Origin of the sequence: Rhodococcus sp. 14C212 (genome assembly GCF_011058195.1) — a bacterium.
In the GTDB taxonomy this organism is placed as follows: Bacteria; Actinomycetota; Actinomycetes; order Mycobacteriales; family Mycobacteriaceae; genus Rhodococcus; species Rhodococcus aetherivorans.
This window is the reverse complement of record NZ_JAALEH010000032.1, coordinates 1-56317: the sequence shown is the minus strand read 5'-3', so window position 1 is coordinate 56317 and position 56317 is coordinate 1. Positions and strand designations below refer to the sequence as shown.

The 56317-nt window shown below is 71.4% G+C and carries 53 protein-coding genes and 3 tRNA genes (1 of these 56 cut by a window edge); 16 read left to right on the top strand and 40 right to left on the bottom strand.

All coding sequences use genetic code 11. The annotated features are described in order from the left end of the window. On the top strand, nt 1-288 hold the end of the coding sequence (locus G6038_RS15870) for an NUDIX hydrolase (protein ID WP_165038793.1). Its footprint begins 651 nt before the window's first position; the window shows 288 of its 939 coding nt (coding positions 652-939); its start codon lies off the left edge, out of view; it ends in the stop codon at nt 286-288. Between the two features lie 99 nt (nt 289-387). Here the strand turns inward: G6038_RS15870 and G6038_RS15865 are convergent, their stop codons facing one another. The 3 genes from G6038_RS15865 to leuC all read right to left on the bottom strand — a co-directional run bounded on the left by G6038_RS15865 (nt 388) and on the right by leuC (nt 3266). After that, complete coding sequence (locus tag G6038_RS15865) at nt 388-1056, bottom strand: HU family DNA-binding protein (RefSeq protein ID WP_165038792.1); 669 nt, start codon at nt 1054-1056, stop codon at nt 388-390. Nucleotides 1057-1225: 169 nt separating this feature from the next. Beyond that, the gene (leuD, locus tag G6038_RS15860; RefSeq protein WP_165038791.1) at nt 1226-1822 is read right to left on the bottom strand and encodes a 3-isopropylmalate dehydratase small subunit; all 597 of its coding nucleotides are present in this window, start codon (nt 1820-1822) and stop codon (nt 1226-1228) included. A gap of 25 nt (nt 1823-1847) precedes the next feature. Further along, the gene (leuC, locus tag G6038_RS15855; protein WP_029544403.1) at nt 1848-3266 is read right to left on the bottom strand and encodes a 3-isopropylmalate dehydratase large subunit; all 1419 of its coding nucleotides are present in this window, start codon (nt 3264-3266) and stop codon (nt 1848-1850) included. A gap of 129 nt (nt 3267-3395) precedes the next feature. Between leuC and G6038_RS15850 the strand changes: the two genes are divergently transcribed. From G6038_RS15850 to G6038_RS15840, 3 genes are read left to right on the top strand one after another with little or no spacing between them, the layout of a single operon-like run. Next, nucleotides 3396-4100, top strand: a complete 705-nt coding sequence (locus tag G6038_RS15850; RefSeq protein ID WP_165038790.1) for an IclR family transcriptional regulator — start codon at nt 3396-3398, stop codon at nt 4098-4100. Between the two features lie 37 nt (nt 4101-4137). Continuing rightward, nucleotides 4138-4680, top strand: a complete 543-nt coding sequence (locus G6038_RS15845) for a PPOX class F420-dependent oxidoreductase (RefSeq protein WP_165038789.1) — start codon at nt 4138-4140, stop codon at nt 4678-4680. A gap of 49 nt (nt 4681-4729) precedes the next feature. Further along, complete coding sequence (locus G6038_RS15840) at nt 4730-4897, top strand: DUF5302 domain-containing protein (RefSeq protein WP_165038788.1); 168 nt, start codon at nt 4730-4732, stop codon at nt 4895-4897. 53 nt (nt 4898-4950) lie between these two features. On the opposite strand, the gene G6038_RS15835 is transcribed toward G6038_RS15840, so the two are convergent. The 5 genes from G6038_RS15835 to G6038_RS15815 form a co-directional block, all read right to left on the bottom strand. Then, nucleotides 4951-5026, bottom strand: a tRNA-Glu gene (locus G6038_RS15835). A gap of 59 nt (nt 5027-5085) precedes the next feature. Next, nucleotides 5086-5161 (bottom strand) — tRNA-Glu (locus tag G6038_RS15830). A gap of 95 nt (nt 5162-5256) precedes the next feature. Beyond that, nucleotides 5257-5328, bottom strand: a tRNA-Gln gene (locus G6038_RS15825). Between the two features lie 175 nt (nt 5329-5503). Next, a complete protein-coding gene (gene gltX / locus G6038_RS15820; RefSeq protein ID WP_165038787.1) occupies nt 5504-6976 on the bottom strand; it encodes a glutamate--tRNA ligase in 1473 nt (490 codons plus the stop codon). 80 nt (nt 6977-7056) lie between these two features. Continuing rightward, on the bottom strand, nt 7057-7833 hold the full coding sequence (locus G6038_RS15815; RefSeq protein ID WP_165038786.1) for a fumarylacetoacetate hydrolase family protein: 777 nt from the start codon (nt 7831-7833) through the stop codon (nt 7057-7059). 114 nt (nt 7834-7947) lie between these two features. Here G6038_RS15815 and G6038_RS15810 point away from each other — a divergent pair, with 114 nt between their 5' ends. Continuing rightward, complete coding sequence (locus tag G6038_RS15810) at nt 7948-9120, top strand: MFS transporter (protein ID WP_165038785.1); 1173 nt, start codon at nt 7948-7950, stop codon at nt 9118-9120. A gap of 45 nt (nt 9121-9165) precedes the next feature. Here the strand turns inward: G6038_RS15810 and G6038_RS15805 are convergent, their stop codons facing one another. From G6038_RS15805 to G6038_RS15780, 6 genes are all read right to left on the bottom strand, one after another. Next, complete coding sequence (locus tag G6038_RS15805) at nt 9166-10176, bottom strand: 3-isopropylmalate dehydrogenase (RefSeq protein WP_165038784.1); 1011 nt, start codon at nt 10174-10176, stop codon at nt 9166-9168. A gap of 79 nt (nt 10177-10255) precedes the next feature. Then, entirely contained in the window at nt 10256-11848 is a 1593-nt protein-coding gene (gene serA / locus G6038_RS15800; RefSeq protein WP_165038783.1) for a phosphoglycerate dehydrogenase, read from the bottom strand. Nucleotides 11849-12301: 453 nt separating this feature from the next. Continuing rightward, on the bottom strand, nt 12302-14008 hold the full coding sequence (locus G6038_RS15795) for a SulP family inorganic anion transporter (protein ID WP_165038782.1): 1707 nt from the start codon (nt 14006-14008) through the stop codon (nt 12302-12304). A 76-nt stretch (nt 14009-14084) separates the two neighbouring features. After that, nucleotides 14085-15086 (bottom strand): ketol-acid reductoisomerase, encoded by a 1002-nt coding sequence (gene ilvC, locus G6038_RS15790; protein WP_029544417.1) that lies wholly within the window; start codon nt 15084-15086, stop codon nt 14085-14087. A gap of 50 nt (nt 15087-15136) precedes the next feature. Then, entirely contained in the window at nt 15137-15640 is a 504-nt protein-coding gene (ilvN, locus tag G6038_RS15785; RefSeq protein ID WP_006934252.1) for an acetolactate synthase small subunit, read from the bottom strand. Further along, nucleotides 15637-17583: an acetolactate synthase large subunit gene (locus G6038_RS15780; protein ID WP_165038781.1), complete on the bottom strand. Its 1947-nt coding sequence runs from the start codon at nt 17581-17583 to the stop codon at nt 15637-15639. Before G6038_RS15780 ends, ilvN begins: the two co-directional genes overlap by 4 nt. Before the next feature lie 266 nt (nt 17584-17849). On the opposite strand from G6038_RS15780, the gene G6038_RS15775 reads away from it, so the two are divergent. Continuing rightward, nucleotides 17850-18323, top strand: a complete 474-nt coding sequence (locus tag G6038_RS15775) for a PH domain-containing protein (RefSeq protein ID WP_346772832.1) — start codon at nt 17850-17852, stop codon at nt 18321-18323. A 140-nt stretch (nt 18324-18463) separates the two neighbouring features. Then, nucleotides 18464-20305: a dihydroxy-acid dehydratase gene (gene ilvD / locus G6038_RS15770; protein ID WP_165038780.1), complete on the top strand. Its 1842-nt coding sequence runs from the start codon at nt 18464-18466 to the stop codon at nt 20303-20305. Nucleotides 20306-20353: 48 nt separating this feature from the next. Here ilvD and G6038_RS32105 read toward each other — a convergent pair whose 3' ends face one another. After that, complete coding sequence (locus G6038_RS32105; protein WP_165038779.1) at nt 20354-21151, bottom strand: DoxX family protein; 798 nt, start codon at nt 21149-21151, stop codon at nt 20354-20356. A gap of 76 nt (nt 21152-21227) precedes the next feature. Here G6038_RS32105 and G6038_RS15760 point away from each other — a divergent pair, with 76 nt between their 5' ends. Continuing rightward, nucleotides 21228-22376: a PQQ-dependent sugar dehydrogenase gene (locus G6038_RS15760; RefSeq protein WP_165038778.1), complete on the top strand. Its 1149-nt coding sequence runs from the start codon at nt 21228-21230 to the stop codon at nt 22374-22376. A gap of 24 nt (nt 22377-22400) precedes the next feature. On the opposite strand, the gene G6038_RS15755 is transcribed toward G6038_RS15760, so the two are convergent. Continuing rightward, complete coding sequence (locus G6038_RS15755; RefSeq protein ID WP_165038777.1) at nt 22401-23351, bottom strand: linear amide C-N hydrolase; 951 nt, start codon at nt 23349-23351, stop codon at nt 22401-22403. 288 nt (nt 23352-23639) lie between these two features. Between G6038_RS15755 and G6038_RS15750 the strand changes: the two genes are divergently transcribed. After that, nucleotides 23640-24056: a VOC family protein gene (locus G6038_RS15750; protein WP_165038776.1), complete on the top strand. Its 417-nt coding sequence runs from the start codon at nt 23640-23642 to the stop codon at nt 24054-24056. A 68-nt stretch (nt 24057-24124) separates the two neighbouring features. Here the strand turns inward: G6038_RS15750 and gatB are convergent, their stop codons facing one another. The 4 genes from gatB to G6038_RS15730 all read right to left on the bottom strand — a co-directional run bounded on the left by gatB (nt 24125) and on the right by G6038_RS15730 (nt 28693). Continuing rightward, a complete protein-coding gene (gene gatB / locus G6038_RS15745) occupies nt 24125-25636 on the bottom strand; it encodes an Asp-tRNA(Asn)/Glu-tRNA(Gln) amidotransferase subunit GatB (RefSeq protein WP_165038775.1) in 1512 nt (503 codons plus the stop codon). 59 nt (nt 25637-25695) lie between these two features. Next, nucleotides 25696-26727, bottom strand: coding sequence for a 6-phosphofructokinase (locus tag G6038_RS15740; RefSeq protein WP_165038774.1), 1032 nt, complete (start codon nt 26725-26727; stop codon nt 25696-25698). A 94-nt stretch (nt 26728-26821) separates the two neighbouring features. Further along, entirely contained in the window at nt 26822-27508 is a 687-nt protein-coding gene (locus tag G6038_RS15735) for a response regulator transcription factor (RefSeq protein ID WP_165038773.1), read from the bottom strand. 9 nt (nt 27509-27517) lie between these two features. Next, on the bottom strand, nt 27518-28693 hold the full coding sequence (locus tag G6038_RS15730) for a sensor histidine kinase (protein WP_165038772.1): 1176 nt from the start codon (nt 28691-28693) through the stop codon (nt 27518-27520). 144 nt (nt 28694-28837) lie between these two features. On the opposite strand from G6038_RS15730, the gene G6038_RS15725 reads away from it, so the two are divergent. Together G6038_RS15725 and G6038_RS15720 are read left to right on the top strand one after the other, a co-directional pair. Next, nucleotides 28838-29422 (top strand): hypothetical protein, encoded by a 585-nt coding sequence (locus tag G6038_RS15725; protein ID WP_240918519.1) that lies wholly within the window; start codon nt 28838-28840, stop codon nt 29420-29422. Next, nucleotides 29419-30750, top strand: coding sequence for an alpha/beta-hydrolase family protein (locus G6038_RS15720; protein WP_165038771.1), 1332 nt, complete (start codon nt 29419-29421; stop codon nt 30748-30750). Before G6038_RS15725 ends, G6038_RS15720 begins: the two co-directional genes overlap by 4 nt. Before the next feature lie 30 nt (nt 30751-30780). Here the strand turns inward: G6038_RS15720 and gatA are convergent, their stop codons facing one another. Together gatA and gatC are read right to left on the bottom strand one after the other, a co-directional pair. Further along, on the bottom strand, nt 30781-32256 hold the full coding sequence (gatA, locus tag G6038_RS15715) for an Asp-tRNA(Asn)/Glu-tRNA(Gln) amidotransferase subunit GatA (RefSeq protein ID WP_165038770.1): 1476 nt from the start codon (nt 32254-32256) through the stop codon (nt 30781-30783). After that, nucleotides 32253-32552: an Asp-tRNA(Asn)/Glu-tRNA(Gln) amidotransferase subunit GatC gene (gene gatC, locus G6038_RS31385; protein WP_165038769.1), complete on the bottom strand. Its 300-nt coding sequence runs from the start codon at nt 32550-32552 to the stop codon at nt 32253-32255. The genes gatA and gatC overlap by 4 nt, the downstream gene beginning before the upstream one ends. A gap of 291 nt (nt 32553-32843) precedes the next feature. Here gatC and G6038_RS15705 point away from each other — a divergent pair, with 291 nt between their 5' ends. Next, entirely contained in the window at nt 32844-33494 is a 651-nt protein-coding gene (locus G6038_RS15705; RefSeq protein WP_006942337.1) for a hypothetical protein, read from the top strand. A gap of 10 nt (nt 33495-33504) precedes the next feature. Here G6038_RS15705 and G6038_RS15700 read toward each other — a convergent pair whose 3' ends face one another. The 9 genes from G6038_RS15700 to G6038_RS15660 all read right to left on the bottom strand — a co-directional run bounded on the left by G6038_RS15700 (nt 33505) and on the right by G6038_RS15660 (nt 43290). After that, complete coding sequence (locus G6038_RS15700) at nt 33505-33993, bottom strand: GNAT family N-acetyltransferase (RefSeq protein WP_165038768.1); 489 nt, start codon at nt 33991-33993, stop codon at nt 33505-33507. A 79-nt stretch (nt 33994-34072) separates the two neighbouring features. Next, nucleotides 34073-36196, bottom strand: a complete 2124-nt coding sequence (gene ligA / locus G6038_RS15695) for an NAD-dependent DNA ligase LigA (protein WP_165038767.1) — start codon at nt 36194-36196, stop codon at nt 34073-34075. A 10-nt stretch (nt 36197-36206) separates the two neighbouring features. Further along, a complete protein-coding gene (locus G6038_RS15690) occupies nt 36207-37268 on the bottom strand; it encodes a methionine synthase (protein ID WP_165038766.1) in 1062 nt (353 codons plus the stop codon). After that, nucleotides 37265-38359: a tRNA 2-thiouridine(34) synthase MnmA gene (mnmA, locus tag G6038_RS15685; RefSeq protein WP_165038765.1), complete on the bottom strand. Its 1095-nt coding sequence runs from the start codon at nt 38357-38359 to the stop codon at nt 37265-37267. The genes G6038_RS15690 and mnmA overlap by 4 nt, the downstream gene beginning before the upstream one ends. 5 nt (nt 38360-38364) lie before the next feature. After that, nucleotides 38365-39591: a cysteine desulfurase family protein gene (locus G6038_RS15680; RefSeq protein WP_165038764.1), complete on the bottom strand. Its 1227-nt coding sequence runs from the start codon at nt 39589-39591 to the stop codon at nt 38365-38367. A gap of 42 nt (nt 39592-39633) precedes the next feature. Continuing rightward, entirely contained in the window at nt 39634-40524 is an 891-nt protein-coding gene (locus G6038_RS15675) for a lysophospholipid acyltransferase family protein (RefSeq protein ID WP_165038763.1), read from the bottom strand. Beyond that, on the bottom strand, nt 40521-41363 hold the full coding sequence (locus G6038_RS15670; RefSeq protein ID WP_165038762.1) for a GNAT family N-acyltransferase: 843 nt from the start codon (nt 41361-41363) through the stop codon (nt 40521-40523). Before G6038_RS15670 ends, G6038_RS15675 begins: the two co-directional genes overlap by 4 nt. A gap of 138 nt (nt 41364-41501) precedes the next feature. Beyond that, nucleotides 41502-42458, bottom strand: a complete 957-nt coding sequence (locus G6038_RS15665) for an electron transfer flavoprotein subunit alpha/FixB family protein (RefSeq protein ID WP_165038761.1) — start codon at nt 42456-42458, stop codon at nt 41502-41504. Between the two features lie 46 nt (nt 42459-42504). After that, the gene (locus tag G6038_RS15660; protein WP_100057899.1) at nt 42505-43290 is read right to left on the bottom strand and encodes an electron transfer flavoprotein subunit beta/FixA family protein; all 786 of its coding nucleotides are present in this window, start codon (nt 43288-43290) and stop codon (nt 42505-42507) included. Between the two features lie 230 nt (nt 43291-43520). On the opposite strand from G6038_RS15660, the gene G6038_RS15655 reads away from it, so the two are divergent. From G6038_RS15655 to G6038_RS15645, 3 genes are read left to right on the top strand one after another with little or no spacing between them, the layout of a single operon-like run. Continuing rightward, the gene (locus G6038_RS15655; protein WP_346772831.1) at nt 43521-44300 is read left to right on the top strand and encodes a class I SAM-dependent methyltransferase; all 780 of its coding nucleotides are present in this window, start codon (nt 43521-43523) and stop codon (nt 44298-44300) included. Then, the gene (locus G6038_RS15650; RefSeq protein ID WP_165038759.1) at nt 44297-45853 is read left to right on the top strand and encodes a glycoside hydrolase family 57 protein; all 1557 of its coding nucleotides are present in this window, start codon (nt 44297-44299) and stop codon (nt 45851-45853) included. Before G6038_RS15655 ends, G6038_RS15650 begins: the two co-directional genes overlap by 4 nt. Further along, nucleotides 45850-47094: a glycosyltransferase family 4 protein gene (locus tag G6038_RS15645; protein ID WP_165038758.1), complete on the top strand. Its 1245-nt coding sequence runs from the start codon at nt 45850-45852 to the stop codon at nt 47092-47094. Before G6038_RS15650 ends, G6038_RS15645 begins: the two co-directional genes overlap by 4 nt. Before the next feature lie 19 nt (nt 47095-47113). Here the strand turns inward: G6038_RS15645 and G6038_RS15640 are convergent, their stop codons facing one another. Then, nucleotides 47114-48604, bottom strand: a complete 1491-nt coding sequence (locus G6038_RS15640) for an amidase (protein WP_165038757.1) — start codon at nt 48602-48604, stop codon at nt 47114-47116. A gap of 15 nt (nt 48605-48619) precedes the next feature. After that, the gene (locus G6038_RS15635) at nt 48620-49381 is read right to left on the bottom strand and encodes an acyltransferase (RefSeq protein WP_165038756.1); all 762 of its coding nucleotides are present in this window, start codon (nt 49379-49381) and stop codon (nt 48620-48622) included. 97 nt (nt 49382-49478) lie between these two features. Between G6038_RS15635 and G6038_RS15630 the strand changes: the two genes are divergently transcribed. Next, entirely contained in the window at nt 49479-50780 is a 1302-nt protein-coding gene (locus G6038_RS15630; RefSeq protein ID WP_165038755.1) for a PQQ-binding-like beta-propeller repeat protein, read from the top strand. A 24-nt stretch (nt 50781-50804) separates the two neighbouring features. On the opposite strand, the gene G6038_RS15625 is transcribed toward G6038_RS15630, so the two are convergent. The 7 genes from G6038_RS15625 to G6038_RS15595 form a co-directional block, all read right to left on the bottom strand. Beyond that, entirely contained in the window at nt 50805-51185 is a 381-nt protein-coding gene (locus G6038_RS15625; protein ID WP_165038754.1) for a VOC family protein, read from the bottom strand. Next, complete coding sequence (locus G6038_RS15620) at nt 51182-51469, bottom strand: metalloregulator ArsR/SmtB family transcription factor (RefSeq protein WP_346772830.1); 288 nt, start codon at nt 51467-51469, stop codon at nt 51182-51184. The genes G6038_RS15625 and G6038_RS15620 overlap by 4 nt, the downstream gene beginning before the upstream one ends. 75 nt (nt 51470-51544) lie before the next feature. After that, nucleotides 51545-52702, bottom strand: a complete 1158-nt coding sequence (locus G6038_RS15615; protein WP_165038753.1) for a class I SAM-dependent methyltransferase — start codon at nt 52700-52702, stop codon at nt 51545-51547. A 1-nt stretch (nt 52703) separates the two neighbouring features. Further along, entirely contained in the window at nt 52704-53681 is a 978-nt protein-coding gene (locus G6038_RS15610; RefSeq protein WP_165038752.1) for a class I SAM-dependent methyltransferase, read from the bottom strand. A gap of 53 nt (nt 53682-53734) precedes the next feature. After that, nucleotides 53735-54514, bottom strand: a complete 780-nt coding sequence (locus G6038_RS15605) for an enoyl-CoA hydratase-related protein (RefSeq protein WP_165038751.1) — start codon at nt 54512-54514, stop codon at nt 53735-53737. 10 nt (nt 54515-54524) lie between these two features. Next, complete coding sequence (locus tag G6038_RS15600; protein ID WP_165038750.1) at nt 54525-55358, bottom strand: NUDIX domain-containing protein; 834 nt, start codon at nt 55356-55358, stop codon at nt 54525-54527. A gap of 61 nt (nt 55359-55419) precedes the next feature. Further along, nucleotides 55420-56253: an ABC transporter ATP-binding protein gene (locus tag G6038_RS15595; RefSeq protein ID WP_165038796.1), complete on the bottom strand. Its 834-nt coding sequence runs from the start codon at nt 56251-56253 to the stop codon at nt 55420-55422. Nucleotides 56254-56317: the final 64 nt, after the last annotated feature.

Sequence of the window (56317 nt, the reverse complement as noted above, 5' to 3'; positions counted from 1 at the left end):
GGGGTCGAAGTCGCCGTCGAGCCCTCCCTGGCGGAGGAGGAGTACAGCGCGGACCCGCAACTGGGGCGCAAACGGGTACTCGACCTCGCCCAGCGCGGCGGTGTGCCGGTGATCTGCAGCCAGGGCAAGGTGATCCCGGACCTCGTGCAATGGTGGGCCGAGCACGACGGGGTCGCCGCGCCGAACACGCGTAACCGCAAGGGCAGCACGTGGGTGCTGTCGTTCGCCGGCGACCGGCTCGTCGCGGTGGACCACATCGACAGCCCGTTGCCCGCCGGGCCCGCCTGAACGCGCTTCGGCGGCCATCGAGGTTCCCCCCGATGGCCGCCGAACGGACGGTACCCGGTTGGCAGCCCTACTTCTCGCCAGCCCTACTTCTCGACAGCCTTACTTCTTGGCGGCAGCCTTCCGGGCCGGCGCCTTCTTGGCCGCGGTGGTCTTCTTGGCCGGAGCCTTGGCCGCCGTGGTCTTCTTCGCCGCGGTGGTCTTCTTGGCCGCGGTGGTCTTGGCCGGAGCCTTGGCCGCCGTGGTCTTCTTCGCCGCGGTGGTCTTCTTGGCCGCGGTGGTCTTGGCCGGAGCCTTGGCCGCCGTGGTCTTCTTGGCCGCGGTGGTCTTGGCCGGAGCCTTGGCCGCCGTGGTCTTCTTCGCCGGAGCGGCCTTGGCGGCAGTCTTCTTCGCCGCCGCGGTCTTCTTGGCCGCGGTCTTCTTCGCGGCCGCGGTCTTCTTCGCCGCGGCAGCCGCGCCCCGCTTTACGGCAGGACCCGTGGCGGGCAGCTTCTGGCTGCCGGCAATGACCGCCTTGAACTGCGCGCCGGGGCGGAATGCCGGCACCGACGTCGGCTTGACCTTCACGGTCTCACCCGTGCGCGGGTTGCGCGCGACCCGGGCCGCGCGGCGGCGCTGCTCGAAGACGCCGAAGCCGGTGATGGTGACGCTCTTACCCGAGTGCACTGCGCGCACGATCGCGTCGACCATGTGCTCCACGGCCGCCGTTGCTGTGCGCCTGTCCGAACCGAGCTTCTCGGTCAGAACATCGATCAGCTCTGCCTTGTTCATTGCATTCCTCCGCACATAACGGTCCACCGTCAGACCGACTCGAGTCCACGGTAGACCCGCAAACGGGCAAGAGTCTATGTGCCACGCCAATTCTCATGCAAATTACAGGCGGGCCGGACCCGAACGTGTCGTCGGATCCGGCCCGCCCAGGCCCGATTCGGGGGCTCGATCAGGGCGCCGGGAGGGTCCGCGGTTTCCAAGACGGCCTTACGTTTTCGAACGCGGAAATCGCCTCTACCTGCCGTAACGTGAGCCCGATGTCGTCGAGACCCTCCAGCAGACGCCACCGTGTGTAGTCGTCAATGCTGAACGGCACCACGGTGGTTCCGGCGGTCACGGTGCGATGCTCGAGGTCGACCTCCAGCTCCAGCCCCGGATGTTGTTCGATGAGCTTCCAGAGCAATTCGACGTCCGGCTGCTCGACCTCAGCGGCCAGCAGTCCGGCCTTTCCGGAGTTGCCCCGGAAGATGTCGGCGAAGCGGGACGAGATCACGACGCGGAATCCGTAATCGGACAGCGCCCACACGGCGTGCTCGCGGGAGGACCCGGTGCCGAAATCCGGCCCGGCCACAAGGACACTGCCCCGGTCGAACGGCGGAGTGTTCAGCACGAAGGCCGGATCCGTGCGCCAGGCGGCGAACAGCCCGTCCTCGAATCCGCTTCGAGTGACCCGCTTCAGATACACCGCGGGGATGATCTGGTCGGTGTCGACGTTCGACCGGCGCAGCGGAACGCCGATTCCCTTGTGAGTGGTGAAGGCTTCCATCGAAATTCTCCTTCGGTCCCGTGACCTAGTCCAGATCCGCCGGAGCGGAGAGAGTGCCGCGCACCGCGGTCGCCGCGGCGACCTCAGGCGAGACGAGGTGGGTACGTCCGCCCTTGCCCTGGCGGCCTTCGAAGTTCCGGTTCGAGGTCGATGCACAGCGTTCACCCGGCGCCAGCTGATCCGGATTCATGCCCAGGCACATCGAGCAGCCGGCCTGTCGCCATTCCGCGCCCGCGGCCGTGAAGACCTCACCGAGACCTTCGGCTTCGGCTTGGGCACGAACGCGCATCGATCCGGGCACGACGAGCATACGAACGCCGTCGGCGACCTTGCGGCCCTGGAGAACTTCCGCAACGGCGCGCAGATCCTCGATCCGGCCGTTGGTGCACGAGCCGACGAAGACGGTGTCGACCGGCACCTCACGCAGCGGGGTTCCGGGCTCGAGTCCCATGTACCGCAGCGCCTTCTCGGCCGCGAGGCGCTCACCCTCGTCCGCCATCGCCTCCGGGTCGGGCACCGACGCGCCGAGGGGCGCGCCCTGGCCCGGGTTGGTGCCCCACGTGACGAAGGGAGTCAGGGACGAGCCGTCGATGTGGACCTCGGCGTCGAAAACCGCGTCCTCGTCGGTCTTCAACTGCTCCCACGCGGCCACCGCGGCGTCCCAGTCCGCGCCCTGGGGAGCGTGCGGGCGGCCCTTCAGGAACTCGTAGGTGATCTCGTCGGGCGCGATCATCCCGGCCCGGGCACCCGCCTCGATGGACATGTTGCAGATGGTCATCCGCGCTTCCATCGACAGCTTCCGGATCGCCTCGCCGCGGTACTCGAGCACGTAGCCCTGGCCGCCGCCGGTGCCGATCCGGGCGATGACGGCGAGGATCAGATCCTTGCTCGTGACACCGGGCGGCAGTGCGCCGTCGACGGTGATCGCCATGGTCTTGAACGGGCGCAGCGACAGTGTCTGGGTTGCCAGCACGTGCTCGACCTCGCTGGTGCCGATGCCCATGGCCAGGGCGCCGAAGGCACCGTGGGTGGAGGTGTGGCTGTCGCCGCACACCACCGTCATGCCCGGCTGCGTCAGGCCGAGCTGCGGTCCGACGACGTGGACGATGCCCTGTTCGACGTCACCCATCGGATGCAGCCGGATGCCGAACTCCTCGCAGTTGCGGCGCAGCGTCTCGACCTGGGTGCGCGAGACGGGGTCGGCGATGGGCTTGTCGATGTCGACCGTGGGCACGTTGTGGTCCTCGGTCGCGATGGTGAGGTCCGGTCGCCGCACGGGCCGATCCGCCAACCGCAGACCGTCGAACGCCTGCGGGCTCGTGACCTCGTGCACGAGATGCAGATCGATGTAGATCAGGTCCGGCTGTCGGGCCGCGCCCTCTCCCGTGCCGCGCACGACCACGTGCTGGTCCCACACCTTCTCCGCCAGAGTCTTTCCAGCCATCTTCTCCACCTGTCGTACGTGACGAACGCGGATCCCGTTCTCGGGCTGTCCCGGGCCGCGAATGCTGTCGTCCCCGCCCGGTTCCGCGTGGGCTATGCTTCCCATTATGCGAGACGGAGGTATCGACCTATGAGACAGCATAGCGGGATCGGAGTGCTGGACAAAGCCATGGCCGTCCTCCAGGCAGTGGCGGAGCAGCCCTGCACTCTCACCGAACTGTGCGCCCGCACCGGACTTCCCCGCGCCACCGCCCACCGGCTCGCGGTCGGGCTCGAAGTGCATCGGCTGCTCGCCCGCGACGGCGACGGCCAGTGGCGGCCGGGTCCCGGTCTGGCCGAACTGTCCGCGGGCGCGGGCGACGCACTCGTCGACGCTGCCTCGCTCGTGCTGCCGCGCCTGCGCGAGATCACCGGCGAGAGCGTGCAGTTGTACCGGCGGGAGGGCACGCACCGGGTGTGCGTCGCCGCCCTCGAACCCCCGACGGGCCTGCGCGACACCGTCCTCGTGGGGGCCCGGCTGCCGATGACCGCCGGGTCCGGAGCCAGGGTCCTGCTCGCGTGGGCCGACGCCGCGACACAGCGGGCCATCCTGCCGGAGGCCGCATTCGGCGAGCGGGTGCTTGCCGAGGTTCGTCGCCGGGGCTGGGCGCAGAGCGTCGCCGAACGCGAGCCCGGTGTCGCCTCGGTGGCCGCTCCCGTGCGCGATGCGTCCGGGGCCGTCGTCGCCGCGATCTCCGTCTCGGGACCCGTCGACCGCATGGGCCGCCGGCCCGGGGCGCGCTGGGCCGCGGACCTGCTGGCGGCCGCCGACGCGCTGCAGAAGCGGCTGCAGTAGTCCGTCCACCCGCCGGTTCCTGTGCGACAGTGCACGGATGGGAACCAACCAGCGCACACAGATCACAATGGCCGACGCCGAGATCGGCGACTTTCTCGAACGCAGCCGCGTCGCGACGATGGCGACGATCGGCCCCGGCGGCCTCCCGCACCTCGTCGCGATGTGGTACGCGGTGCTCGACGGCGAGATCTGGTTCGAGACGAAGCTCAAGTCGCAGAAGGCGGTCAATCTGCGGCGCGACAACCGGATCAGCGTCCTGGTCGAGGACGGCCACACGTACGACACCTTGCGCGGCGTCTCGCTGGAGGGGCACGCCGAGGTGGTCGAGGACCGGGACGTGCTGTTCGAGGTGTGCCGCAGCGTGTGGGAACGCTACACCGGCCCCTACACCGCGGAGCTGCGCCCCGCGGTCGAGCAGATGATGCACAAGCGCGTCGCGGTGCGCGTCGTCGCGGAACGGACCCGGTCCTGGGACCACCGCAAGCTCGGGCTGCCGGCGACGCCGATCGGCGGCAGCACCGCGCCGTACCTGTTCGAATCGCTGGAAAACCGGGCGACAGACGCAGGGTTGCCGGGTTAGATTCCCGATGTCCCGGATCGAGTACCGGGGTGCGGGAAGGGAGACAGCGATGAACGACCCGAACGGGGAGCGGATCGCGGAGCAGTTCCGCGCAGCCCTCGAACGCAAGAATCAACACGCCCGCCGCGGCACGGACCATCTCGACGGGAGGGCCAAGGCGCAGGCGCCGCACGGCAGCGCCGACCACCGCCGCAATTTCCGGCGCAAGAGCGGATGACGAGCACACACAGCGAAGGTCCCGCCGATCGGTGGATCGGAGGGACCTTCGCGTGGTAGCCCCGACGGGATTTGAACCCGCGCTACCGCCTTGAGAGGGCGGCGTCCTAGGCCGCTAGACGACGGGGCCAGGAACTTTCACTGCTCAGAGAAGAACGCCCTTCGAACTCGCGATCGAAGGGCCGTCCGTGGTAGCCCCGACGGGATTTGAACCCGCGCTACCGCCTTGAGAGGGCGGCGTCCTAGGCCGCTAGACGACGGGGCCAGGAACTTTCTTCTCTGTTGCTCCTCCCACCCTGCGGCGGGAAGCTCAGCCAGCTTAACCGGCCGAGGCTCGGTGACAAAATCACCGGGCAGACGCTGGGGTACCAGGACTCGAACCTAGAATGGCTGAACCAGAATCAGCTGTGTTGCCAATTACACCATACCCCAATGGCTTGTTCCGAAGACCTGCCTCGCGGCGCTGCGGCCTCCGTTCCGAACCGAGAAGAAGGTTAGCACCATGGGTGCCCCCAATAACAAATCGCCAGGTCAGGGAGGGTAAATCCACAACCTGCGCGACGCCGGGCCGACCGCGGGAGGAGCCGCGCGGCCGGCCCGGCACTGCTCAGGCGATGCGGGCCCGGGCGGCACGCAGCCGGGTGAGCGAGAGGTCCCGGCCGAGCAGTTCCATCGACTCGTACAGCGGCGGGCTGATATGCGAGCCCGTGAGCGCCACGCGCACCGGCGCGAAGGCCTTGCGGGGCTTGAGGCCGAGGTCGTCGATCAGCGCGGCCTTGAGGGCCTCTTCGAGGGCCGCCGCGCTCCACTCGGCGACACCGTCGGCCGCGGCGATCGTCGCGTCCAGCACGGGCGCGGCGTCGGGGCCGAGGTTCTTGGCCGCGGCCGCCTCGTCGAGCGTGAAGTCGGCCTCGTCCACGTACAGGAACTTCAGCAGGTCCCACGCGTCCGAGAGCACCACGATGCGGGTCTGGACCAGCTCGGCCGCCTCCGCGAACCGGGCGTCGTCGACGTCACCGGTGAGGTGCCCGTGCTCCACCAGGAACGACTTCAGCCGATCGGCGAAGTCGGCCGGCTCGAGCATGCGGATGTGCTCGGCGTTGATGGCGTCGGCCTTCTTCTGGTCGAACCGGGCCGGGTTCGAGTTGACCTTGGCGATGTCGAAGGCGGCGACCATCTCGTCGAGCGAGAAGACGTCACGGTCGTCGGCCAGGCCCCAGCCGAGGAGCGCGAGGTAGTTGAGCAGTCCCTCGGCAATGAAGCCGCGGTCGCGGTGGATGAACAGGTTGGACTCGGGGTCGCGCTTGGAGAGCTTCTTGTTGCCCTGCCCCATCACGAACGGCAGGTGGCCGAACTCGGGCGTGAAATCGGTCACGTCGATGCGCTGCAGCGCCTCGTAGAGCGCGAGCTGGCGCGGAGTCGACGAGAGGAGATCCTCGCCGCGCAGCACGTGGGTGATCCGCATCAGGGCATCGTCGACGGGGTTGACGAGCGTGTAGAGCGGGATGCCGTTGCCGCGGGTGAGGGCGAAGTCGGGCACGGTGCCGGCCTTGAACGTGGTCTCGCCGCGCACCAGGTCGTTCCACGTCAGGTCGTGATCGGGCATGCGCAGCCGCACCACGGGCTTGCGCCCCTCGTCGCGGTACGTCTGCCGCTGCTCCGCAGTCAGATCGCGGTCGTGGTTGTCGTAGCCGAGCTTCGGATCGCGGCCGGCCGCGCGGTGGCGCGCCTCGACCTCCTCGGGCGTGGAGAACGACTCGTAGGCCTCGCCCGCCTCGAGCAGCCTGGCGACGACGTCGAGATGCAGGTCGCGGCGCTGCGACTGCCGGTACGGCTCGTACGGGCCGCCCACCTCGGGGCCCTCGTCCCAGTCGAGGCCGAGCCACCGGAGCGCGTCGAGGATCGCCTGGTACGACTCCTCGGTGTCGCGGGCGGCGTCGGTGTCCTCGATGCGGAACACGAAGGTGCCGCCGTGGTGACGGGCGAAAGCCCAGTTGAACAGGGCGGTGCGCACGAGGCCCACGTGCGGGGTTCCGGTCGGGGACGGACAGAAACGAACGCGTACTTCGCTGTTGGTCATGGCTCACTCGGGTCGAGGGATCGAAAAGTCCCCTCCAGGCTAGTCCCGGGCGCGCCGGCCGCGAAGCCGCGGTCCGCCTGCTACCTGCGCTTGGCGGTCACCGGATTCGTCAGCGTGCCGATGCCCTCGACGGTGATCGAGACGGTGTTGCCGTCGACGATCGGCCCGACCCCCTCCGGGGTCCCGGTGAGGATCACGTCGCCCGGCAGCAGCGTCATCACCGCCGAGATCCACTCGATCAGCTTCGGAATGTCGTGCACCATCAACGACGTTCGGCTGCGCTGGCGCGTCTGCCCGTCGACCAGCGCGGAGATCTCGAGATCCGTGGGATCGATGTTCGTCTCGATCCACGGACCGAGGGGGCAGAACGTGTCGTGCCCCTTGGCCCGCGTCCACTGTCCGTCCTGCTGCTGATGGTCGCGCGCGGAGACGTCGTTGGCGACGGTGTAGCCGAGGACGACGTCGAGGGCCTTCGCGGCCGGAACGTCCTTGCAGGGACGGCCGATGACGACGGCGAGCTCCGCCTCGTGGTGGACGAGTCCGCTGCTCGGCGGGAGCACGATCGGCGCCCCCGGGCCGACGATGGAGGTGTTCGGCTTGAGGAAGATCACCGGCTCGTCCGGAACCTCGTTCCCGGACTCGGCCGCGTGGGCGGCGTAGTTGCGGCCGACGCAGACCACCTTGCTCGCCAGGATCGGCGCGAGCAGCCGGACGTCGGCGAGCGGCCAGCTGCGGCCGGTGAAGGTCGGGGTGCCGAAGGGATGTTCGGCGATCTCCTTCGCCGTCGCGGCGTCCCCCTCCCCCTCGATGCTGACGAAGGCGACACCGTCCGGGCTGGCAATTCGACCAAGGCGCATGCCGGGGAGTCTATCCGTGTCGCCCCAGGCGGCCCTGCGGACCACGGGGCGCAGGTATAGGCTGCCACCGAGAAGTTCACAATACGGGAAGTTTGTTTCAGATAGTGAGATGACATGACGGTTCGGGACATCGGCGCGCGGCGCTGGGTCATCCTGGCGCTCGGCGTGTTCGCGCAGGCGGCCCAGGCGGTCCTCGTCAACGGCGCCGCCTTCCTCATCCCCGCGCTCCACGAGGACCGCGGTCTCACGCTCGCCCAGGCCGGAACACTCTCGGCCGCGCCGATATTCGGGGTCGTGTTCAGTCTCGTCGCGTGGGGCGCCCTGGCCGACCGGTACGGCGAGCGGCGGGTCCTGGCCGCAGGACTCGCGCTGGCCGCGGCGGCCACGGCCGCAGCCGCCGCCAGCGGGAGCCTGCCGATGCTCGCGCTCATGCTCGCCCTCGGCGGTGCCGCCGCGGCGAGCGCCAACGCCGCGAGCGGCCGCGTCGTCGTCGGCTGGTTCCCACCGCAGCAGCGCGGTCTCGCCATGGGGATCCGGCAGATGTCGCTGCCGCTCGGCGTCGCTGTCGCCGCGTTGACCATTCCTCCGCTCGCGCGCGACCACGGAATCGGCTCGGCCCTGACCTTCTCCGCCGCGGTGTGTGCCGTCGCCGCGGTAGCGTGCGCGATCGGCATCGTCGACCCACCGCGGCCGGAACGCGGCCGGGCCGCCGAACTCGGCCTGCTCGACAACCCCTACCGCGCCGGGCGGTCGCTGCAACGGATCCACGCCGCGTCGGTCCTGCTGGTGGTGCCCCAGTACGTGGTGTGGACCTATGCGCTGGTGTGGCTGATCTCCGAGCGCGGCTGGACCGAGTCCGCCGCGGGCCTGGTCATCACCGCCGCGCAGTTCCTCGGTGCGCTGGGTCGCGTCGCCGCCGGCGGGTGGTCCGACCGGGTCGGCAGCCGCCTGCGGCCGCTGCGGGTCGTGGCGCTCTCGGTGGTGCTGTCCATGGCAGCGCTCGCGGCCGCCTCGCTCACCGACTCGGCCGTCGCCGTCGCGCTCCTGATCGTGGCATCGGTGACGACGGTGGCCCCGAACGGCCTGGCCTTCACCGCCGTCGCCGAGATCGCGGGACCGTTCTGGGGTGGCCGCGCGCTGGGCATCCAGAACACCGGCCAGTTCGTCGCCGCGGCGTGCGTGGGTCCCGCGTTCGGCGGGCTCATCGCACTGGCCGGCTTTCCCGCGGCGTTCGCGCTCGCCGCGCTGATCCCGGCCGCCGCGGTGCCCCTGGTCCCCCGCAAATGAGCCGGTGCGGCCTCCCGGACGCCGGGAGGCCGCACCGGGACCTGATCAGACGGCGGCCGCGATGCGGTCGCCGACCTCGGTGGTCACGATCGGACCCGTGCCGCGGGCGGCGAGGTCCGCCTCGACCGCACGCTCGACCCGGGCCGCCTCGTCCGCCCGGCCGAGGTGGCGCAGCAGCAGGGCGACCGACAGGATCGCCGCGGTCGGGTCGGCGATGCCCTTGCCCGCGATGTCCGGGGCGCTGCCGTGGACCGGCTCGAACATCGACGGGTTGGTGCCGGAGGCATCGATGTTGCCGCTGGCCGCCAGGCCGATCCCCCCGGTGACCGCACCGGCGAGATCGGTGATGATGTCGCCGAACAGGTTGTCGGTCACGATCACGTCGAACCGGCCCGGGTCGTCGACCATGTAGATGGTGGCGGCGTCGATGTGGCAGTAGGCCGTCTCGACCTCCGGGTACGCCGCGCCCACCGTCTCGACCGCGCGCGTCCAGATGGCACCGGCGTTGGAGAGCACGTTGGTCTTGTGGATCAGGGTGAGGTGCTTGCGCCGGCTCTGCGCGAGCTCGAAGGCGTACCGCACGACGCGCTCGGCACCGAACCAGGTGTTGACCGAGACCTCGGTGGCGATCTCGTGGGGGGTGCCGACGCGGATGGCGCCGCCGTTGCCGGTGTAGGGGCCCTCGGTGCCCTCCCGCACCACGACGAAGTCCATCTCCGGCTGCGCCGCGAGCGGGGACTTCACCCCCGGGTACAGCCGCGACGGCCGCAGGTTCACGTGGTGATCGAGCGCGAACCGCATGTTCAGCAGCAGGCCCCGCTCGAGCACGCCCGGGGTGACGGACGGGTCGCCGATGGCGCCGAGCAGGATCGCATCGTGCGCGCGGATCGCCGCCAGGTCGGCGTCCGGGAGCAGTTCCCCGGTGGCGTTGTACCGCCGGGCACCGAGGTCGTACTCGGTGGTCTCGAGATCGGGAACCAGCGTCCCGAGCACCTTGAGGGCCTCGGCCGTGACCTCGACACCGATGCCGTCACCGGGGATGACCGCAAGCTTCATGGGGACACACTCTCTTCCTCTTCGCGACGACGGCCGCGACCGTGCTCGACGATCGCGGCCATCGGGTACAGCGGGTGGTTCAGGACAGGTCGACCTGCGCGACGCGGGCGTCGAGCTGCTCCACGATCTGCGCGACCTCGGCGTCGCCGACGACCCGGTCGACCCGCAGGATCACCGTGGCGCCGGGGCCCTCGACGTCCTGGCTCAGTGCCGCCGCCTGGATGTCGATCCCGGCGTTGCCGAGGACCGTGCCGAGGACACCGAGCACGCCGGGGCGATCCTCGTAGTGGACGACGAGGTTGTGGCCCTCGGCGCGCAGGTCGAAGCTGCGGCCGTTGATGTTGACGATCTTCTCGATCTGCTGCAGGCCGGTCAGCGCACCGGTGACAGTGGTGACGAGACCGTCGGCGGCCACGGCCCGGACCTCCACCGCGCTGCGGTGCGTGGAGGCTTCGCTGTGCTTGTCGACCTCGACACTCACGCCGCGCTGCTCGGCGAGAGCAGGGGCGTTGACGAAGGTGACCGGCTCGTCGCTGCTGGCGGAGAACAGGCCGCGCAGCGCCGCGAGGCCGAGGATCTCGACGTTCTCGGCGGAGAGTTCACCACTGGCGACGACCTGCACGTTCTGCACCGCCTCCGGCGACAGGGTGCCGGCGATCAGGCCGAGTTTGCGCACGAGCTCGAGCCACGGGGCGACCTCCTCGCCGACCGGGCCACCGGAGACGTTCACCGCGTCCGGGACGAACTCGCCCGCCAGGGCCAGCAACACGCTCTTGGCGACGTCGGTGCCGGCGCGGTCCTGGGCCTCGGTCGTGGAGGCGCCGAGGTGCGGGGTGACGACGGTGTTGTCGAGCTCGAACAGCCTCGAGTCCGTGCAGGGCTCGGAGTGGAACACGTCGAGGCCGGCGGCGCGGACCTTGCCGGAGACGAGGGCGTCGTGGAGGGCGTCCTCGTCGATGAGGCCGCCGCGGGCGGCGTTGACGATGATGACGCCGTCCTTGGCCCGCGCGAGGCGCTCGGCGTTGATCAGACCGGCCGTCTCCTTGGTCTTGGGCAGGTGCACGGAGATGAAGTCGGCGCGCTCGATCAGCTCGTCGATGTCGACCAGTTCGATCCCGAGCTGGGCGGCGCGGGCCGGCGGCAGGTAGGGGTCGTAGGCGATGACATGGGTCTCGAAGGCGGCGAGGCGCTGCGCGAACAGCTGTCCGATCCGGCCCAGACCGACGACGCCGACGGTCTTGCCCAGGATCTCGGTGCCGTTGAAGCTCGACCGCTTCCAGGTGCGCTCACGCAGGGTGCGGTCGGCGGCGGGGATCTGCCGGGCCGTGGCCATCAGCAGCGCCACGGCGTGCTCGGCGGCCGAATGGATGTTGGACGTCGGGGCGTTGACGACCATCACACCGCGCTCGGTGGCGGCCGGGATGTCGACGTTGTCGAGGCCGACGCCGGCGCGGCCGACGATCTTCAGCTTCGTGGCGGCGGCGAGGACCTCGGCGTCGACCGTGGTCGCCGAACGGACCAGCAGGGCGTCCGCCTCGGGCACCGCCGCGAGCAGCGCGGGACGGTCCGGACCGTCGACCCAGCGCACCTCGACGCCGTCACCGAGCGCATCGACGGTCGACTGCGCCAGCTTGTCGGCGATCAGGACAACGGGACGGCCATTCTGGCTCACGTGCGAACTCCCCTGTGGTTGGTTTGTCTGACGGGTCGTCGACGGCGCCGCACCCCGAGGTGCGCGAATGCGGCCGTGACCGGGCTCAGTTTAGTGCCCGGGCCGTTGTCCCGGGGCCACGGCCCCGGGATGGGTTGCCTACTGGTACGAAACGACCCACGGCGGCAACGCCCCGGCCGCGGTCCGTTCGGGCCCGAACGACGGCGAATCCGCGCGGGGGAAGGTCATCCGGCCCGATCCGGGACCAGGTGCCGCCGCCCCGGCGCGAGCCGCCGTTCCGGGTCCGGGGCGGGACCGTCCGGGTGGCCCGTGCGGCGCGGCGAACCCCTGCCCGGGGGAGCGTCCCTCGCTCTCCACCGACGAGATCCGTTCGCACGGGCGCCGTTTCGTCGGGACGCCGCACCAGCGGCGTCGCGCGGCGAGGGACCGCGAGGGCGAAACGCCGTGCCGCGGCTATGCGGGACCGGAACCCGCGGCGGATCGCCGGTGCCGGAACGCGACGACGGCGGTGCGGACCGTCGGATAGAAGCGGTCGCGGGTGAACCGATCTCCCAGCCCGAACCGCACCAGCCGGTCCTTGATCGGACCCTTCATCGCGGCGAAGGCCAGGTGGATGCCCTTGCCCGCCAAGTACCGATCCAGGTCGACGAGTTCGTCGACGGCGGTGGTGTCGAGGCCGGTGATCGGTTCCGCGGCGATCACGACCCACTCGACCGGTTCGGGCGACTCCGCGACCAGCGAGCGGACGTAGTCGTCGAAGATCGAGCCGTTGGCGAAGAACAGCGGGGCGTCGAACCGCACCAGCAGCAGGCCCGGGATGCGGTGGCCCTCGGGGTGGCGGTTGATGTCGTGGAAACCCGCGACACGGGTGAGCTCGACGAGTTCGGTGCGGTACGGCGACCATGCGTGCCCCACGACGGCGACGAAGGAGAGCCCGATCGCGACGAGAATCCCCTCGAGCACCCCGACGAGCGCCACTCCGAGGAAGGCCGCCGCCGCGAGGCCGGCCTCGATCCGGCTCATCCGCCACATGCGGATCACGCCGCGCACGTCGATGAGCGCCGAGGCGGCGACGAGGACGACCGCGGCGAGCGTCGCCTCGGGCAGATAGGCGGTCACGCCGGGCGCGAGAAGCACGAACAGCAGCACGGCGACGGCGCCGACCACCCCGACGAGCTGGGTGCGGGCACCGTTCTGTTCGGCGACGGGCGTGCGCGACGAGCTCGCCGAGATGGGGAAACCGCTGAACAGCCCGGTCGCGACGTTGGCGGCGCCGATGGCCTTCATCTCGGTGCTGCCGTCCACGTCGTCGCCGCGACGGGCGGCGAAGGTGCGCGAGAGCACACCGGTGTCGGCGAACGCGATGAGCGCGATGCCGGCGGCCGGCCCGAGCAGTGCGAGCACGTCATCCCAGCTCACCGCTGCCACATCGGGCGTCGGCAGCCCCGACGGCAGCGCCCCGACCATGGCGATCTCGTCGGTGAGGCCGAGCAGTGCGGACACCACGCACGCCCCGACCACGGCAACCAGGACACCCGGGATGCGCGCCCGCAGGAGCCGGAACGCCACGATGACCGCCAGGGACGCCACACCGACGGTTGCCGCGACGAGGTCGACGTCGCCGGCGGCCACCGCTCGGACGATCGCGGCGGTGTCCTGGAGCAGGCCCGGTTCGTCGATCGAGAAGCCGAGCAGCTTCGGGAGCTGACCGACCACGACGACGAGCGCGATGCCGTTGAGGTAGCCGAGCCTGATGGGCTTGGACAGCAGTTCGGTGACGAAGCCGAGGCGCAGGAGGCCGGCGACGACGAGGATCACGCCCACGAGCAGGGCCAGGACCCCCGCGAGCGCGAGCGCCTCCTGCGGGTCGCCCGTCGCGGCGAGCGGGAGCACCGCCGCGGCGATGAGCGGGGCGAGGGACGAATCGGGCCCGAGCACAAGCACTTTCGACGGACCCACCAGCGCGTACACCAGCAACGGGACGATCGTGGCGTACAGGCCCGCGTAGGCGGGCAACCCGGCGGCCGTCGCGTAGCCCATGCCCGCGGGGATGAGCAGTGCGGTGAGTGCCAGGCCGGCGGTGATGTCGGGGCGCAGCCACTCCCGGCGGTAGGTGCGGGCCGTGACGACCCCCGGCAGCTTTCCCAGACCCCAGGACATCAGCGCATTATCCACCCTGGAACGCCGACGGCCCGGCACCGCAGCGGTGCCGGGCCGTCGAAGCGGCGGGATCCGATCAGGCGGTCTCGGTGATCGGGCGGTCCACCCAGCTCATCAGGTCGCGCAGCTGCTTGCCGACGACCTCGATGCCGTGCTCGGCGTTCTTCTTGCGCAGCGACTCGAGCTCCTTGTTGCCGCCCTCGACGTTGGCGACGAGACGCTTGACGAAGGTGCCGTCCTGGATGTCCTTCAGGATCTCCTTCATGCGCTCCTTCGTGCCGGCGTCGATGACGCGCGGTCCGGAGAGGTAGCCACCGAACTCGGCGGTGTCGGACACCGAGTAGTTCATGCGCGCGATGCCGCCCTCGTACATGAGGTCGACGATGAGCTTGAGCTCGTGCAGCACCTCGAAGTACGCCATCTCCGGGGCGTAGCCGGCCTCGACCATCACGTCGAAACCGGTCTTGACCAGTTCCTCGGTGCCGCCGCAGAGGACGGCCTGCTCACCGAACAGGTCGGTCTCGGTCTCTTCCTTGAAGGTGGTCTTGATGACGCCGGCCCGGGTGCCGCCGATGCCCTTGGCGTAGGACAGCGCCAGCGCCTGGCCCTCCCCCTTGGGATCCTGGTGGACGGCGATGAGAGCGGGGACGCCCTTGCCGTCGACGAACTGGCGACGCACGAGATGGCCGGGGCCCTTCGGGGCGACCATCGCGACGGTGACGAACTCCGGTGCCTCGATGAGCCCGAAGTGGATGTTCAGGCCGTGGCCGAAGAACAGCGCGTCGCCGTCCTTCAGGTTCGGCGCGATGTCCTCCTTGAAGATCGACGCCTGCGCGGTGTCGGGCGCCAGCAGCATGATGACGTCGGCCCACTCGGAGACCTCGGCCGGGGTGCCGACCGCCAGGCCCGCCTCCTCCGCCTTGGCCCGCGACTTCGAGCCTTCCTTCAGACCGATGCGCACCTCGACACCGGAGTCGCGCAGGCTCAGCGAGTGCGCGTGCCCCTGGCTGCCGTAGCCGATCACCGCGACCTTGCGGCCCTGGATGATCGACAGATCGGCGTCGTCGTCGTAGAACATCTCGACTGCCACAGTTGTTACCTCTCTCAGCAAATAAGGGTGTGTTCAGGCTAACGGGTGGCCGTGATCGACTTCGGACCGCGTCCGACCGCGACGACCCCGGACTGCACGATCTCGCGGATGCCGTAGGGCTCGAGCATCCGCAGCAGGGCGTCGAGCTTGGACCGGGTACCGGTTGCCTCGATCGTGAGCGACTCGGGCGAGACGTCGATCACCTTGGCGCGGAACAGATTCACCGTCTCGATGACCTGCGTCCGCACGCTCGCGTCGGCCCGCACCTTGATCAGCAGCAGCTCGCGGGCGACCGAGGCCTCCTCTTCCTGCTCGACGATCTTGATGACGTTGACGAGCTTGTTGAGCTGCTTGGTCACCTGCTCGAGCGGGAATTCGTCGACGGTGACGACGATCGTCATCCGGGAGATCTCGGGGATCTCGGTGCCGCCCACCGCGAGGGATTCGATGTTGAACCCGCGGCGGGAGAACAGGCTCGCCACGCGGGCCAGCACGCCCGGCTTGTCCTCGACGAGAACGCTGAGGGTGTGACTGGTGCTCACTGACGATCCTCTCCTGCTGCTGCGGCGCCGCGCTGGTCCGGGTGCTTCTCGTGCTCGAGTGCCTCGTGGATGACGGCCGGTTCGGCGGCCGCCTCGTCCTCGTCGAACAGCGGACGGATGCCCCGCGCCGCCATGATCTCGTCGTTGCCGGTGCCCGCGGCGACCATCGGCCACACCTGGGCGTCCTTGCCGACGATGAAGTCGATGACCACCGGACGGTCGTTGATCGACTGCGCCTGGCGGATCGCGTCCTCGACCTCCTCCTCGCGCTCGACGCGGATGCCGACGCAACCGAGAGCCTCGGCCAGCTTCACGAAGTCGGGGATGCGGAGGGTGTGGGTGGCCAGGTCCGTGTTCGAGTACCGCTCCTCGTAGAACAGCGTCTGCCACTGCCGCACCATGCCGAGGTTGCCGTTGTTGATGAGCGCGACCTTGATCGGCACACCCTCCACCGCGCAGGTCGCCAGTTCCTGGTTGGTCATCTGGAAGCAGCCGTCGCCGTCGATGGCCCACACCTCGGCGTCGGGCACGCCCATCTTGGCGCCCATGGCCGCCGGAACGGCGTAGCCCATGGTGCCCAGGCCGCCGGAGTTGAGCCAGGTGCGTGGCTTCTCGTAGTCGATGAACTGTGCGGCCCACATCTGGTGCTGGCCGACGCCGGCGCAGTAGATCGCGTCCGGTCCGGCGAGCTTGCCGACCTTCTGGATCACGAACTCCGGCGAGAGCATGCCGTCGGCGGGCCGGTCGTAGCTGAGCGGGTACGTGCGGCGGATCCCGTCGAGGTACTCCCACCACTGGGCGTACTCGAGTGTGGTGCCTGTCGCGAGATCCGCACGGATCGCCTCGATCAGCTCGACGATCACCTCCTTGCAGTCACCCACGATCGGCACGTCGGCGTGCCGGTTCTTGCCGATCTCGGCCGGGTCGATGTCCGCGTGGATGACCTTCGCGCCGGGCGCGAACGAGTCGAGCTGACCGGTGACGCGGTCGTCGAACCGCGCGCCGAGCGTGATCAGCAGATCGGACTTCTGCAGGGCGGCGACCGCCGCGACGGTGCCGTGCATGCCGGGCATGCCGCAGTTGAGCCGGTGGGTGTCGGGGAACGCACCGCGCGCCATGAGCGTCGTCACGACCGGGATGCCGGTGAGCTCGGCCAGCTCGAGCAGCTCCGGAGAGGCCTCGGCCTTGATGACACCGCCGCCGATGTACAGCACCGGCGACTTCGCCTCGGCGATCAGGCGGGCGGCTTCACGAACCTGCTTGCCGTGCGGCTTGGTGACGGGACGGTAGCCGGGCAGGTGCATCTCCGGCGGCCAGCTGAAGGTGGTCTGGGCCTGCAGGATGTCCTTCGGGATGTCCACGAGCACCGCGCCGGGACGGCCGGACGCGGCCAGGTAGAACGCCTCGGCGAGGACGCGGGGGATCTCGGCGCCGTCGGTCACGAGGAAGTTGTGCTTGGTGATCGGCATGGTGATGCCCGAGATGTCCGCCTCCTGGAAGGCGTCGGTGCCGATCAGACCGCGGCCGACCTGGCCCGTGATCGCCACGACGGGGACGGAGTCCATCTGCGCGTCGGCGAGCGGGGTGACGAGGTTGGTGGCGCCGGGACCGGAGGTGGCCATGCACACGCCGACCTTGCCCGAGGCCTGGGCGTATCCGGTCGCGGCGTGGCCGGCACCCTGCTCGTGGCGGACCAGCACGTGCCGGACCTTCCGCGAGTCGAACAGCGGGTCGTAGACGGGGAGGATCGCACCGCCCGGGATGCCGAATACCGTGTCGACTTCGAGCTCCTCGAGAGCCCGGACCACCGACTGTGCGCCGGTGACCCGCTCGGGGGCGACCTGACGCCGGTTACCGGACTGGGTGGCCGCGGCCGCGGGCGACGGGGCTGCGGCCCCGGGCTTGCGCGGCGAAGGTTGAGGCCTTGCGGTTGGTGCGCTCACTGCGATTCCTCTGGTTCTGGCTCCGGGCAACAAAAAACCCCCGTCAGCAGCATCTGCTGTACGAGGGTGGCGCGTCGTGGGCGAGTTGCGAGAAGCGGCTCAGGCGACGACGCGCCGGCCGATTACGAGCAACCCATTCTGATTCACGCGCTCGACGGTAGGCGCGCGAACGTCCGACAGTCAACTTGGTTCGGTCACCTGTCCCAGAATGTGAGATGCCTCGGCTGCAATGGGAAGATGGTGCGGTGTCATCTCCACAGCAGCCCGTGCCACCACGCCCATCATCCCATACCGCCGAACAGCAGCCGCAGGTCATCCAGATTTCCCGGCTCGCGCTGCTCGCGTGTGGGTTCGTGCTGCTCGGAGTGGCCTCCCCGGCCCTGGCCTGGCCCGCCGCGTTCGGCTGGATGGTGGTGATTCCGTTCCTCGTCGGCGCGTGGGTGCTGCGGGTGCGCACCGTCGTCGGGCCCGAGGGCCTCACCGCCCGGTCCGCGTTCTCGACCCGGACCCTCGCCTGGGACGAACTCGACGGCCTGCGATTCCCCAAGCGGGGCTGGGCGCGCGCCCGCCGCACCGACGGCACCGAGGTACCCCTGCCGGTCGTCACGTTCGGCCGTCTCCCCCAGCTCGCCACCGGCAGCGGCGGTCGCATCACCGACCCGTACGCGGCCGCGCGCGACGCGGAGGCACGGGAGCAGGCCGCGGACACCGAGCCGGACGCGGACGTCGAGTCGAAATAGCACACGAGTAAATTCGAAGGCGCCCAGGCCCGCTCCTGTCCCGCCCGGCGGCGCCCGGTCCCCGGCGTTGCCGCGCCCGCGCAGCACGTAGCACCGAAGCAGCCCCAGCCCCGAAGCAGCACTAGCCCCCGAGGAACCCGATGCCCCCGTTGAGGTCACGCACCACCACCGCCGGACGCAACGCCGCCGGGGCCCGCGCCCTGTGGCGCGCCACCGGCATGACCGACTCCGACTTCGGCAAGCCGATCGTCGCGATCGCGAACTCCTACACGCAGTTCGTGCCCGGTCACGTCCACCTCAAGGACGTCGGCGAGATCGTCGCCGGGGCGGTGCGGGCCGCCGGCGGTGTGCCGCGCGAGTTCCACACCATCGCCGTCGACGACGGGATCGCCATGGGCCACGGCGGAATGCTGTACTCGCTGCCCAGCCGCGAGATCATCGCCGACTCGGTGGAGTACATGGTCAATGCGCACACCGCCGACGCACTCGTGTGTATCTCCAACTGCGACAAGATCACCCCCGGCATGCTCAATGCCGCGATGCGCCTGAACATCCCGACGGTGTTCGTCTCGGGCGGCCCGATGGAGGCCGGCAAGGCGGTGGTCGTCGGCGGTGTCGCGCAGGCCCCCACCGACCTGATCACCGCGATCTCGGCGTCGGCCAACGACGCCGTCACCGACGACGGCCTCGACGAGGTCGAGCGCAGCGCCTGCCCCACGTGCGGGTCGTGCTCGGGCATGTTCACCGCGAACTCCATGAACTGCCTGACCGAGGCGCTCGGACTGGCACTGCCCGGCAACGGTTCGACGCTGGCCACCCACGCGGCACGCCGGGCGCTGTTCGAGCGGGCCGGCACCACGGTTGTCGAGGCGGCGCTGCGCTGGTACCGGGACGAGGACGAGTCGGTCCTGCCGCGCAACGTCGCCTCCCCCGCCGCGTTCCGCAACGCCATGGCGCTCGACGTCGCGATGGGCGGCTCGACCAACACCGTGCTGCACACGCTTGCCGCGGCCCAGGAGGGCGAGATCGACTTCGACCTCACCACGATCGACGCCATCAGCCGCAAGGTGCCGTGCCTGGCGAAGGTCTCCCCCAACTCCGACTACCACATGGAAGACGTCCACCGGGCCGGCGGCATCCCCGCAATCCTCGGCGAGCTGCGCCGCGCCGGGCTGCTCGAGACGGACGTGACCACGGTCCACACGACGAGCTTCGACGAGTGGCTCGACACGTGGGACGTGCGCTCCGGCAAGGCGTCCGACGAGGCGATCGAGCTGTTCCACGCGGCCCCCGGCGGTGTCCGCACCATCGAGCCGTTCTCCACCGCCAACCGCTGGTCGTCGCTGGACACCGACGCAGCGGGCGGCTGCATCCGGGACGTCGAGCACGCCTACACCGTCGAGGGCGGACTGGTCGTCCTGCGCGGCAACCTCGCCCCCGACGGCGCGATCCTCAAGACCGCCGGCATCGACGAGGACCTGTTCACCTTCGAGGGCCCGGCGCTGGTCGTCGAGTCGCAGGAGGAGGCCGTGTCGGTGATCCTCGGCAAGAAGGTGCAGCCCGGCGACGTCGTCGTGGTCCGCTACGAGGGGCCCGCGGGCGGGCCGGGCATGCAGGAGATGCTGCATCCCACCGCGTTCCTGAAGGGCGCGGGCCTGGGCAAGCAGTGCGCCCTGATCACCGACGGCCGGTTCTCCGGCGGCACCTCGGGACTGTCGATCGGCCACATCTCGCCCGAGGCGGCGTCCGGCGGGGTCGTCGGTCTGCTCGAGAACGGTGACCGGATCCGCATCGATGTCCCGTCGCGCACCCTCGAGGTCCTCGTCGACGACGCCGTCCTCGCCGAGCGGCGCGCCAAGATGGAGGCTTCGGAGCGCCCGTGGCAGCCGGTCGACCGACAGCGCACGGTCACCACCGCCCTGCGCGCCTACGCCGCGTTGGCCACCTCGGCGGACAAGGGTGCGGTCCGCCGGGTGCCGTAGGCACCGGTGCGTCCTTCGGGCTGTTCCTGCCGCCCGAAGGACGCACCGTCAGCGGCCGAACATCCAGAGGCAGACGCCACCCGCGACACCGAGCAGCAACGCGACGAACGAGCCGGCGAACGGCCGGGTCGCCCAGCCGCGGGTGCCGTCGACCGCGACCCGACCGGGACCGGTCAGCACGATCACTGCGGCGGCGGCCGCGAGCAGGGTCTCGTACTCGACCCCGTCCGGCGCGAAGTACTGCAGTCCCGGCTCGGCGGACTGCCGGAACAGCCATGCGTTGATCATGATCGCCAGCACGGCGGCGGCGGCGAGCGGGGTGAGCAGCCCGAGGATCAGCAGCGCTCCGGCCGCCACCTCCCCCACCGCACCGAGCACCGCGAGCAGGGCCGGACGCTGGTAGCCCGCGTCGGCGAGCATCGCCTCGAACCCGTCCATGCCGGGGCCGCCCCACAGCCCTGTCAGCTTCTGCAGCCCGTGCACCACCATCGTGCCGCCGACGACGAGCCGCAGCACGAGCAACCCCAGGTCCAGAGTGCCGCGGCGCGCCTTCGCCGGCCCGGCCACGGCACCGGTCTCCGCGCCGATCGGCGCCGCGACGGCGCCCGCGGGTCCGTACCGGTGCATCTGCTCGGTGGGCGCGACGTCGGAGTCCGCGTACCCGTACGGCGCCGGGCCACGCCGATCGAAGGCGGAGTTGTCGAGATCGAGGTCGTCATCGGACTCGAGCATCGACGAGCGGGGGCGCTGCAGCTCCAGCGTGGGATTGTCGTAGGGACTCGACACCGGCTCCGCGGCATCCTGCGGCGTCGGCTCCGGGACGTGGTCTTTCGCCTTGTCGGTCACCGAACCAGGGTAGGTCGCCCGGCTGGGCCGACCCGGGAACCGAGGCGGGGCGCGCCGCCCCGGTAACGTCATGGTCATGACGGGGCGCGCGAGAGTCGGTGGGTCGCGACGGAGGCGAGCGACGGTCGCGTCGATCGTGGGGCTGCTCGCCCTGACCACCTCGTGTGCCCGGTTCGACGACGCGGCCACCACGCCGTTCACACCGGAGCCGAGCTTCGACGCGGGCGCCGAACTCGAACCGCTCGAGCCTCCGACGACGACCACGACGCCGGGCGCACCGCCGACACCGCCGGGCCCGTGTCAGGACCCCGACCCCGCGGTGGTCGCCACGTGCCTCGACACCACGGGAGGGCTGGTCACCATGCCGGACGGCGGCTCCGCTCTCGTCGCGGAGCGGCGCACGGGCCGGATCCTGCGGGTGGCGCCGCGCACGGAACCGGTGGAGGTGGCCACCGTGCCGGTCGACGGTTCCGGCGACGGCGGGCTGCTCGATCTCGCGCTGTCGCCGACCTACGACGAGGATCGGCTTCTCTACGCCTACATCACCACCCCGACCGACAACCGCGTCGTGCGGCTCGCCGCGGGCGACGTCCCCAAGCCCGTGTTCACCGGCATCCCGAGGGGGGCGAGCGGGAACGCGGGCGCGCTCGAGTTCACCTCACCCACCGACCTGGTGGTGCTCACCGGCGACGCCGGGAATCCGGCCGCGGCCACCGATCCGGCGTCGCTCGCCGGGAAGCTGCTGCGGATGCCCCTGCCGGCGCCGGGCGCGGCCGCGGCGCCGTCGGTCGTCCTTTCGGGGATCGGAACGGCCGGCGACGTGTGCCGGGATCCCGCCGGGAACCTGTGGGTCACCGACCGCACCGCGCTCGAGGACCGGCTGCAGCGTGTCGGTGTGGACGGCGCAGTGGGCGCGTCCCCCGCCTGGACGTGGCCCGAGCGTCCGGGCGTGGCCGGATGTGCGGCCGGTGCGGACGCGGTCGCGGTGTCGCTGACGGACGGCAAGGCGGTTGCGGTGGTCGCCATCGATCCGGGAACAGGGGCGGTGACGGCGGCGCCCGTCACGGCGGTGCAGGACCGCTACGGCCGTCTCGGCGGCGCGTCGGCGGGCGGCGACGGGCAGCTGTGGGTGTCCACCGTCAACAAGGCCGGCGGCGAACCGGGCCCGAACGACGATCGGGTCGTACTGATCCAGTTCCCCGCCGGCGGGGGCGGCTTCGACTAGCCGGAACCGTTCGGCACGGGTCCTTCACGACAGCGTGAAGGGCGGCTCGGCCGCGTCGGTGAACGCGCCGCTCACGTTGCCCAGCAGGCCCGGTTTCGCGAGGTCGAGCCTGCGGCAGGTCGAGAAGTCCAGGTCGGCCGACCGGGTCCACACGATGTTCGGGCTGAACGACGATTCGAACATGTACAGTCCCTCGGTCAGGTCCGTCAGCGTGCGCCAGATCGTCATCGAGATGTTCGGCCGTTGCGGATCGGGTTCGCCGAACGGTTGCGCGACGTTGCGCATGACGCTCAGCAGCGCCGCATATGCACGGGCCGGCGTCTCCACGGCGGGCAGCCGGTCGAGATAGTAGCTTGCCCGGACGAAGCGGTCGGACGCCTCCGTGGTGCCGGGCAGTGGCTCGGATCCCCCGAACCCGGTGAAGCTCTTCCGGAGCTCGATCTGCTCGTCGTACGGCGGTGAGTTCGTCATGACGGTGTTCGCGCGGCCGTGATGTACCCGCAGGGTTCCACCGATGTGCTCGAGGATCAGGGAGTCACCGCTCGCGTCCTCGAGGGCCAGGTGCACGGTCGCGGGACGCTGGGAGCGCGGCTCGATCAACGGTCGCACCTGGAAGGGCCGGTCGGCCATCAGGTCGAGGCACTCGTCGACGGTGCCGCACAGGTCCAGGAAGATCTGCGGCCACAGGGACACCGCGAGCGCGGGCAGTTCCGGGTCCCGTTCCCCGAAGTCCGCCTCCGCGAGCCACAGCACATGGGCGGCCAGTCCGCGCTCGTTGATCCCGTCGCTCGTGGCGTTGTCCCAGACGGCGGCCACGAGACTGCCGTACCGGGCCGTCCAGGTCATCGGGTCGGAATCCCGGTCGTGCCCGATCCTGTCGACCCCCCGCGGAAGTGACCACAGGTTCGTGTCCATCTCCTCGCGCCAGTCCATGTTCCGGCCGACGAGAACGCCGTGCCCGCTTCCGGTCCACATTGCCCGAGTGCACATTGATCCTCCACGATGTCCGACGAGAAATCCGGCCGCCCGTGCGCCGTGAGCGTCGACCCGCTCCCCACGACGACAGTGACGATACGGACGTTTCGGTCGAATCTGAGCATTTTCGCGGCGGATCCGCCGGCACCCGGCACCCGCGACCGCCCGAATCGCTCGAATTCCGCTGTTTTGCAATTGCTTCCGGCACACTTCCCCGTTCGGCCCGGGACGGTGCAACAATGTCGCCGATCGGTCCGAAGCAGTGGCACGCCCGAGGGAGGGGCCCGCATGACCACACGCCTGAATCCGTACATCAGCTTTCGCGACAATGCCCGCCAGGCCATGGAGTTCTACCGATCCGTGTTCGGCGGAGAACTGAACGTGAGCACGTTCGCGGAGATGCACGCGAGCGACGACCCGTCCGAGCAGGACAAGATCATGCATTCGATGCTGGCGAGCCCGAACGGTCTCGTCCTGATGGCGGCGGACACCCCCAACCAGATGAGCCACAACCCGGGGGACAACATCTCGATCTCGCTCAGCGGCGACGACGAGGCCGAGCTGCGTGGCTACTGGGACAAGCTGAGCGACGGCGGAACCGTCGCCATGCCGCTCGAGCGAGCACCGTGGGGCGACCAGTTCGGCATGTGCACCGACAAGTTCGGCATCCAGTGGATGGTGAACATCGCCGGCGATTCGCAATAGACACACGAGAGGGTGGCCTGCCATCCCGGCAGGCCACCCTCTCGCGGAAGAACCTCTCCTGGAAGAACTCAGCTGCAGGCGGCGAGCACGAGCTCCTTGACCAGGGCCGGATCGGCCTGGCCGCGGGTGGCCTTCATCACGTCGCCGACGATCTTGCCGGCCGCCTGGACCTTGCCGCTGCGGATCTTGTCGGCGATGTCGGGGTTGGCGGCCAGCGCCTTCTCCACCTCCGACTTGATGAGCGAGTCGTCGCGCACGACCACGAGTTCGGGGTGCGCAGCGAGGATCTGCTTCGGGTCGCCCTCACCGGCGAGCACGTAGTCGACGACCTTGCGGGCGAGCTTGTTGGTGAGCGTGCCGTCGGCGACGAGGGCGATCACCTGCGCGACCTGCTCCGGGGTGATCGGCAGCTCGACGAGCTCGACACCGCGGGTGTTGGCCTGCTGGGCCAGGTAGGCGACCCACCAGGACCGGGACTCGGAGGCGGGGGCGCCGGCCTCGGTGGTGGCGATGATCAGGTCCAGGGCGCCGGCGTTGACGAGGTCGCGCATCTCCTCGTCGGAGATGCCCCACTCGGCCTGGATCCGGGCGCGCCGCAGCCACGGCAGCTCGGGCAGGGTGGCGCGCAGGTCCTCGATCCACTCCGCGCTCGGGGCGATCGGTTCGAGGTCCGGTTCCGGGAAGTAGCGGTAGTCCTCCGCGGTCTCCTTGCGCCGGCCCGGCGAGGTGGTGCCGTCGGCCTCCTGGAAGTGCCGGGTCTCCTGGATCACCGTGCCGCCCGCGGTCAGGACCGCGGCCTGGCGGCGCATCTCGTACCGCACCGCGACCTCGACCGACTTGAGCGAGTTGACGTTCTTCGTCTCGGTGCGGGTGCCGAACTCCGCCGCTCCGATCGGGTTGAGGGAGACGTTGGCGTCGCAGCGCATCGAACCCTGGTCCATGCGCACGTCGGACACGTCGAGGGCCTCGAGCAGGTCCCGCAGCGCGGTGACGTAGGCGCGGGCGACCTCGGGGGCGCGCTCACCGGCGCCGACGATCGGCTTGGTGACGATCTCGATGAGCGGCACCCCGGCGCGGTTGTAGTCGAGCAGCGAGTGGCTCGCCCCGTGGATGCGGCCCGTGGCGCCACCGACGTGCAGCGACTTGCCGGTGTCCTCCTCCATGTGCGCGCGCTCGACCTCCACGCGCCACGTGGTGCCGTCGTCGAGGACCACCTCGAGGTAGCCGTCGGTGGCGATCGGCTCGTCGTACTGCGAGATCTGGTAGTTCTTCGGCTGGTCCGGGTAGAAGTAGTTCTTCCGCGCGAACCGGCCCCACGGCGTGATCGAGCAGTTCAGCGCCAGGCCGATGCGGATCGCGGACTCCACCGCCGCCTGGTTGACGACGGGCAGCGAGCCGGGCAGGCCGAGACACACCGGGCACACCTGCGTGTTGGGTTCGGCCCCGAACGTGGTCGGGCACGGGCAGAACATCTTGGTGGCGGTGTGCAGCTCGACGTGCACCTCCATGCCCATCACGGGCTCGAACTTCGCGAGCACCTCGTCGTAGGCGAGCAGATCATCGGACATGGCGGCAGTCATGCGCTCGATTTTAGACGGTGCCGCCATGCGCCGAACCGGCCCTCACGCGCGGCGTGACCTCAGCCGAAGATGATCCGCATCTCCTCGTAGCGGTCCTTCGGCACCCGCTTGTGGTTGGCGAGCGCCTCGTCGAAACCGACCCGGGCGATGTCGGTTCCGTGCAGCGCCACCATGTGCCCCCACTCCTCGTCGGCGACGAGATCGGTGACCGCCATGCCCAGGCGGGTGGCGAGCACCCGGTCGAAGGCCGTGGGCACGCCGCCGCGCTGGATGTAGCCCAGGATCGTGGCGCGGGTCTGGATGCCGGTGCGCTTCTCGATCATCGGGGCGAGGACGTCGGCGATGCCGCCGAGCCGCGGCCGGTCGAACTCGTCGCGCCCCTTGTCGGAGTACGCCTCGGTCATCTCCGGCAGGGTGAATCCCTCCGCGACCACCACCATGGGGGCCCGGCCGCGGTCGCGGACGCTGGTGACCCATTCACAGATCTGCTCGATGCTCTCGGGCTGTTCGGGGATGAGGATGGCGTGGGCACCCCCGGCGGTGCCGGAGTGCAGCGCGATCCACCCCGCCTCCCGGCCCATCACCTCGAGGACCATGCAGCGCTTGTGCGAGTTGCCGGTGGTGCGCAGCCGGTCGATCGCCTCGGTCGCGATCTCGACGGCGGTGTCGAAGCCGAAGGTGTAGTCCGTCTGGCCGAGGTCGTTGTCGATGGTCTTGGGCACCCCGACGATCCGGATGCCCTCCTCGAACAGCCGCTTGGAGGCGGCCGCCGTGCCCTCGCCGCCGATGGCGATCACGGCGTCGACGCCCATGCGCTCGAGCGTGCGGGCGATGTTCTCCGCGCCGCCGTTCGGTCCCTGATAGGGGCCGAACCGGCTGGTGCCGAGGATGGTACCGCCCTGATGCGACAATCCGCGAACCTTGCTGCGGTCCAAGGGAATTGCGTCGCCTTCCACCAAACCACGCCAGCCGTCGAGGAATCCGACGAATTCCTGGCCGTAGACGGTCCTGCCCTTGAGGACCGCTCCGCGGATCACCGCGTTGAGGCCGGGGCAGTCCCCGCCGCTGGTGAGAATGCCGATGCGCGTCATCCGTACCTCCGTGCCGGTCGTGCAGGTTGTCGGTGGTCCTCCCGGCAATACTGCCCCGGCGCGGCGCCCGCGGCATCCCGATCGCGGGCGCCGCTCACCCGGGCACGACCAGTCCGGACTCGTACGCCAGTACCACCGCCTGCGCCCGGTCCCGCAGGTTCAACTTCCCGAGCACCTTCCCCACGTGCGTCTTGACCGTCTGCTCCGCGACGAACAGGTGAGCGGCGATCTCCTGATTCGACAGCCCGCGGGCGATCAGCTCGAGCACCTCGCGTTCGCGCGGGGTGAGCACGTCGAGCGTCCGATCGCGGCCGCGGCGCGGCGACCGCCGGCGGGTGACGTCCGCGATGAGGCGGCGCGTGACGGTCGGCGCGAGCAGCGCCTGGCCGTCGGCGACGACGCGGACCGCCCGGATCAGTTCGTCGGCGGGCGCGTCCTTGAGCAGGAATCCGCTGGCGCCCAGGCCCAGTGCCTCGTAGACGTAGTCGTCGATGTCGAAGGTGGTGAGCATCAGCACACGTGTCGGCGGATCGGTGCGCCCGGCGAGGATGTGCCGGGCCGCGTCGAGTCCGTTCATCTCGGGCATCCGCACGTCCATCAGGACCACGTCGGGTCGCAGGCGGGCCGCCTCCGCGACGGCCCGCCGGCCGTCCGGGGCGTCGCCGACCACGCTGATGTCGGGTTGGGCGGCGAGCAGGGCGCCGAAACCCTGCCGCACCATGGCCTGGTCGTCGGCTATCAACACGGTGATGGGGGTCGCGGCTGCGCTCGGGTCCGTCACGGCCTCAGCCTAGGCCGCCGGGACGCGCGGCAGCTGCGCTCGCACCTCGAATCCCCCGCCCGGGACGGGATGGGCCACGAGCTGCCCTCCGACCGACAGCGCACGGTCGACCATGCCGCGGATGCCGTTCCCGCCGCTGCGGTCCCCCGGTCCGGGCTCCGCGCGCCCGGGGCCGTTGCGCACGGTCACGCTCACCTCGTCCGGTCCGTACCCCACACCGACCCGGACCGGCGCCCCGGAGGCATGGCGGGCGGCGTTGGCGAGCGACTCCTGCAGGATGCGGTACACCGTGAGCGCGGTGGCGTCGGACACACCCGCCGGGTCACCGTCCGCCGCGGTGGACAGGACCATGCCGGCGCGCCGCGCCCCCTCGAACAGGTCGCCGAGCCGGTCGAGGCCGGGCTGGGGAGCCTGCGTCCGTTCGTCGCCGGCGCCGCTGCCGTCGGCGAGGGTGTCGCTCCGGAGCACGCCGAGCATGCCGCGCACCTCGTTGAGCGCCTCGCGCGCGGTCGCCCCGATGGACTCGAACTCCGCGCGCACCGGTTCGGAGACCTCGGGCAGGCGGTACGGGGCGCTCTGCGCCTGCACCACGACGAGGGACATGTGGTGCGCGACGATGTCGTGCAGGTCCCGGGCGATGCGGGCCTTCTCCTCGAGGATCGCCCGGCGGGCCCGCTCGAGTTCGCTGACCTCCTCCTGCCGGGCAAGCTGACGCCGGGACAGCACGAGCCACCGCACGAGCAGACCGAACACCGCCATCGCGGTCAGGCCGAGTGCCCAGCCCCAGCCGTTCTGCCCCGGCACGTGGGTGAAGAACAGCACCACGGTGGCCGCCCACACGAGCCCGGCGATCTGCAGGGACGCGCGCATGCTCACCGCGACGAGCAGCGCGCACAGCACGAGGATGTGCACCACCTGCCAGGGGTAGTCGTAGCCGGGGGCGAGGTCGAAGGCGCGCGGGATCGCCAGCGCGGCCCCGGCCGAGACCGCCCACCCGAGGGCCGGATCGGCCCGGAGCGCCACGAACGGCCAGACCGCGAGCGCCGCGACGACGGGCATCAGCGGTGCGGGGACCTCGTGGGTGAGGTGCAACGTGGGCCACGCGACCGCGTACAGGATCAGCGTCGCCGCCACGATCGCAATCGCCCACCAGCGGCCTCGGCCGCATTCTCTCGTCCAGCGCACGGCACCACGGTAGGCACGGGACGCCTGCACTGTCGTCATACCAGGGGGTGAGATCCGCCCGGCTCCGTGGGGGCAGACAGCCGCGGCCGGACCCGCTCCGCCGGGGGATCCGCGGCGGTCCCCGTCGTTCCTAACGTCCGTGCCATGCGCAGACGAGCGACGACAGCGATGGTGGGTACGGCCGCGGCGCTGTACCTGGGAACCGTTTGGGCGCAGGCGGGTCCGGAGGAGCAACCGGGGCCGCACGGGGGCGCCACGGCGGCGACGGTGGCGGCGCTGTCCGACGGCGACACCGCGGCGGCGCTCGAGGCCTTCCCGGACGGCTTCGAGCCGGCGATGCACTACCGCCCGGTCACCGAGGACGGGATCCTGGTGGACCCACTCGGGGACTGCTCCTCCCCCGTTCCCCTGCCCGAAGTCTTCGAAACATCCTGCCGCGAACACGATCTCGGCTACGACCTGCTGCGATACGCCCGGTCGTCGGGGCACGACCCGGGTCCGCAGGCGCGGCGCGACCTGGACGCCCGGCTGAGCCGGCAACTGCACGAGGCGTGCCGTACGGCGGCTCCCGGCGACGGCTGGTGCGTCGTCACCGCGGATGCGGCGTCGATTGCCGTGCGGTTCAATTCGTGGCGGCAACGCGACGCGGCGCCGGTTCCCGAGTCACCGCTGCCGTACGCGGCCGCGGTGGGGACGTTGGCTGCGGCGGCGCGATGGGCGGTCCGATGAGTGCCCTCGCGGCGTTCGTGTCCGCGGACGCGGGGCTCGATTCGCTCGCGCGGCGCTGCCCGCGGGTGGCGACGACCGTGGCGGTGACGATCGCGGTGTGGGTCTCGCTCGCGCCGTCGCTGCTGCCCCGTGCGGCCCTGGCGCAGGCCGCTGCCTCCGGATGTGCCGCCGCGGCGGTGACCGCCGGGATGCGCCGCCGGCGGGGCGGGCGATCCGCACGGCCCGGGGCCGCGCGGCCGGTGGCGCTGGTCGCCGCGGCCGTCGCGCTCGGGTGGGCGGTGCTCGCCGCGGCGCAGTGGCAGGACGCATTGCGGGCGTGGATGGGGCGGCCCACCACCGGCCCGACGCACTGGATCGTTGTATGCACCTGTGCCCCATTGATATTCGCGTCAGCACGGGTGGTCGGTCGGATACCGGGGGCGTGGCGCCGGCGGGCCGGCACCCGCGCGGTCGCGGCCACGGCCGTCACGGTCGCCGTGGGCGTCGGCGTCGCGGTGGCGCCCGTGGTGGCCGGGCAGGCACGTCCGGTCGCGACGCCCGTCGCCGCCGCGGTGGCCGGCGGTCCGTCCTCTCGGGTGGCCTGGGAGTCCCTGGGCGACGAGGGCCGCCGCTTCGTGACCCTCGACGCGCATCCCGGAACGATCCGCACGTACGTGGGGCTCGGATCGGCTCCGGACGCCCGGTCGCGCGCCGCGCTGGCCGTGCGCGAACTCGACCGCGCCGGCGGGTTCGCCCGCGCCCACGTCGTGGTGGCGGTGCCCACCGGCTCGGGCTGGATCGACCCCGGCGCGGTGCGCGGGTTCGACACGGTGTTCGGCGGCGACGTCGCGCTCGTGGCACAGCAGTACTCGGCCGCGCCGAGCTGGGTGACGTTCCTGTTCGACCGGAACGCGGCCGCGGAGTCGGCCCGCGCCCTCCTGACGGCCGTGCGCGCCCACATCGACGCTCTGGACCCGGTCCGGCGCCCGCAGCTGCACGTGTACGGGCAGAGCCTCGGGTCGATCGGGGGCAGCGCCACACTCGCCGACCACGCATCGGCCGCGGCGGGTCCCTGCGCGGCGATCTGGGCCGGTCCGCCGGCGGGCGCGGTGCGCACGGACGGGGCGATCGTCACCGCGAACACATCGGATCCGGTGGTGTGGTGGCAGCCGTCGCTGCTGTGGTCCCCGCCCGACCTGTCCCGCGCGCGACGCGACGCGCCCGTGCCGCGGTGGCTGCCGGTGGTCAGCTTCGTGCAGGCGACGCTGGACCTGCCGGTGGCGCTGGACGCGGCCCCCGGTCACGGGCACCGCTACGGCCCGGACCAGGCCCGGTGCGACCGCCCCTGACCGGGACGGCGCACCGGGCCGTAGCCGGACTCAGGCGACGATCGGGCCGCGTGCGGCCTCGAACGCGGCGCCGACGCGGTAGAGGCGCTCGTCGGCGAGCGCCGGGGCCATGATCTGCAGGCCGACGGGCAGCCCGTCGTCGGCGGACAGCCCGGACGGCACGGACATCGCGCAGTGCCCGGCGAGGTTGGTCGGCAGCGTGCACAGGTCCGACAGGTACATCGCCAGCGGATCGTCGACCTTCTCGCCGATCTTCCACGGGGTGAACGGGCTGGTCGGCGAGACGAGGACGTCGACCTGCTCGTACGCGTTCTCGAAGTCCCGCGCGATGAGGGTGCGGACCTTGAGCGCCTGCCCGTAGTAGGCCTCGTAGTAGCCGGAGGAAAGCGCGTAGGTGCCGATCATGATGCGGCGCTTGACCTCCTTGCCGAACCCGGCGGCCCGGGTGGCGGCCATGACCTGCTCGGCGCTCATCGTGCCGTCGTCGACGCGCAGTCCGTAGCGCATGGCGTCGAAGCGGGCGAGGTTGGACGAGACCTCGGACGGCAGGATCAGGTAGTACGAGGCGAGCGCGTACTCGAAGTGCGGGCAGGAGACCTCGACGACCTCGGCGCCGAGCTCGGTGAGCGTGGCCACGGCCGCGTCGAAGGACGCCAGCACGCCGGGCTGGTAGCTGTCCGAGTGCAACTCCTTGACGACGCCGACGCGCAGGCCCTTCAGGTCGCCCTGCGAGCCCTCGCGGGCCGCCCGGACGACCGGCCGGACGGGCGCGTCCACCGACGTGGAGTCGCGCGGGTCGTGGCCGGCGATCACCTCGTGCAGCAGCGCCGTGTCGAGCACGGTGCGGCCGCACGGGCCGCCCTGGTCGAGCGACGACGCGCACGCGACGAGGCCGAACCGGGAGACCGTGCCGTAGGTGGGCTTGGTGCCGACCGTGGCGGTGACGGCGGCGGGCTGGCGGATCGAGCCGCCGGTATCGGTGCCGATGGCCAGGGGCGCCTGATAGGACGCCAGCGCGGCCGCGGAACCGCCGCCGGAACCGCCGGGGATCCGGGTGGTGTCCCACGGGTTGCGGGTGGGACCGAAGGCGGAGTTCTCGGTGGACGAACCCATCGCGAACTCGTCCATGTTGGTCTTGCCCAGGATGGGGATGCCGGCCCGCCGCAGCTTCGTGGTCAGGGTCGCGTCGTACGGCGACATCCAGCCCTCGAGGATCTTCGAGGCGCACGTGGTGGGCATGTCGGTCGTGGTGAACACGTCCTTGAGGGCGATCGGCACGCCGGCGAGCGGCGAGGCCGGGCTCTCGCCCGCGGCGACCGCGCGGTCGACCTCGGCGGCGGCGGCCAGCGCCTGCTCCCCCGCGACGTGCAGGAAGGCGTGGTAGTCGCCGTCGACCTCGGCGATGCGGTCGAGGTGAGCCCGGGTGACCTCGACCGACGAGACGTCGCCGGAGTGGATGCGGTCGGCGAGGTCCGCCGCACCCAGCCGGGTCAGGTCGGTGCTCATTCGCTCTCCCCCAGGATCTGCGGGACGGAGAAGCGGCCGTCCTCGACGAGCGGCGCGGCGGCGAGCGCCTGTTCCGGCGTCAGGCCCGGACGCACCTCGTCGGGGCGGGTCACGTTGGCCACCGCGTTCGGGTTGGCCATCGGCGCCACATCGTCCGCAGCCACCTCCGACACGGCCTTGACGTGGCTGAGGATCGTATCCAGCTGGCCGGCGAACTCGTCGAGTTCGGCGTCGGTCAGCGCGAGCCGGGACAACCGGGCGAGGTGCGCGACCTCGTCACGGGAGATGGCAGGCACCTTCGGTGACCCCTTTCCGATGAAGAAACGAACGTTCCGTCCAGGGTAGTGCGTGCCGACCGGGACGGTTTCGCCGGTTCCCCGGACCCGCGCCGGCCGCCCGTCGTGTTGCAGTTCGGAGAAACACCTGTGTCGTTCGTGTGACAGCGCCCGCGTGACCGGCGGTTTCCTGTCTCGTCTCGGCGCAGCACCGCCGGACCGGCATCCGGCGGTGCTGCGGGGGTGAAAAGATGGTGTCCGTCGCCGGCCGAGCGCCTCGGCCGTGACTTCGGAATCGGGGAAAGGACGCACGTGTCGTACCTGTTACGCGTCCAGCTTCCCGACCGTCCGGGCAGCCTCGGTTCACTCGCCGTCGCGCTCGGTTCGGTCGGTGCGGACATCCTCTCGCTGGACGTCGTCGAACGCGGCGCCGGCTTCGCGATCGACGATCTCGTCGTCGACGTCGACGCCGGGTCGCTGCCGGACACGCTCATCACGGCCGCCGAACGCCTCGAGGGCGTGACGGTGGACTCGATCCGTCCCTATGCGGGCATCCTCGACACCCACCGCGAACTCGAGCTGATCGACCAGGTCGCCACCGCGCGCCACGATCGGCTGCAGGTGCTCGTCGACGGCGCGCCCCGGGTACTGCGCGTCGGCTGGGCGACCGTCGTCGACACCGGCCCGTACGGCGTGTACCGGGTGGTCGGCAGTTCCGGCGCCCCCGAGACCCGGCCGGCGGAGGTGCCGTGGATGCCGCTCGAGAAGCCGATGCTGCTCGACCACGAGGGCGAGTGGGTACCCGACCTGTGGCGAGCGATGAACACGACCCTGGCGGCGGCGCCCCTGGGGACCCAGGGCCGGGTGCTGATGCTCGGCCGGCCCGGTGGCCCGGAGTTCCGGCCGTCCGAGGTGGCCCGGCTCGGCTACCTGGCCGGCATCATCGGAACCGTCCTGGGCTGAGCGGAGCGGCTCAGACCAGCTCCCGGACCAGGGTGCTCAGCTCGACGCCGGGCACCGGCGCCCAGTCCCGCTCGGCGACGGGAACGAATCCGTTGCGGTCGTAGACGCGGCGCGCGTCGACCATGTCCGGTTGCGTGGAGAGCACCACTGCGCGATCGCCGCGATCGTAGGCGGTGTCGAGGACATGCCGTACCAGCGCCGAACCGACACCCTGTCCCCGCGCCGACGGCGCGACGGCCAGCATCCGGAACTCGAGCTCGCCCTTCTCGGCGATGTTGGCGAAGCGGGACGCCGGCTCCGCCAGCGTCACGGACCCGACGATCTCGCCGTCGGCGAGCGCGACCACCACCTCGGCGTGCTTGTCGCGGGTGGCGGTGTCGCGCAGACGCTCGGCGTACGGGTCGTCGGGCTCGACGAATCCGCCGCCGACGTACACGTCGACGGTGAGGGCGCCGACGGCGTCGTACTCGTCCGGGCTCACGCGTCTGATCTCGATCACTGGAGGACTATCCCAGTGCCTGCCCCTTCCGCCCAAACGGTTTCCGGGCGATCTCCGTCACACCGGCTCCGGCCGCCGGTCAGCTCTCGAGCTCGCCGAACTCCTCCTCGATCGCGTCCTGGCCACCCGAGACGCCGTCCGGGCCGAGTTCGAGCAGCCGGCGGAACCCGTCCTCGTCGAGGACGGGGATGCCCAGCTCGGCCGCCTTGTCGGCCTTCGTTCCCGGGGCATCGCCGACGACGACGAACGCGGTCTTCTTCGACACCGACCCGGCCGCCTTGCCGCCGCGGAGCAGGATCGCCTCCTTGGCCTGATCCCGCGAGAAGCCCTCGAGCGATCCGGTGACGACGATCGACAGGCCCTCGAGGGTCCGTTCGATGGATTCGTCGCGCTCGTCGAGCATGCGCACCCCCGCCGCGCGCCACTTCTCGACGATCGCGACGTGCCAGTCGACGGCGAACCATTCACCCAGGGCCGCAGCGATGGTCGGTCCCACCCCCTCGACGGCGGCGAGCTCGTCCACGGACGCCTCGCGGATCCGGTCGAGGCTGCCGAACTCGGTGGCCAGCGCCCGCGCGGCGGTCGGACCGACGTGCCGGATCGACAGTGCCACCAGCACCCGCCACAGCGGCTTGTCCTTGGCTGCTTGGAGATTCGCGAGCAGGCGCTTGCCGTTGGCGGACAGCGCCCCCGCCTTGGTGCGGAAGAGCGACGTGCGCAGCAGGTCGTCGGCGGTCAGGTCGAACAGGTCACCCTCGTCGGCGATCGCCCCGGCCTCGAGCAGCGCGGTGGCCGCCTCGTAGCCGAGCGCCTCGATGTCGAACGCGCCGCGGCCCGCGACGTGGAAGACCCGCTCACGCAACTGCGCGGGGCAGTGCCGCTGGTTGGGGCAGCGCAGGTCCACGTCACCCTCCTTGGCGGGGGCGAGCGGTGTCCCGCATTCGGGGCATTCGGTGGGCATGACGAACTCGCGTTCGGTGCCGTCGCGCAGGTCCACCACCGGGCCGAGCACCTCGGGGATGACGTCACCGGCCTTGCGCAGCACCACGGTGTCGCCGATGAGGACACCCTTGCGCGTCACCTCCGCCGCGTTGTGCAGGGTGGCGAGGGAGACCGTCGACCCGGCGACCGTGACCGGTTCCATGTAGGCGAACGGCGTGACCCGGCCCGTGCGGCCGACGCTGACGCGGATGTCGAGCAACCTGGTCGTCACTTCCTCCGGCGGATACTTGTAGGCGATCGCCCACCGGGGTGCGCGCGAGGTGGTGCCGAGCCGGCGCTGCAGGGACACCTCGTCGACCTTGACGACGAGCCCGTCGATCTCGTGTTCGACGTCGTGGCGGTGCTCGCCCCAGAACCGCATCCGGGCGACGACCTCCTCGACGCCGACGACGCGGGCGGTGTGCCCGGAGACGGGCAGCCCCCAGGCGGCGAGGGCGGCGTAGGACTGCGACAGCGACACCGGCTCGAATCCCTCGGCGCGGCCGAGCCCGTGGCAGATCATCCCGAGGCGGCGCCGCGCGGTCACCGCGGGGTTCTTCTGCCGCAGCGATCCGGCCGCGGTGTTGCGCGGATTGGCGAACGGGGCCTTGCCCTCGGCGACGAGGGCGGCGTTGAGCGCGTGGAAGTCCTCGAGCCGGAAGTACACCTCGCCCCGCACCTCGAGAACCCGGGGAACGGGGAATTCTTCGGTGGCGGTGAGCCTTTCGGGGATGTCGTCGATTGTGAGAGCGTTGAGCGTGACCTCCTCCCCGGTGCGGCCGTCGCCGCGGGTGGCGGCACGGCGCAGGCGGCCGTCCTCGTACACCAGACTCAGCGCGACGCCGTCGATCTTCACCTCGCACAGGTAGTGCAGGTCCGGACCCGTCTCGGCCTCGACGCGGGAAACCCAGGCGCGCAGTTCGTCCTCGGTGAAGACGTTGTCGAGGCTGAGCATCCGCTCGAGATGGTCGACGGCGGTGAAGTCGGTGGCGAAGCCCCCACCGACGAGCTGCGTCGGGGAGTCCGGGACGCGCAGGTCCGGGTAGTCGTCCTCGAGCTGCTTCAGCGCGCCGAGCAACTGGTCGAAGGCGCCGTCGGAGATGATCGGCGCGTCGCGCACGTAGTAGCGGAACTGGTGCTCGCGCACCTCCTCCGCGAGCTGCTGCCAGCGCTCGCGCACGTCGGGCGGAGCTTGGGTGGGCGCGTCCGTCGATTCACTCACGCCGGAAAGACTAGTCGAGCGATACGACGTTCCCGGCCGCTCCGGAGGCGAGCGATTCCGGGTCGTCCGCGAACGCGGCGGCGACGTCGCGGGCGAGGCGCAGCGCCCGGCGCGCCCACGCGGGGTCGGCGCCGGCCAGGCCGCAGCGCGGGGTGACCCCCACCGAGCGCAGCGTGGCGCGGGCGAAGCCCAGCCGGTCGATCAACGTGATCGCGGGGGCCGCGACGTCGCGCCAGGTGGGGACGGCCGTGTCGGGGGCGGTGGACGGCACCAGTCCGAGCAGGAGAGTGGTTCCGGCGTCGATCAGCTCACCGATACCGTCGAGGTCGGCGGCGGTGAGCTGCGCGACGTCGAGGGCGACGGCGTCAACGCCGCTGCGGCGCAGCAACCCGGTGGGCACGTCGGCGGCGCAGCAGTGCACCGCGACGGGGCGGCCGATCGCCGCGATCGCGGCCTCGAGCAGGTGCTGCGCCTCCGGCTCGGGGAGAGCCGGCACCGACTCGAGCTTCGTGCGTCCGGTCAGGGTCCCGGCGAGGACGGCGGGCAGCGCGGGCTCGTCGAGCTGGACCACCACGTCGGCGCCGAGGCGGCGGGTCAGTTCCGCGGCGTGCCGCGCCAGGCCCTCGCCGAGGGACTCGGCGACGTCGCGCACGGCGCCGCGATCGGTGAGCACCCGCCGACCCCCGGCCAGCTCGGCGTGCGCGGCGAGGGTGAACGGGCCGGCGGACTGCACCTTCAGGGACCGGCCCGGACCGAGACCCGCTGTCTCCCATGCCTCTTCGAGCGCATCGAGATCTCGGCGCAGCAGATCCCCGGCGCGGGCGGCGACCGCGCCGCGGCGACCGCCGAGCCGGTATCCGGTGGTGGAGGTGTCGAGGTGCAGGTCGACCAGCAACGCACCGGTGCGGCCGATGAGATCGGCCCCGAGCCCGCGGGCCGGCAGTTCGACCAGGTGCGGCAACGCCTCGAGCTCGCCGAGCACGGTCGCGGCCGATTCCCGGGCGTCGGTGCCGGGCCACGATCCGATGCCGGTCGCGACGCCGGACCAGGGGTTCGGGGTGTTCGCGGTCACCGGGACGTGGCCGCCGTGCCGGTACCGACGATGGTGCCGCTGCCGAGGACGACGTCGCCGCCGGTGTCCGGCCGGTACAGCACCACGGCCTGTCCGGTGGCGACGCCGGTGAGCGGTTCGCGCAGGGTCACCTCGAGACCGGTGCCGGTGGGCTCGGCGACGGCCGCCGCGACGCCGCCGTGCGCGCGGACCTGCACGACGCATTCGACCGGTCCGGCCGGCGCGGCCCCGCTCGTCCACACCGCGCGCTCGGCACTGATCGCCCACACCTTCAGGTCCTCCGCGGTGCCCACCTTCACCGTGCCGGTGTCCGGCTCGATCGCGGTGACGTAGCGGGGGCGGCCGTCCGCGCCGGGGCCGGCGATGCCCAGACCCTTGCGCTGGCCGACCGTGAAGCCGTGCACTCCTTCGTGTTCGGCGAGCACGGCGCCGGACCGGGCGTCGACGACGCGGCCGGGGCGCACCCCGATGCGGGCACCGAGGAAGGCGCGGGTGTCACCGGAGGGGATGAAGCAGATGTCGTGACTGTCGGGCTTGTTCGCGACCGCGAGACCCCGCTCGGCCGCTTCGGCGCGGATCCGCTCCTTCGGGGTGTCCCCGACGGGGAACATCGCACGCGCGAGCTGGTCGGCCGTCAGCACTCCGAGCACGTACGACTGGTCCTTGCCGGCGTCGACCGCGCGACGCAGGACACCGTCGTCGAGCCGGGCGTAGTGGCCGGTGGCGAGCGCGTCGAAGCCGAGGGCGACGGCCCGGTCGGCGAGGGCCGCGAACTTGATCTTCTCGTTGCACCGCAGGCACGGATTGGGGGTGTGGCCGGCGGCGTAGGACTCGACGAAGTCGTCGATGACGTCCTCCTTGAACCGGTCGGCGAAATCCCAGACGTAGAACGGGATTCCGAGCACGTCGGCGGCGCGGCGCGCATCCCCGGCGTCTTCCTTGGAGCAGCAGCCCCGTGACCCGGTCCGCAGCGTGCCCGGCGTCGTGGACAGCGCCAGGTGCACGCCGACCACGTCGTGGCCGGCGTCGACCGCGCGGGCCGCGGCCACCGCCGAGTCCACGCCACCGCTCATTGCCGCGAGCACCCTCATCGACGTCACCTCTCTCGACTACCGGCGCCGGCCAGTCCGGCGGCCCGCGCCCGTCCCACCACCTGCGGCAGCGCCGCCACGACGGCCGCCACGTCGGCACGAGTCGACGTGTGGCCCAACGAGAATCGCAACGACCCGCGGGCCGTGCGGGGGTCCGCACCCATCGCGACGAGCACATGGCTCGGTCGCGCCACCCCGGCGGTGCAGGCCGAACCGGTCGAGCACTCGATCCCGGCCGCGTCCAGCAGCATGAGCAGCGAATCGCCCTCGCAGCCGGGGAAGGTGAAGTGTGCGTTGCCGGGCAGGCGGTCCGCGCCGCGCGGGCCGTTGAGGACCGCGTCCGGGACCACGGCCGTCACACCGGAGATCAGTTCGTCGCGCAGCGTCGTGAGCGCGACGGTGCGTTCGCCGAGTTCGGCCGTCGCCTCGCGCAGCGCCGCGGCCATGCCGACGATCCCGGCGGTGTCGTGGGTTCCCGACCGTACGTCGCGCTCGTGTCCGCCGCCGTGGGTGAGGGGCACGCACGGCACCTGCCGGCCCAGCAGCAGGGCACCGACGCCCTGGGGACCGCCGAACTTGTGCGCGGCGATCGTCATGGCGGCCAGTCCGCTCGCGGCGAAGTCCACGGGCAGATGACCGACCGCCTGCACGGCGTCGCTGTGCACGGGCACCCCGTACTCGGCGGCGACCGCGGTGAGCTCGGCGACGGGCATCACGGTGCCCACCTCGTTGTTGGCCCACATCACCGACACCAGGGCCGTCTCGTCGGCGTGCTCGGCGAGGGCCTCCCGCAGCGCATCCGGCTCGACCCGTCCGGCGGCGTCGACGGCCAGCCAGGTCACCTCGGCGCCCTCGTGCGCGACGAGCCACTCGACGGCATCGAGCACGGCATGGTGCTCGACGGCGCTCGCGATCACCCGGCGACGGCGCGGATCGGCGTCCCGGCGCGCCCAGTAGATGCCCTTCACCGCGAGGTTGTCGCCCTCGGTGCCGCCCGAGGTGAAGACGACCTCGGAGGGACGCGCGCCGAGGTCCGCCGCGATGGACTCCCGGGCCTCCTCGATGCGACGCCGCGCCGCACGGCCCGACCCGTGGAGGGACGACGCGTTGCCGACCGTCGCGAAGACCTCCGTCATCGCCGACACGGCCGCGGGCAGCATCGGGGTGGTCGCGGCGTGATCGAGGTAGACGGTCGTCGAGGTGCCGGAGGCTCCGGCGGGGTTCGAGGTCATGACCGAACCAGGATAGCGGGTCGGGGCTCGCGCCCGTCGCGCTCACCGTCCGGCCCGGACCTCCTCGCGACCACGGGTGTCGTGCGCGGCGGCGGCCCGGCCGAGCCTGGCGAACTCGGCGCCGTCGTCGTGCCGGCGGCGCGCGGACCGTTCACACCGCATGGCGAGGTCGCGGCGATCGGAGCCGGGCCGCTCGAGCGGGGCGAGCACCACCTCCGCCATCACCCCTCGGTGCCGCAGGAGCCGTCGCAGCGACGCCCCCATCGTCTCGTCGCCGACGAACGCCGGGCCGGTGGCGATCGTCCCGGCGGTGTCGGCGTACCGGAGCCCCACCGGTTGCACCGGGCGCTGCGCGTCGATCGCGGCCTGGAACAGCGCCGGACGGAACCCGCCGTACGCCCTGCCGCACCACGTCGTGCCCTCCGGGAACGCCGCGATCCGTTCCCCCGCCAGGAGGCGGTCGCGGATCCGCGACACCACGACGGGCAGGTCGCGCAGGCGCTCGCGCTCGATGGGGATGACCCGCATGCGGCGGGCCAGCGCGCCGAGCAGTCCCCACTCGAGCAGGTCGCTGCGCGCCACGAATCCTGCCGGGGCAACCGCGGTGAGCACGAGCACGTCGGTCCAGGACACGTGCGAAGCGACGACGAGCACGCCCCCGTCGCCCCGGCCGTCGCGGTCCCGCAGGTCGGTCACCGTCAGCCGCAGCCCGGCACAGCGCAGGAGCACGCGGGCGAACGCGCGCTGGGCGGCGAGGCGCCCCGGGCGGGGCAGTAGCCGGCCGGCGGTCAGCAACGGGGCGGTCGCCAGCACCGCCACCACGAGCACCCAGCGCGCCGCCGCCGTGACGAAACTCACTCGCCCCGGATCGGCCGGGAGGCAGCCGGTGCCGCAGGGACTGACCGGCATCCAGGCGTGGGCACGGGTGTTCACGCCCGCGCTCCTGCGGCCGTCTCGGCGCTCTCCGCGGCGGTCCGCAGCCTCTCGAGATAGCGCGCGTTGGCTCCGGTGAGGCTCTGCAGCGCGACGAAGTCGGCCACCCCGAAGTCGGGGTCGTGGGCGGGCTCGCCGCAGATGCGAGCACCGAGCCGCAGATACCCGCGCAGCAGCGGCGGCAGCACCGGCCGCGGGGGTGACGGGATGTCGTCGAGGGGGCGGCCGTCGACGACGACCGGGGTCCGGGGCAGCACCCGCCGGGCCGGCTCGACGGAGTGCCGGGCCAGCAGCACGTCGCGCACTCCCCGGACGTTGGCGCCGGGCACGTCGGCCGGGTGAGTGCGCATCGGCACCGACACGCAACCCATGACCCAGTTGTGCCCGGTGAGTTCCAGGTAGTGCAGGATCCCGGCCCACATCAGCGACAGGACCGAGCCGGAGCGGTGGGCGGGGTCGACGCAGGCGCGGCCCATCTCCACCGCCCGCAGACCGTCGGGATCGAGGGCGGTGAGATCGAATTCGGTGGCGGTGTAGTAGCCGCCGGCGGCGCGTGCGGCATCCGGCGGCAGCATCCGATAGCAGCCCACCACCGCGCCGGTGTGGTTCTCGCGCACCAACAGGTGGTCGCAGTACTCGTCGAAGCGGTCGGCGTCGATGCCCGCGGGCATGCCTGCCGGGAGGTGGAATCCGGGTTCGGCGGCGAAGACGCGGTAACGCAGCCGCTGCGCCGCCTCGCGATGTTCGCGGTCGGCGGATACGAGCAGGGAGTAACGCGGCCCCGGCAGCACCGCCTCCGACAGCCCCGGGTTCCGGGCCGGCACCAGCAAAGTGGTCATGGCGCAATGTGTATCGAGCCGGTACGTCGCGGCAGGGGCGGCACGGTGTCGCCTCAGTGCACGTCCGGTGAACATGCCCGGGTACGCGTGCGGCCCCGCACCCTGGAGGGGTGCGGGGCCGCGGCGGGACGTCGGGGATCAGCCCTTGTGCTTCTTGATCTCCTCGGTCAGCTGCGGAGCGACGTTGAACAGGTCGCCCACGACGCCGTAGTCCGCGATCTCGAAGATCGGGGCCTCTTCGTCCTTGTTGACCGCGACGATCGTCTTCGACGTCTGCATGCCGGCCCGGTGCTGGATGGCGCCGGAGATGCCCAGCGCCACATACAGCTGCGGCGAGACGGTCTTGCCGGTCTGACCGACCTGGAACTGGCCCGGGTAGTAGCCGGAGTCGACGGCGGCGCGGGAGGCACCGACGGCGGCACCGAGCGAGTCGGCGAGATCCTCCACGACGGTGAACTTGTCGGCGCTGCCGACGCCGCGGCCGCCGGAGACGACGATCGACGCCTCGGTCAGCTCGGGACGGTCGCCACCCACGATCGGGTTGCGCGCGGTGATCTTGACCGCGTTCTCCTCCTGCGCCGGAACCTCGACGTCCACGCGCTCGGCGGCGCCGGCCTGCGGCTGCGCCTCGACGGCACCCGGACGCACGGAGACGACCGGCACCTCGCCGTTGGCCTTGGCATCGACGGTGTACGCGCCACCGAAGATCGAGTGCACGGCCGAACCGTCGGACTTGACGTCGATGACGTCGCAGAGCAGGCCGGAGCCGATACGCGCGGCGAGCCGGCCCGACACCTCCTTGCCCTCGACGCTGGCGGCGGTGATCACCGCGGCGGGGCTGGCGGACTCCACGAGCGAGGCGAGCACGTCGACCTTCGGGGTCACCAGGTAGCCCTCGATGTCGTCGGACTCGGCGGCGTAGATCTTGGCGGCGCCGGCGGCGGCGAGCGCGTCCTGCAGCTTGTCGGCGGTGCCGGCCGGACCGGTCACGACCGCGGCGGGCTCACCCAGCGCACGGGCGGCGGTGATCAGCTCGGTGCTGACCTTCTTCAGCGCGCCCTCGGCGTGCTCGACGAGCACGAGTACTTCTGCCATTGCTCTTTCTCTCCCTTGGTATGTCTGCTGTGTCGCGTGGGCGCGATCAGATGATCTTCTGGCCGACGAGGTACGCGGCGATCTTGCTGCCGCCGTCGCCCTCGTCCGCGACGCGCTCACCAGCGGTACGCGGGGGCTTCGGGCTGACACCGGTGACGGTGCTGCCGGCGTTGGCTACGCCGAAGATCTCGGGGTCGAGCCCGATGTCGGCGAGAGTGAGGGCCTGAACTTCCTTCTTCTTGGCGGCCATGATGCCCTTGAAGGACGGGAAGCGGGGCTCGTTGATCTTCTCGGTGACCGAGACGATGGCCGGCAGCGTGGCCTCGAGGGTGAAGACACCCTCGTCGGTCTCGCGCTCGCCGCTGACCTTGCCGTCGGCGACGTTGAGCTTGCGCATGTGGGTCAGCTGCGGCAGGCCGAGGTACTCGGCGATGATCGCCGGCACGGCGCCCATCCGGCCGTCGGTGGCCTCGTTGCCGGCGATGACCAGGTCGACGCCCTCGATCTGGCCGAGAGCCGCCGCGAGGGCGTACGCGGTCTGGATCGCGTCGGAGCCGTGGATGGCCGGGTCGTTGACGTGGATGGCCTTGTCGGCACCCATGGACAGCGCCTTGCGGATCGCGTCGGTGGCGCGATCCGGACCGGCGGTGAGCACGGTGACCTCCCCGCCGTCGCGCTCCTTGATGAGCAGGGCTTCCTCGACGGCGCGCTCGTTGATTTCGTCGAGCACCGCGTCGGCGGCCTCGCGATCGAGCGTGAAGTCGCCGTCGCTGAGCTTGCGCTCGGACCACGTGTCGGGGACCTGCTTGATCAATACGACGATGTTCGTCATGGGTCTACGTCGACCTCCTGTGTATGACTGCCTGGGATCGGCGAGGCGCAACGCCTTGACCGAGCTCTCGTGCTTCGCACGGGGGTGTGCGATAGATTACCTCACGCTAAGTTACCCGCTGGTAACTTGAATGGGAACCTCGTTCACCATAACCACACGAGAGGAGCCGCACGGCTGTGATCTGGACCACCGACGACGAGGTCGACAAAGGTGGGGCTAATGTCTGGGCGGTGAGCGAATCCCCCGTCCCCGCCGGCGACGCCCCTCGACTGCCACTGACCGGCGAGCGCACCGTTCCCGGCATCGCGGAGGAGAACTACTGGTTCCGCCGCCACGAGGTGGTCTACCGCGACCTGCTGCCCCGGTGCGCCGGCCGCACCGTGCTCGAGGCGGGCGCCGGCGAGGGTTACGGCGCCGACATGATCGCGAACGTCGCCACCGCCGTCGTCGGCCTCGACTACGACGAGAGCGCCGTCGCGCACGTGCGCGCCCGCTACCCGCGCGTGGACATGCGGCACGCCAACCTCGCCGATCTGCCCCTCGCCGACGCCTCCGTGGACGTGGTCGTCAACTTCCAGGTCATCGAGCACCTGTGGGACCAGTCCGGATTCCTGCGCGAATGCCACCGCGTGCTCCGGGACGGCGGCGAACTGCTGATCAGCACCCCCAACCGCATCACGTTCTCCCCCGGCCGCGACACGCCGCTCAACCCGTTCCACACCCGCGAGCTGAACGCCGCCGAACTCACCGAACTGCTCGAGGGAGCCGGCTTCCGCGTCGCCCTGACGACCGGGGTGCACCACGGCCCCGCCCTGCGCGACCTCGATGCCAAGCACGGCGGCTCCTTCATCGACGCCCAGATCGAGCGCGCTCTCGCCGGCGAGCCCTGGCCCGCCGGCCTGACCGCCGACGTCGCGGCCGTGACGGTCGACGACTTCCTCCTCGCGCCCGAGAACATCGACGCCAGTCTCGATCTCGTCGCGATCGCGGTGAAGGATCCGGCGCGGTGACCACTCCCGCCACCCGGCGGGAACCGGGACTGTTCGCGCTCGTGCTGCACTCGCACCTGCCGTGGCTCGCCCACCACGGTCGCTGGCCGGTCGGCGAGGAATGGCTCTACCAGTCCTGGGCCGCGACGTATCTCCCGGTGACCGACGTCCTGCGCCGGCTTGCCGCGGAGGGCCGCACACGCCTGGTCACCCTGGGGGTGACGCCCGTGCTGGCCGCTCAGCTCGACGACCCCCACTGCCTGACCGGGATGCACCACTGGCTCGGCAACTGGCAGCTGCGCGCCCACGAGGCCGCGGGCATGCGGGAGCCGGCCTACCGCGCGCTCGGAGCCCGCGAGCACCGGCAGGCCGCCGCAGCCCTCGACCAGTTCGAAATCCGTTGGCGCCACGGCGGATCCCCCGTGTTCCGCGAACTCGTCGATGCCGAGGCGGTCGAACTGCTGGGCGGGCCGCTGGCCCATCCCTTCCAGCCTCTGCTCGACCCCCGCCTGCGGGCGTTCTCGCTCGCCGAGGGCCTGGCCGACGCGCACACCCGCTGGGCGCACACACCGCGGGGCATCTGGGCGCCCGAATGCGCGTTCACCCCCGGCATGGAGGCCGGATACGCCGCCGCCGGCGTCGGGCACTTCATGGTGGACGGTCCCGCCCTGCGCGGCGACACCTCGCTCGGCCGGACCGTGTGGGACTCCGACGTCGTCGCCTTCGGCCGGGACCTGCAGGTGTCCTACCGGGTCTGGTCGCCGAAGTCCGGCTACCCGGGCCACCCCGCCTACCGGGACTTCCACACCTACTGCCACGACACCGGACTCAAGCCCGCCCGCGTGACCGGCCGCACCGTCGCCCCACAGGACAAGGCACCCTACGACCCAGATCTGGCGTCCGCGGCCGTCGACCGCCACGTGGCCGACTTCGTCGACACCATCCGCCGCCGACTGCGCCGCGAGTCCGACCGCATCGGGCGCGACGCCCTGGTGGTCGCCGCCTTCGACACCGAACTGTTCGGCCACTGGTGGCACGAGGGCCCGCTGTTCCTCGAACGGCTGCTCCGGGCGCTGCCGGCGGCGGGCATCGAGGTGGGCACTCTCGCCGACGCACGCGACCGCGGGTACGTGGGAGCACCCGTCGAACTGCACGACACCTCGTGGGGGTCCGGGAAGGACTGGCGGGTGTGGGCCGGCGAGCAGGTACGCGACCTCGTACAGCTCAACGAGGAGGTCGTGCGCACCACACTCGACACCCTCGACAAGGCCCGCGGCGCCGCCGTGGCCGGGCGACCCGCGCTGCGCAACCGGGTGTACGACCAGATGCTGCGCGAGGCGCTGCTGACGGTGTCGAGCGACTGGGCGTTCATGGTCAGCAAGGACACCGCGGCCGGCTACGCGCGGGACCGGGCCCACAAGCACGCCCACGCGTTGCGCGAGATCGCCGCGGCGGTCGCCGCAGGCCGCGGCGAGCCGGCGGCGCGCCTGGCCGACGGCTGGAACCGGGCCGACAATCTGTTCCCCGGGCTCGATGCCCGCCGCCTGCCCCACCGGATGGGAGCCCCCTCGTGAAGGTGCTGATCGTCTCCTGGGAGTACCCGCCCGTCGTCGTCGGCGGCCTCGGCCGGCACGTGCACCACCTCGCCACCGAGCTCGCCGCCGCCGGCCACGAGGTGGTCGTGCTCTCCCGGCGGCCGACCGGCACGGACGCCACCACCCACCCCACGATCAGCCACATCGCCGACGGCGTGCTCGTGGTGGCCGTGGCCGAGGATCCACCGCACTTCGACTTCGGCGAGGACATGCTCGCCTGGACGCTCGCGATGGGTCATGCCATGGTGCGGGCGGGGCTGAGCCTGACCAAGGGTGGCATCGGCGACGGCTGGTACCCGGACGTGGTGCACGCGCACGACTGGCTCGTCGCACACCCCGCCGTCGCGCTCGCCGAGTTCTTCGACGTACCGCTCGTGTCCACCCTGCACGCGAGCGAGGCCGGCCGGCACAGCGGCTGGCTGTCGGGCCGCGTGAACCGGCAGGTGCACTCGGTGGAGTGGTGGCTCGCCAACGAATCCGATCGGCTCATCACGTGTTCGGCATCGATGAACGAGGAGGTCGCCGCGCTCTACGGGCCGGACCTGCCGCCGGCGACGGTGATCCGCAACGGAATCGACGTCACCGCGTGGTCCTACCGGGAGCGGGCGCCGCGTTCCGGACCGCCGCAGCTGCTGTTCGTCGGCCGGCTCGAGTACGAGAAGGGCGTGCAGGACGCGATCGCCGCCCTGCCCCGGATCCGGCGCACGCACCCCGGTACCACTCTCGTCGTCGCCGGGGAGGGCACCCAGTTCGACTGGCTGCGCGAGCAGGCGCGCGTGCACCGCGTCGCGCGCTCGGTGACGTTCGTCGGCAACCTCGACCGCATCGAGCTGCTGGGCTGGTTGCACCGCGCCGATGCGATCGTCCTGCCGAGCCGCTACGAACCGTTCGGGATCATCGCACTCGAGGCCGCGGCCGCCGGGACGCCACTCGTCGCGTCGACGGCCGGCGGCCTCGGTGAGGCCGTCGTCGACGGATCGACCGGACTCTCGTTCGCACCCGGCGACGTCGCCGGGCTGGCGTCGGCGGTCCGGCGGACCCTCGACGACCCCGCGGCCGCCCAGCGACGGGCGCGGGCGGCGCGCGAGCGGCTCACGGAGGACTTCGACTGGCGGCTGGTGGCCACCGAGACCGCGCAGGTGTACTCGGAGGCGAAACGTCGTGTGCGCCATCCGCTTCCGCGTCCGACGATTCCCCAGCGGCCGCTACCCGACCGGTGACCGGCGCTGCCGGCCCGCCTCACCGGGACGGCAGCAGCGGAGGCTCGCGGTGTGCCCAGGGCCGGGCCCGCTCGAGCTGTGCCGCGAGCGACAGCAGCAATCCCTCCGAGCCCAACGGCCCGAGAAACTGCACGCCCAACGGCAATCCCGCCGTGGTCCAGTGCAGTGGCACCGAGATCGCCGGGCGCCCGGTGATGTTCGCGAGCTGGGTGTACGGCGTCCGGGCGAGGTTCTCGTCGACGATGCGGTCCATCAGCCCGGCCCACCGCGCCGCGCGGCCCAGCCGCGCCGTCACGATCAGGCGCGCTGCCCCCTGGAGCGCGGGCGGCGTGGCCAGTTCCCCCACGCGCGCCGGCGGATAGGCCAGGGCCGGCGTGAGCAACAGGTCGTACCGCTCGTGGAACGCGCCGAGCTGCTGGGTGTACCCGTTCCACCGGCGCAGCGAGGCGAGATAGTCCGAGGGCCGGACGGAGTCGCCGAGCGCGGCGAGGAACCGCGTGTCGGGCTCGAACGCGTCGGGGGCGCACCCGGTGCGCAGGCGCGCCTGCCGGACGTCGGCGGCGAGCCAGGCGAACCACATCGTCAGCCAGTCGGTGGACAGCCGCCGCTCGTCGATCCCCGTCGCCGCGGGTTCGACGGCGTGGCCCAGCTCGTCGAGCAGCGCCGCGGCGTTCTCGACGGCCGTGACGGCCTCCGGGTCGACGCCGGTGCCGATCGGGGAGTCCGTCGCGAACCCGATACGCAGCGTCCGCGGTAGGACACTCGCCGCGGACGCATACGACTCCTGCGGTGCCGCCGCGAGATAGGGCCCGTTCGGGTCCGGACCGGCCAGCACGTCGAGCATGGCCGCCGCGTCGCGCACCGTGCGCGTGACGACCCCGTTGCTGACCGCCCCGTGCCGGTCCTCGTCCACCTCGGGACCGCTCGGCACCAGGCCCCGGCCCGGTTTGAGGCCGACCAGCCCGCAGCAGGCGGCCGGAATGCGGATCGAGCCGCCACCGTCGTTCGCGCCGGCTGCCGGGACCACGCCGGCGGCGACCGCCGCCGCGGATCCGCCGGAGGACCCGCCCGGCGTGTGCGCGGGATTCCACGGATTGCGGGTGGGACCGTTCGCCACCGGCTCGGTCACCCCCTTGACTCCGAACTCCGGAGTGTTCGTCTTGCCGAAGAGGACGAGGCCCGCGTCCAGCCAGCGATCGACGACCACCGCGTTGCGCGCGGCGGGCAGCTCCGCCAGGGACCTGCTCCCGCTCCCGGTCGGAATCCCCGCGACGTCCTGGAGAAGATCCTTGACCAGGAACGGCACACCCGCGAAGGGGCCCTCGAGGCGTTCCCCGGCCCGGCTGCGTGCCTGCTCGTCGAGCCGGCGTACGACGGCGTTCAGTGTGGGCTCCACCGCCTCGAGCCGGGCGAGGGCCGCGTCGAGCAGTTCGCGCGGCGTGACCTCCCGGCGGGCGACGAGTTCGGCGAGCCCCACGGCGTCGTAGCGGCGGTAGTCGGCGTAGTCCATCGCAGGCGCCCCGGATCAGGAACCGGGTTCGGCCGCCGGTTCGCGGCCCGCCTTCTTGCGCGCGATGTCCTCGAGCGCGGCGACGTACGCGGCCCGGTCGGCGGCACCGGACTCCCAGTCCGTGCGGCGGTTCCTGACCACCTTGGCCGGCGATCCGACCGCGATGCTGTAGTCCGGGATGTCGCCCTTGACCACCGCGTGCGCGCCGAGGACGCAGCCGCGGCCGATGCGGGTGCCGCGCAGCACCGTGACCTTCGTCGCGATCCAGGTGTCGGGTCCGATCCGCACGGGGCTCTTGACGATCCCCTGGTCCTTGATCGGGTACGTGATGTCCTCGGTGCGGTGGTCGAAGTCGCAGATGTAGCACCAGTCGGCGACGAGGGTGGACGCGCCGATCTCGATGTCGAGGTAGGTGTTGACGACGTTGTCCTTGCCGAAGACCACCTTGTCGCCGATGCGCAGCGACCCTTCGTGACAGCGGATGGCATTGCCGTCGCCGATGTGCACCCACCGGCCGATCTCGAGCCGGGACAGCTCGGGGACGGAATGGATCTCGACGTTCCTGCCGAGGAACACCATGCCGCGCAGGACCACGTGGGGATTGGCGAGCTTGAACTTGGCGAGCCGGTAGTACCGGACCAGGTACCACGGCGTGTAGGCCTTGTGCGCCAGCACCCATCGCAACGAATCGACGGTCAGGAATCGGGCCTGATCGGGGTCCCGCCGACGAGAACCCCGCCACCTCGTGCGCAACGGTGCGCCCCACATGCTCGTCATGGTTGCCAGCGTACGGTCCGCCTCGCGCACCGGGTGCGCCACCCGGCCCGATAGTGTGGCCCATCGGGTCATTCGAGCCATGGCGAGGAGATGAGTGATGCGGGCTGCCCTGCGGACGGTGATGCTGACGGCCTCGGCGGCACTGGTGTTGACCGGATGCGGCAGCGCCGGCGGCCCGGTCGACGTCTTCGCCGCCGGGGCGTGGCCGGGTCGGTACGCCGACGCCCGCAACAGCAACACCGCGCCCGCCGACGGGCTGCGCGACCTCGCGCCCGCCTGGTCACGTCCGCTCGGTGGCGCCGTCACCGCGCCCGCGAGCGTCGCGGCGAACGGGCAGATCTTCGTCACCGCCGCGACCACCGCCGGCTGCAACCTCGTCTCGTTCCAGATCGACACCGGCCGCAAGCGCTGGTGCACCCGCCTCGCGCCGGGTGTCACCGGGGTGACTCCCGCCGCCGACGGCGTGGCCAACATCTACGTCGGCGAGGAGGGGGCGATGGTGTCGTTCAACGAGCACGGCCAGCGGCGCTGGCGGATCCCGGTGAGCGGCACGCCGGGCACCGCACAGTTCACCGGTGACGGAAACCTCGTGTTCGTCACGCATTTCGGTCAGGTCAACGTCCTCGACCCGCAGACCGGCAGGCACGCCGCCCCGATCTTCGACCTCGTGCCCACCCCGGGGGTGGCGGACGGGACGAACGTGCCGCGGCTGCCCAACGACCACGGTCTGGCCGCATGTTTCGGCGGATCGGAGGACTGCCCGGTGGCCACCACCCCGGCGGTCGATCTCGGGACCGGCCGGATTCTGGTGACGCTGTGGCGGCCGGGCGCCGATCGCACCGCCGTCGTGTCGATGCGCTACACCGGCGGCGACGATGCGCGGGTGGTCGAGGAGTGGTCGCAGACGGAGCTTCCGGGCGGCGCGACGACCAGTCCCGTGCTGTCCGCGGACGGCGCCACGGTGTACGTGCACGACGGCGAGGGAGCCCTGTGGGCCCTCGACGCCCGGACCGGGACGCCGCGGTGGAGCCACGACCTCGGGTACACGGCCTCCACCGGGCCGGCGGTGTCCGCCGACGGACTGCTGATCCTCGCACCCGGGGGCCGGACCGGCGACCTGGCGGCGCTGCGCGACACCGGCGACGCGGCCGAACCCGTGTGGCGCCGCGACGACGTGCGTCAGCTGGGGGTGCCGGCGCTGACCGCCGACGGCATCGGGTACACGGTGGCCCGAGCCGACGACGGGTTGGCCGCGCTGGTGTTCGACGCCGCCAGCGGGGAGACGCTCGACGCGGAGACCCTGCCCGGCGCGGCCGGCTTCTCGGTCGGCACCGCGGTCGGGCCGGCCGGCGAGTTCGTCACGGCGACGCTCCCGGGCGACGTGTACGTGCTCCGCTGACCTCCCGCCGCGGACCGCGACCGCTCAGCCGGCGATCTGGATGAGATTGCCGCAGGTGTCGTCGAAGACGGCGGTGGTGATACCGCCCATCTCGAGGGGCTCCTGGGTGAATCGCACCCCGAGGCCGCGCAGCCGCTCGTACTCGGCGTGCACGTCGTCGACCGCGAACGAGGTGAACGGGATGCCGTCGGCGACGAGGGCCTCCTTGAACGGCCGGACGGCGGGATGGCCGTCGGGCTCGAGGACCAGTTCCGGCCCGTCCGGCTGCTGCGGCGAGACGACGGTGAGCCACCGCGCCTCCCCCAGGGGGACCTCGGTCTTCTTCACGAAGCCCAGGACGTCGGTGTAGAAGGCGAGCGCCTTGTCCTGGTCGTCGACCAACACGCTGGTGAGGGTGACCTTCACTGCGACTCCTTTCGATGCGCGACCGTCCATCGGTCCGCGAGGCCCTGCAGTGGTGCAACGTCCACGTGATGGAACTTCGATCGCCCCTCGCGGCGGGTCCGGACCAGGCCGGCCTCCTCGAGGAGCGCCAGGTGCTGCGAGATCGCCTGCCGGGACGAGCCCAGCCCGTGCCGCGAGATCAGCCGCGTGCACAGCTCGAACAGCGTCTGGCCGTCCCGGTCGACGAGCTCGTCGAGGATGGCCCGCCGGGTCGGATCCGCCAGCGCCTTGAAGACGTCGACCACACCGTCGAGAATACGCAAGTATTTACTTGCATATCAAGACCCGCGCGGGACCGACCCACCCGACCGGGACACGGCTCAGCGACTGGGTTCGCAGACGAACGCCGTCGGGGTGCGGCCGATCCGCGTCAGCACGACGCTCAGCGACCGCGATCCGCGCAGCTTCAGCCGCGGCCGGAGCACCGCCGGATCGACGTCGACCCCCCGCACGAGAATCTCCGCCACCCCACAGTCCATCGACGAGAGCGCTTGCCGGAGAGCCTTTTCCGTGTACTTCAGTCGATCGAGGACACGGAATCCCCGCACCCCCGCGGGGAGGGTGTCGCCGGTGAGATACGCGATCCGCGGATCGAGCTGCCACAGGCCGTGGGCGGCCGCGTAGTGCCGCACCAGCCCCGCACGCACGATCGCCCCGTCGGGATCGACGATCCACTCCCCCGGTTCCCGCTCGGGTATCTCGTCCGGCTGCGCGTCGGTGATCTCGAATACGCCGCCGTCCGAACGCAACACACTCGCCCGTCGCCGCACGCCCGGCGTGGCCAGACCCGGGGAGTACAGGCATGCCTCACGGACGCCGCCGTCGAGCGAGACCACCTCGACCTCCCCCGCCCAGTCCAGCGCATCGAAATCCAGCCCGGGGGCACACTTGACGGCCAGGTCGCGTCCGGCATAGGCGTCGAGCAGGTCGGGCAACGGCGGCATCAGGGCCGCCGGGTCGTGCGTGCGCCGGCCCTCGGAACGGCGGGCCGGATCGGCGATCACGGTGGTACCGCGGGTGATCGGGCGCAGCGCGTCGGCGCGGGCCAGCGCCGCCCCGGGGACGTTGTGGGCGGCCATCGCGAGGCGAACCGGGTCGAGATCGCTGCCGACCACCGCCGCCGCGACCCCCACCAGGGCCGCCAGTTCGGCACCGATCGAGCACGTCACGTCGTGGACGCGCCGGCCGGCGAGCCGGCGGGCCCGGTGCGCGGCGACGGGCGCCGGGGTCGCCTGCTGCAGCGCGTCGTCGGTGAACAGCCAGCCGCCGGCGGCGGGCAGCTTCGCGACCGCCCTGCGGCGCAACAGCACCGTCTCGATCAACGGCGCCGCCCGGTCGGCGAAACGCGTGCGTGCCCAGGCGATGTCGGCTAGGCGCGTACGGGCGGACAGCTCCCGGACGGCCACCTCCGCGAGATCGGCCGCGCCCTGCGCCGAGCGCAGGTACGCGACGTCGGCGAGGGTGAAGGCGTAGCCCACACTACTTGCCGGGCTTCACGCCGGTGATCATGACGTTGTAGAAGAAGCTGCGCGGGACCACGTGCCTGAGAACCTTCTCGTCCACCCAGCTGAGCGTGCGCCACCCGCCGAACGCGAAGCGCGCCCAGCCCCAGCCCAGCTTCTCCGCGGGCACCGCGGCCTCGAACGTGCGAACCGGCCAGCCCAGCAGCGCGGCCGCGAACTCCTCGCTGCTCGCTTTCACCTCCACCGCGCCGGCCGACGCCGCCGTCCGCTCCAGGTCCGACGGGTCGAAGGTGTGCAGATCGACGACCGCCTCGAGCGCCGCGGCACGGGAGGACTCGTCGAGTTCGGCCTGCGGCCGCCGCCAGTCCCGCAGGAACGGCAACTTCGTGACGTTGGTGGCGGCCTCCCACGTGAGGCGGCCGAGCCAGCGCGCGTAGAAGTTCCCGACCGTGCTGGGCTCGCCGGCGAAGACGAACCGGCCGCCCGGCTTCAGCACGCGCAGCACCTCGCGCAGCGACTGCTCGACGTCGGGGATGTGGTGCAGCACCGCGTGACCGACGACGAGGTCGAAGGTGTCGTCGTCGTACGGGATCGTCTCGGCGTCGGCCACCCGGCCGTCCACGTCGAGGCCGAGGTGCTCGGCGTTGCGCAGCGCCACCTTGACCATCCCGGGCGACAGGTCGGTCACCGAGCCGGTCCTCGCCACTCCGGCCTGCATGAGGTTCAGCAGGAAGAATCCGGTGCCGCAACCGAGTTCGAGGGCCCGCTCGTACGGCAGGGGCTGGTCACCGGCGGCGGCGTCGAAACGACCCTTCGCATAGTCGATGCAGCGCTCGTCGTAGGAGATCGACCATTTCTCGTCGTAGGTCTCGGCCTCCCAGTCGTGGTAGAGCACCTGCGCGAGCTTGGTGTCCTGAAGGGCGGCCGCCACCTCCTCGGCAGTGGCGTGCGGGTTCGGCGCGGGGTCGACCCCGTCGGTCCTGCTTGCAGTCATGAAGGGCATCCTACCCATCGGTAAGGAATGAACAAGTTCCAGTTCCGGGGTGCCTACTCCCCGACGAACTCGGCTTTCCCCGGGCCGTTGGCGACGAAGGACTCCATGCCGATCGTGCGGTCCTTCGTCGCGAACAGGCCGGCGAAGACGTGCTGCTCGATCTTCAGCCCGGTGTCCAGGTCGGTGTCGAGGCCCTGGTCGATCGCGGCTTTGGCCGCCGCCAGTGCGCGGGTGGCGCCCCGGCTGAACTGCGACGCCCACGCGCGCGCCGCGTTGTACACCTCGTCCGGGGCGACGACCTCGTCGACCAGCCCCATCTGCAGGGCCTCTGCCGCACCGACGAAGCGGCCGGTGAACACCAGATCCTTCGCCTTCGACGGGCCGATCAGGCGAGCCAGGCGCTGGGTTCCGCCGCCGCCCGGGATGATGCCGAGCAGGATCTCCGGCACACCGACCTTCGCGTTGTCGCCGGCGATCCGCCGGTCCGCACCCAGTGCGAGCTCCAGACCGCCCCCCAGCGCATAGCCGGTGATCGCGGCCACCGTCGGCTTCGGGATCTCCGCCACCGACCCCAGCGCCGACTGCAGGTCCGCGATGATCTCGCTCATCTGCACGTAGCTCAGCTCGGCCATCTCCTTGATGTCCGCGCCGGCCGCGAACACCTTCTCACCGCCGTAGACGATCACCGCCTTGACGTCGGAGTTCACGGTCGCCTCGCGCGCAGCGGCCCGGATCTCCTCCTGCACCTGCCGGTTGAGTGCGTTCATCGGCGGCCGGTCGAGCCGGATGGTGCCGATACCGTCGGAGACCTCGAGTGCCACGAATTCAGCCATGAGGCACAGGCTAGTTGGCACCCCGGGCGGCCCACGGATGCGGCCCCGCCTCGTAGTAGCCGTCCTGCTCGGGGAACTCCACCCGGAGCTCTCCGTCCCCCGTGACCAGGGTCGGCAGAATCGGCGTGATCTGTGGCTTCGCAGCAAGGATCTCCGCGACCGAGCCGAACCGTGACAGCGCCGTCAACTGGCTCCAGGTCGGGGGCAGCAGCACACTGCCGCCCTCCTGCCAGTGCGCGATCGCCTCCTGCGGAGTCTGCCACCGCACCTCGTCGGCCTCGCTCGTCTCGCCGTCGGCGATCTGTCCCTCGGGGGCCGCCGCGACGAAGAACCTCGTGTCGTAGCGACGACCCTCGCCGACCGGCGTGATCCAGTTCGACCACGGCCGCAACAGGTCCGCACGCAGCACCAGCCCCTCACGTTCGAGGAACTCGCCGAAGGTGAGCTCCCGAGCCTCGAGCTGCCTGCGGGCCTCCCCGAACGGTGTCGTGTCCGCCACCACGGTGTCCGGTGTCGCACCGGCGAGCAGCACCCCGCACTCCTCGAACGTCTCGCGCACGGCCGCGAGGACGAGCGCCTGCGCGAGCGTCTCGGAGGTGCCGAACCGCTCCGACCACCACGGCACGGGCGGTCCCGCCCACGCCACCGTCGCAGCGCTGTCCGACGGGTCGACGCCGCCTCCGGGGAACACCGTCATGCCGCCGGCGAACGCCATGCCGCGCACGCGCTGCAGCAGGAACACCTCGACGCCACGGTCGCCGTCCCGGACGAGGATCACCGTCGAGGCATCCTTGAGCGGCATCGCCGCTGCACCCACGGATTCTCCCGAACGTTCGATAGCCATACTCACAAGTTACGGCATGACGTGACGCACAACTCACCCACCCGGCCGCGGTTCCGCTCCGCTACGCGCGGCGGTGCCGCCCGGGCTGGTACCTGCGGCGCGCGAAGAACCGGCCGTCCACCTTGTCGAGCGTGATCGCCTGGCTGAACGCCTCGCTGAGGTTCTCACCCGTGATCACGTCGTCGAGCAGACCCTGCGCCACCACCTGCCCCTCCTTGAGCAGCATGGCGTGGGTGAAGCCCGGCGGGATCTCCTCCACGTGATGGGTGATCAGCACGATCGCCGGAGCGTCCGGGTCGGCAGCCAGCTCGCCGAGCCGCGCCACGAGCTCCTCACGACCACCGAGGTCCAGGCCGGCGGCGGGCTCGTCGAGCAGCAGCAACTCCGGATCCGTCATCAGCGCCCGGGCGATGAGCACGCGCTTGCGCTCACCCTCGGAGAGCGTGCCGTAGGTGCGGTCGGCGAGATGCTCGGCGCCGAGGCTTTCGAGCATCTCCACGGCGCGTGCGCTGTCCACCTCGTCGTACCGCTCGCGCCAGCGCCCGAGCACGCCGTACCCCGCGGAGATCACCAGGTCCACGACCTTCTCGTCGCCCGGCACACGGTTCGCCAGCGCCGACGACGACATCCCGATCCGGGGCCGCAGCTCGGACAGGTCGGTCTTCCCGAACGTCTCCGCCAGCACGTGCGCCGTCCCCGATGTGGGGAATGTCTCCGCCGCGGCCACCCGCAGCAGCGACGTCTTGCCTGCGCCGTTCGGACCGAGGATCACCCAACGTTCGTCGAGTTCCACCTTCCAGGACACGGGACCGACGAGGACGTTGCCGCCCCGCCGCACGAGCACGTCGTCGAATTCGATGAGCAGATCGGGATCAGGTTTTGCCACGCCGACCATCTTTGCGTACGCGCACGACCGGTTCACGGCAGGATCGCTTCCGTGTCGTACCCCTCGCCTCCAC

Excerpts from the sequence above, each read along its gene's own strand:
- G6038_RS15680 (WP_165038764.1), bottom strand. The coding sequence starts at position 39,591 with ATGACCTCGAACCCCGCCGGAGCCTCCGGCACCTCGACGACCGTCTAC.
- G6038_RS15670 (WP_165038762.1), bottom strand. The coding sequence starts at position 41,363 with ATGACCACTTTGCTGGTGCCGGCCCGGAACCCGGGGCTGTCGGAGGCG.
- G6038_RS15795 (WP_165038782.1), bottom strand. The coding sequence starts at position 14,008 with ATGTCCTGGGGTCTGGGAAAGCTGCCGGGGGTCGTCACGGCCCGCACC.
- gltX (WP_165038787.1), bottom strand. The coding sequence starts at position 6,976 with ATGACCAACAGCGAAGTACGCGTTCGTTTCTGTCCGTCCCCGACCGGA.
- G6038_RS15810 (WP_165038785.1), top strand. The coding sequence starts at position 7,948 with ATGACGGTTCGGGACATCGGCGCGCGGCGCTGGGTCATCCTGGCGCTC.
- G6038_RS15660 (WP_100057899.1), bottom strand. The coding sequence starts at position 43,290 with ATGACGAACATCGTCGTATTGATCAAGCAGGTCCCCGACACGTGGTCC.
- G6038_RS15760 (WP_165038778.1), top strand. The coding sequence starts at position 21,228 with ATGACGGGGCGCGCGAGAGTCGGTGGGTCGCGACGGAGGCGAGCGACG.
- gatA (WP_165038770.1), bottom strand. The coding sequence starts at position 32,256 with ATGAGCACCGACCTGACCCGGCTGGGTGCGGCGGACCTCGCCGACCGC.
- ilvD (WP_165038780.1), top strand. The coding sequence starts at position 18,464 with ATGCCCCCGTTGAGGTCACGCACCACCACCGCCGGACGCAACGCCGCC.
- G6038_RS15850 (WP_165038790.1), top strand. The coding sequence starts at position 3,396 with ATGAGACAGCATAGCGGGATCGGAGTGCTGGACAAAGCCATGGCCGTC.
- G6038_RS15720 (WP_165038771.1), top strand. The coding sequence starts at position 29,419 with ATGAGTGCCCTCGCGGCGTTCGTGTCCGCGGACGCGGGGCTCGATTCG.
- G6038_RS15755 (WP_165038777.1), bottom strand. The coding sequence starts at position 23,351 with ATGTGGACCGGAAGCGGGCACGGCGTTCTCGTCGGCCGGAACATGGAC.
- G6038_RS15845 (WP_165038789.1), top strand. The coding sequence starts at position 4,138 with ATGGGAACCAACCAGCGCACACAGATCACAATGGCCGACGCCGAGATC.
- G6038_RS15805 (WP_165038784.1), bottom strand. The coding sequence starts at position 10,176 with ATGAAGCTTGCGGTCATCCCCGGTGACGGCATCGGTGTCGAGGTCACG.
- G6038_RS15815 (WP_165038786.1), bottom strand. The coding sequence starts at position 7,833 with ATGCGCCTTGGTCGAATTGCCAGCCCGGACGGTGTCGCCTTCGTCAGC.
- G6038_RS15750 (WP_165038776.1), top strand. The coding sequence starts at position 23,640 with ATGACCACACGCCTGAATCCGTACATCAGCTTTCGCGACAATGCCCGC.
- G6038_RS15865 (WP_165038792.1), bottom strand. The coding sequence starts at position 1,056 with ATGAACAAGGCAGAGCTGATCGATGTTCTGACCGAGAAGCTCGGTTCG.
- gatB (WP_165038775.1), bottom strand. The coding sequence starts at position 25,636 with ATGACTGCCGCCATGTCCGATGATCTGCTCGCCTACGACGAGGTGCTC.
- G6038_RS15640 (WP_165038757.1), bottom strand. The coding sequence starts at position 48,604 with ATGGACTACGCCGACTACCGCCGCTACGACGCCGTGGGGCTCGCCGAA.
- G6038_RS15725 (WP_240918519.1), top strand. The coding sequence starts at position 28,838 with ATGCGCAGACGAGCGACGACAGCGATGGTGGGTACGGCCGCGGCGCTG.
- mnmA (WP_165038765.1), bottom strand. The coding sequence starts at position 38,359 with ATGAGGGTGCTCGCGGCAATGAGCGGTGGCGTGGACTCGGCGGTGGCC.
- G6038_RS15610 (WP_165038752.1), bottom strand. The coding sequence starts at position 53,681 with ATGACTGCAAGCAGGACCGACGGGGTCGACCCCGCGCCGAACCCGCAC.
- leuC (WP_029544403.1), bottom strand. The coding sequence starts at position 3,266 with ATGGCTGGAAAGACTCTGGCGGAGAAGGTGTGGGACCAGCACGTGGTC.
- G6038_RS15740 (WP_165038774.1), bottom strand. The coding sequence starts at position 26,727 with ATGACGCGCATCGGCATTCTCACCAGCGGCGGGGACTGCCCCGGCCTC.
- G6038_RS15605 (WP_165038751.1), bottom strand. The coding sequence starts at position 54,514 with ATGGCTGAATTCGTGGCACTCGAGGTCTCCGACGGTATCGGCACCATC.
- G6038_RS15840 (WP_165038788.1), top strand. The coding sequence starts at position 4,730 with ATGAACGACCCGAACGGGGAGCGGATCGCGGAGCAGTTCCGCGCAGCC.
- G6038_RS15665 (WP_165038761.1), bottom strand. The coding sequence starts at position 42,458 with ATGGCAGAAGTACTCGTGCTCGTCGAGCACGCCGAGGGCGCGCTGAAG.
- G6038_RS15635 (WP_165038756.1), bottom strand. The coding sequence starts at position 49,381 with ATGACGAGCATGTGGGGCGCACCGTTGCGCACGAGGTGGCGGGGTTCT.
- G6038_RS15600 (WP_165038750.1), bottom strand. The coding sequence starts at position 55,358 with ATGGCTATCGAACGTTCGGGAGAATCCGTGGGTGCAGCGGCGATGCCG.
- ilvC (WP_029544417.1), bottom strand. The coding sequence starts at position 15,086 with ATGTTCTACGACGACGACGCCGATCTGTCGATCATCCAGGGCCGCAAG.
- G6038_RS15595 (WP_165038796.1), bottom strand. The coding sequence starts at position 56,253 with ATGGTCGGCGTGGCAAAACCTGATCCCGATCTGCTCATCGAATTCGAC.
- leuD (WP_165038791.1), bottom strand. The coding sequence starts at position 1,822 with ATGGAAGCCTTCACCACTCACAAGGGAATCGGCGTTCCGCTGCGCCGG.
- G6038_RS15630 (WP_165038755.1), top strand. The coding sequence starts at position 49,479 with ATGCGGGCTGCCCTGCGGACGGTGATGCTGACGGCCTCGGCGGCACTG.